The following is a 55846-nucleotide window of genomic DNA, read 5'->3' on the forward strand; positions in this document are numbered from 1 at the left end:
GTCATTCCCGCGAAAGCGGGGCCCCCCGTTGGAGATGGTTGCGTTCAAAACAGGGGTTCCCGCTTTCGCGGGAATGACCCGGTGGTATTGCATCCACAGTGGTTGTTTGCGTCCATCAACCCAGTAGACCTCGCGGTGAGTTCGTCGAACCGTGAGGTCGTGGCACCAGAGCCTCCACTCGCTCGACCTCGGCCAGCGGTAGTGTTTGCTTTATGTGCTTTTCCACCGGGTCATTCCCGCGAAAGCGGGAACCTCCGTTGGCGATGGTTGCGAGGGAAACAGAGGTTCCCGCTTTCGCGGGAATGACGTTGTGGTTGTTGCATCCACACTGTGGTTGTTTGCGTCCATCAACCCAGTAGACCTCGCGGTGAGTTCGTCGAACCGTGAGGTCGTGGCAGCAGCCCCTCCACTCGCTCGACCTCGTGGTTCGACAGGCTCACCATGAGGTCTTGGGGGCCTCGCATCAGGCCAATAACGGCAGCGTAGCGCTCTGGCGTAGTAGAGCCGGTCTCAGCTTAATCGAGGGGCTTGAGGCCCGCGAACAAGGTTGGGAGCAGTTCCGTCACCGTCGGATGGATGTGGACTGTTTCCATCATGGTCGTATAGGGCGTGCCTGCTGCCATCAGTTGCAGCAGGGAGTGGACCACCTCGTCGCCGCCAATGCCCAGGATTGCGGCGCCCAGAATACGCCTGGTGTCGGCATCGACGAGGACTTTCATCAGGCCCTGGGTTTCGCCGCGTTCGCGGGCGCGGGCCACCTTGCTCATGGGCATGGTGGCCATCATCGCCTTGCGGCCGGATTTGCGCACTTCCGTTTCGCTCATGCCGATGCGTCCCAGGGGCGGATCGATGAACAGGCCGTAGACCGGCACGCGGCCGGCGATCGAGCGCTTGCCGCCATCGATCACATTGTCGGCGACGATCTCGAAATCATTGTACGAGGTGTGGGTGAAGGCGCCGCGTCCGTTGACATCACCCATGACCCAGACGCCATCCACCTTGGTGCGCAGGTGATCGTCGACGGGGATGTAGCCCCTGTCATCAACTTGAAGACCGGCGGCCCGGAGGTTGAGATCGGCGGTGTTGGGCGTGCGACCAACCGCCAGCAGAAGGTGGCTGCCTTCGACCGACGCACGGCGCTCGCCGGATTTGAGGGACAGCAGGACGCCAGTACCGGCCCTAGCGACCGCTTCGACTTTTGTGTCGAACAGGAACGTTACGCCCTCACCTTCCAGGATCGAGCGGATTGCATCGGAAATATCCTCGTCTTCCCGGCTGGCGGGACGTGATCCGTGCGCGATCACGGTGACCTTGGAGCCGAAGCGGGCGTACATCTGTGCAAATTCCAGCGCGATATAGCTGGCGCCCACGATGATCAGATGACCCGGAAGGACATCGAGATCCATCATCGAGCTATTGGTCAGGTAGGGGACATCGTTGAGGCCGGGCCAAGGCGGAATAATGGGACTGGCCCCGGTGTTGATGAAGATCTGCGGCGCCGTGAGGGTACGCTTGCCCACCCGGATCTCGGTCGGGGAATGGAAGGCGCCCTGCCCCTTGATGAACTCAAGCGTCTTTAGGCCATCGATCCAGTCCGTCAGGCTCTGGACTGACGCGCCCACAACCTTATCCTTGCGGGCTTTCACGGCCTTCATGTCGACGCTGACGGGGCCGGCGAGCTTGACGCCATAGTCGGCCGCGTGCCGGGCTGTCCATGCTGCACGGGCGCTGGCCACCAGCGTTTTGGTGGGCGTGCAGCCATCGTTGACGCAGGTGCCGCCCAGATGCTCGCGCTCGATCAGCGCGACCTTCTTGTTCTTTTCGGCAAGGCGCGCTGCGAGAAACGGGCCGGATTGCCCGGCACCGATGATGATGGCGTCGAAATGTTCAGACATGGGCGGTCCCCGAAATCGATGGGCAGTTTATGGAGCGCCCGCTTGGGGTGCCAGCGGGGTTGGCTAGGCTATTCGATCTGGGCGATGGGCGTAGTGTGCGGCATGCGGTTCCAGGCGTCCAGCGCCGCGATCTTGTAGGCTTCGGCCAGCGTTGGATAATTGAACGCGTTCTCGACGAAATAGTCGAGCGTGCCGCCAAGGTTCAGTACGGCCTGGCCGATATGGATGAGCTCGGTTGCTCCTTCGCCCACGATGTGCACGCCCAGCAATTTGCGGGTTTCGAGCGAGAAGATCATCTTCATCATGCCCGACTCCAGGCCCATGATGTGGCCGCGAGAGGTTTCCCGGAAACGGGCGATGCCGTTTTCGTATGGGATGCCCTGGGCGCGCACTTCCTGTTCGGTGAGGCCGACGGTGGAGATCTCGGGCACGGCATAGATGCCATAGGGGAAGAATTCGGGCGCAGGCGGCATGGGTGCACCGCAGGCGTGGAGCGCGGCGATGCGGCCCTGCTCCATCGAGGTCGAGGCAAGCGAGGGGAAGCCGATCACATCGCCCGCCGCATAGATGTTGCGCACATTGGTCTGGAAGGTGACCGGATCGACCTTGAGCCGGCCGCGGTCATTGGGAACGATGCCGCAGCTTTCCAGCCCCAGGCCTGCCGTAGCGCCCGATCTGCCAGCGGCGTAAAGCAGCATGTCGGTGCGGATGCGGCGGCCGTCGGCCAGGGTCGACACGGCCCAGCCCTGATCGTCCAGTTCGACCTTTTCGACCTTGGCGCCGAAGCGGATGGTCATGCCGCGCTGGCGCAGTTCGTGGGTGAATTCCTCGACGATTTCACGGTCGATGAAATCCAGGATGGTTTCCTTGGGTTCGATAATGGTGACGGGCACGTCGAGCGCCGAGAAAATGGTAGCATATTCGATGCCGATGACGCCGGCCCCAACCACCGTAAGACTGCGCGGCACGCGTGGCTCCGTGACGAGGCTATCGCTGTCGACCACGGAGTGATCGTTGAAAGGTATGTGCGAGGGGCGATGGGGCGCAGTGCCGACGGCGATGACGGCATGGCTGAATCCGAAAATGGTTTCATCGCCATCGGGGGCGGTAACGCAGACCCGGTTGGTGTCCAGAAATCGCGCCATGCCACCAAAGGTGCGGACGCCATTGCGGGCGAACTGGTGTTCGAGCACTTCGATTTCGTGGTTCAGCGTCATGCGCAGACGCGCGCCGAGGTCCTTGCCTTCGATGTCCTTCTTGACCCTGTAGGCAAGGCCGTAAAAGCCGCGCTCGCGCCAACCGGAAAGGTTCAGCACGGTTTCGCGCAGCGTCTTGGAAGGGATGGTGCCAGTATGAACCGAGACGCCGCCCAGGCGCAGCCGGTTTTCGATGACCATCACCGACTTGCCGAGCTTGGCGCCTTGCACTGCGGCGCGGCGGCCGGCCGGTCCGCTGCCGATAACCAGAAGATCGAAGGTTTCCAAGGCTGCAAGCTCCTATTTGTGCGCCGGTGCGCGAGGCGTTATGTGGCACCGCTCGAGCAGGAATACAAAGGCGCACTCGGCAGGACAGGCATGCGAGGATCAGACGGGGTTCACCACATCGCCTGTCATGGACAAATCATAGAATCGGCGAACGACGTCCCAGCCTTCCTCGGCCGAATCTACGATATTGAACAATTGGGGATCGGTGGGCGCAATGGTTCCGGCCTCTGCCAGTGCCTCGAAGTTGATGACCTTGCCCCAGAATTCGGCCCCGAACAGCAGAAGCGGAATTTTGGACATGCGTCCGGTCTGCACCAGGGTGAGCGTTTCGAAGAACTCGTCGAGCGTGCCGAAGCCGCCCGGGAAAACCGCAACAGCCTTGGCGCGCATCAGGAAGTGAATCTTGCGCGTCGCGAAATAGTGGAAGTTGAAGCTGAATTCGGGTGTGACATAGGCGTTGGGCGCCTGCTCGTGCGGCAGGACGATGTTGAGCCCGATCGAGGGCGCACCAACGTCGGCGGCGCCGCGGTTGCCGGCCTCCATGACGCCCGGACCACCGCCGGTGACGACGACGAACTCCTTGAAGTCGAGGGCGCGCGAGGTTTCCGAAGCCAGTTGCGCAAAGCGGCGCGCTTCGTCGTAATAGCGCGAAGCCGCTTCGAGATTGGCCTTCTGGGTGTCGTTCATGGCCGCCCAGGCCGGCTTGCCGGGTTCGGGAATGCGCGCACCACCGAACAGCACGACGGTGGAATTGATTCCCGCCTCGCGCATATGGAATTCGGGCTTCTGGTATTCGAGCTGAAAACGGATGCCGCGATTTTCTTCGGCAGTGAGGAAATCGTCGTCAGCAAAGGCCAGCCGGAACGCGGGCGACTCGGTCTGCGGGGTCGAGGGCGCGCGTTTGGTGGCTGCGACGTCCTGCTCGGAAGTGCGCAAGGGCGTCTGTCGGCGCTTGGCCATGGATGACTTCTCCTGGACAGGCGCCGCTAGGGACGCCTTATTTTTCGAATATTGTAACAGGGCATAGCCAGCATGGGAGATGCAGGCAAGGGCGACGGGCACGCCAACCTACACTGACCTTATCAACAGGGCAGTTGAGGCCTTGCCAAGGTCGCATTTTGTTCGCATATAACGCCTTGGGAGGTTGGCGCGGACGTGTTCCTCGCCAACCGGGTCAGGTCCGGAAGGAAGCAGCCCCAACGAGACCTTCACGGGTCGTTGCCAGCCTCCTACTTCAGCTTATGATGCTTCATGGCATTGGGCACACTCCCTGAGACGCAGCGAATGGAAGGGCTGGATGGCTGACGCTCCGACATCCCCCTATCTCGTTCTTGCCCGCAAGTACCGGCCGCGCGACTTCACGACGCTCGTGGGTCAGGACGCGATGGTGCAGACGCTGGGCAATGCCTTTGCGCAGAACCGTATCCACCACGCCTTTATCCTGACCGGCGTGCGCGGGGTGGGCAAGACCACGACAGCCCGCATCCTGGCGCGCGCGTTCAACTACGAGGATGCCTCCGGCCCGCACCCCACGCTCGATCTGAGCGTCGAAGGCGAGCATTGCCGCGCCATCATCGAAGGTCGCCATGTCGACGTCATCGAGATGGACGCCGCCTCCAATACCGGCATCAACGACATCCGCGAAATCATCGACTCGGTGAAGTACGCGCCGGCGTCTGCGCCCTACAAGGTCTATGTGATCGACGAGGTGCACATGCTCTCGACGGCGGCCTTCAACGGGCTGCTGAAGACGCTGGAAGAACCGCCGCCCTATGTGAAGTTCATCTTCGCGACGACGGAAATCCGCAAGGTTCCGGTGACGATCCTGAGCCGTTGCATGCGGTTCGACCTGCGCCGGATCACGCCCGAGATCATGTCGGCCTATCTCGAATCGATCCTGGGCCAGGAGGGCATCAGCTTCGAGCCCGAGGCGCTTGCCATGATCGTGCGGGCTGGCGAGGGATCGGCGCGCGACAATCTGAGCCTGCTCGACCAGGCCATTGCGCATGGCAACGGCACCGTGACCGCCGCAACGGTCAAGGCAATGCTCGGTCTGGGTGATCGGGCCCGCATCATCGATCTGTTCGAAGAGCTGATGGGCGGCCGGATTGGCGACGCCATCGAGACGATGCGGGCGCTCTACGACATGGGCGCCGATCCGCAGACGCTGATGGCCGATCTCGCCGATTTCACGCATCTGGTGACGCGCATCAAGGTCGTGCCGGCGGCAGCCGATGACGTTTCCCTCACGCCAGACGAACGTATGCGCGGTGCGGAGCTTGCCGGCAAGCTGCCGATGCGGGCGCTGACGCGGGCATGGCAAATCCTGTTCAAGGGGCATGAAGAGGTGGCGCGGGCCAACAATGCCCTGCAGGCCGCCGAGATGGCATTGATCCGGCTGGCTTATGCGGCCGATCTCCCCAGCCCCGATGACCTGATCGCAAAACTCGCCAACCAGCCCGCTCCCGGCCCTGCGCTGCAGCCGATGAATTCTGCGCCGCGTGGCGTGCCCAGTGGCTCTTCGGCGATGCGCAAGGAATTGCCGCAGCCGATCGCGACCGAAGCGATTGCCCAGCAACCGGCAGTTGCCCAGGCCGCGCCGGCCATGGCGACCGTTTCGAGCTACAAGGAACTGATTGCGCTGGCGACTGCCAAGCGGGACGTTCTGGTGCGGCTGGCGCTGGAAGGGCAGATGCGGCCGGTTTCGTTCGAGCAGGGCCGGATCGAGGTGGCACTGCAGGAGGGCACTGACCCCGGCATTATCGCGACGCTTTCGGCGCGATTGCAGGCCTGGACCGGCGAACGCTGGCTGGTCAATGTGTCAAGCAAGCCGCCGGAAGGGCTGACGCTGCGCCAGGAGCAGGAAAAGCGCAAGGAAGCGGATCATGCTGCAGCGCATGAAGACCCGCTCGTCAAAGCCATTCTGGAAACATTTCCCGGCGCCAAGGTTGTGAACGTGACGGTGCGCGACGACGCCACCGCCGCAACCAGCGAAGTGCCCCCGCCCCCTGTTGAAGAGGATGACGAATGAAAGACATCATGGGAATGATGAAGGCCGCCAGCGAGATGAAAGGCAAGATGGAGGCCATGCAGGCCGAGCTTGCCGAACTCGTGGTGGAAGGCCGCTCCGGCGGCGGCATGGTCACCGTTTCGCTTTCGGGCAAGGGTGACCTCAAGGGCGTCAAGATCGATCCGAGCCTGTTCAGGGAAGACGATGTCGACGTGCTCGAGGATTTGATCATTGCCGCCCATGGCGATGCCAAGGCCAAGAGCGAAGCCGAGATGCAGCGCCGCATGAGCGAAATGACGGCGGGCTTGCCGATCCCTCCAGGCATGAAGTTCCCGTTCTAATTATCCATGGCATCTGGTGGTCCTGAAATTGAACAGCTGATCCAGCTGCTGGCGCGGCTGCCGGGGCTTGGGCCCCGTTCGGCCCGGCGGGCGGTATTGCAGCTGGTCAAGAAAAAGGAACAGCTGATGATCCCGCTGTCGGCGGCGCTTGACCGCGCCGTTGCGGCGGTGCGGACCTGCGAAGTCTGCGGCAATATCGATACCATGAGCCCCTGCTCCATCTGCGCCGATCCGCGCCGCAACGAGAGCGGCATGCTGATCGTGGTGGAGGATGTGGCGGACCTTTGGGCGCTGGAGCGGGCCGGGGTTGGCGCCGTCAAATACCATGTGCTGGGCGGCGTGCTGTCGCCGCTTGATGGCGTCGGGCCGGACGATATTTCGGTGGATGCGCTGTTGGGCCGGGTGCACGAATTCAGTGAAATCGTGCTGGCCGTCAATGCCACGGTCGAGGGGCAGACCACTGCCCATTATATCACGGACCGGCTAGGCGATGCCGCTCCCAAGGTTACGCGGCTGGCGCATGGCGTTCCGGTCGGCGGAGAACTCGACTATCTGGATGAGGGCACGCTCAGCCAGGCTTTACGCGCCCGCACCCAAATTTAACGCTTCGCGTCTCCTGCCAGCTCCATCCACGGTGTCATTCCCGACAGCGGAAACCCCTGTTTTGAAACGGACGTTCCCGCTTTCGCGGGAATGACCCGGTGATAGCTGCGACGCCGGTTAGTGCCGGAAATGAACACTCCCCAGATCTAGGGGTTAGTGAACGCCCTTTTCCGGATCGAAATCGTCGCCGTCGTCCCATTCCGCCTTATCGAGCGGTTCGAGGTCGTCTTCATCGGCCTCTTCATCTTCGGCTTCGTCGACGTCCTCGCCGGCAATGGCGCTGATGGCGTCCACGTCGTCGGGGGCCAGGGTGTCGAGCCGGTCGGAATTGTCCATGTCCAGCGTGGGTTCGCGCAGCATGTAGTCCTCGCCCATATCGCTTGAATTGGCGATGGTGGCGCTGAGCTCATCAATGGCGCGATCCAGCTCGTCCATCATGGCGGCGGGGTCCTGGTCGCCCCAGTCGCCGCTTTCCCGCATGGCCATCTCATCGCGGATTTCCCGCAGTCGGGCCAGGCGTTCACTGGCCGAGCGGTCGGTGCCGAAAAGCAGATCGTCTACTTCGTCCTGCGTATAGGGGCGGGCCAGACCTGGCTGATCGACCGCATCGTAACTCGTATCCTGTGGCACGATGGAGCCGTGCTGATTTTGATGCTGGGCCATTGTCGTCTCCGATGATTGTTGCTGAGCGGGCTAACGCAGCGGAGGCAGACGAGTTCGCCCAGGGGGACAATCGTGATCGGGCGCGACTAGTGCATCAGGAAAGATCGCCCGGCTCCTCGCCCACGAGACGAAGGACGGGTGGTTCGTCCGCGCCATTGTCCCAGCCCGAGGGGAGTTGCTTGGTGGACTTGGCGCCGAGTTCGCGCAGCATTTCCACCTGTCGCACGACGCTGCCCTTGCCCGTCGCCAATTGGCCGCGCGCTTCGTTGAAGCTCTGTTGCGCCTTGTCGAGATGGCCGCCCGTCTTGTCCATGCTTCCAAGGAAGCCGACCACCTTGTCGTAAAGCGCGCCGGCACGCGCGGCGATTTCCTCGGCATTCTGGTGGCGCTTTTCGATATCCCAGACATTGCGCACGGTGCGCAGCACGGTCATCAAGGTAGTGGGCGTGGTCAGCATGACGCCCCGACCCATGGCGAATTCCACCAGCGCCGAATCGGCCTGGATCGCCGTTGCCAATGCGGATTCGATGGGCACGAACATCATGACATAATCGAACTTGCTGCCGCTGTGCCGCTGATAGCTCTTCTCGCTGAGGGTGCGGACGTGGCCACGCACCGAGGCCAGATGGGCGGCGAGGTGCTGCTCGCGCGTGTCGTCCTCGCAAGAGGTATAGGCCTCGAATGCGGTGAGCGAGACTTTGGAGTCGATAACCAACCGGTCATCGTTGGGCATCAGGACCTCAACGTCCGTGCGCACGCGCGAACCGTCTTCGGTGGTGTGACTCTTCTGCGTGATGAACTGCTCGCCCTCACGCAGACCCGAGCGCTCGAGAATGGTGGAGAGGATCATCTCGCCCCAGGCGCCCTGTGCCTGTGAATTGCCCTTGAGGGCACGAGTGAGATTGTTGGTTTCGGCGGTGATCTGCAAATTGCTGGCCGCCAATGCGCGAATCTGCTCAGCCATTGTGGCGCGATCCCGGAGCAATTCACCCTGGAATTCACCGATCTTTTCGTTGAGCGGCTTGAGCAACGTATCGACCTGCTCGCGGTTTTGCCGTGAGAAGGTTTCGCTGTGGCTCTTCAGGACATCGCCGGCGATGGATTTGAACTCATCGCTCATCTGCTGGCGCGCTTCGAGGAACCGCTGCAGATTGGCTTCCGATTGCTTGGCCTGTTCCGCCATGCGCGCCCGCAGCGCCGATACTTCGACGAGCAGCTGTCCGGATTTGTCGCGCTCGGCGTCCAGCAGATCAGCACCCCGCTCGCGCTCCAGCATGACCTGGTGATCAAGCTCGTTGATGCGGACGTCACGCTCGGCGATCTGCGCCAGAAAACTGCTTTTGAGCTGCTCGGCGGCTTGTTCTGCCAAGACTTCTACGCGCCTTGTGCTCGCGCGCATGGCACTGACCAGCAAGGTGAACATGATCGCGAGAGCGACCACTACAGCAGCAATCAGAGCCACCGAATAGGTGACCGGAAAAGTGCCCAGCGTGAAAAGTGCAGTATCCATCGCGCCAGCTTAGCGCGATTCGAGTGTTCGCGAAATGTTCTACAAATCGGTGTCTTCGCGGAACTGCCCGGCGCCCACAACGGCCACCAGCCATGGCTCGCGCCGCTTGATCCAGCCTTCGCGCAATGGAACGAGCGCAACAGGGGCTTCATCGAGCGAGCCGAGAGCAATTTCCACGTGATCGTCGCTGAGGTGAAACAGCGTGCCGCCGCAGACCGGACAGAAGCTGCGCCCGTCATAGGTCTTGTAGTCGCCCGAGACGGTGAAGCTATCGGTGCTCCAATCTGCATAGTAGAGGAAGGCCGAGCCGGTTTCGCGGCGGCACTCGGTGCAGTGGCAGACGCCGGACTTATAGGGTTCGCCGCCCAGTTGGTAGCGGACAGCGCCGCAACGGCAGCCGCCTTCGTAGGAACTGGCCATATTGCTCTCCTCTCGCTCCGCGAAACGGGTGCAATGGGTCCAAGTTCCACCAGCGGAGTTGACCCAGCGCGCGGAAATACCATATCGAGAGGCAAATCCCTTTTCCGCCGGACCCCAAGCCATGGCTGTACGCCCAATCCTTGTTATTCCCGATGCGCGCCTGCGCGCCGTTGCCGATCCGATCATCGAGGTCGATGACGAGATCAAGACGCTGGCCAAGGACATGCTGGACACCATGTATGATGCGCCCGGCATTGGTCTCGCCGCGACCCAGCTTGGGGTGATGAAGCGCATCGTGGTGATGGATCTAGCGCCCGAAGGGGAAACGCCGGACCCGATGGTGCTGATCAACCCCGAGATTACCCATTTCGGCGAGCAGATGCAGGTGACCGAGGAAGGGTGCCTGTCCATCCCCGAGCTCTACTACGAGGTCGAGCGGCCAAACGAGGTGACGGTGACCTATACCGATCTCGACGGCAAGCAGGTGACCAAGGAAGCCGAGGGCAAGCTTGCTGTGTGCATCCAGCATGAAATCGACCACCTCGATGGCGTGCTCTATATCGACTATCTCAGCCGCCTGAAGCGCGACCGGGTGATCAAGAAGTTCGACAAGGCTGCCAAGCGCGCGGCCGGCTAGTGCTGCGATCTCGTGGTTCGACAGGCTCCATGAGCTTTACTGGTAATCCACCGAACAATTCATAGACCTCATCCCGAGCCTGTCGAAGGGCGAGGTCGTGCCCAGGAGTTTGCCGATGCGTATCATTTTCATGGGCACGCCGGCGTTTTCGGTGCCGACGCTGACCGAGATCGTGTCGTCGGGCCATGAGGTGGTGGCGGTTTATACGCGCGCGCCAAAGCCGGCCGGGCGCGGGCAGGAAGAGCGCAAATCGCCGGTGCATCTGGCAGCCGAAGGCTTTGGCATTCCGGTGTTTACGCCGCGCTCGCTCAAAGGCGAAGCCGAGCAGATCATCTTCGCCAGCCACAATGCCGAGCTTGCAGTGGTGGTGGCCTATGGCTTGCTGTTGCCCAAGCCCGTGCTCGATGCGCCTGAGTTGGGATGCCTGAACCTGCATGGATCGCTGTTGCCGCGCTGGCGCGGGGCGGCCCCGATCCAGCGGGCGGTGATGGCCGGCGACAAGCAGACCGGCGTCATGGTGATGCGCATGGAAGAAGGCCTCGATACAGGGCCGGTCGCCGTGGGCGAAGTTATCCCGATCGGGCCGGACATGACGGCGGGCGAATTGCACGATGTGATGATGCGCGTCGGCGCTGACCTGATGGGCCGGGCGCTGGCGGCGCTGGACCGGGGAAGTCTGGACTTCAAGCCCCAGGTCGAAGACGGCACCGTCTATGCCAGGAAGATCGAGAAGGCCGAGGCCCGGATCGACTGGTCGCGCCCAGCCGAGGACGTGCACAACCACATTCGCGGCCTGTCGCCATTTCCTGGGGCCTGGTTCGAGATCGAACTGGCTGGCAAGCCAGTGCGAGTGAAGGCGCTGCGCTCGACCCTCGCCGACGGAACGGGTGAGCCGGGCACGTTGCTGGCAGACCTGACTATTGCCTGTGGCACGGGCGCCGTGCGGCTGACGCAGGTGCAGCGCGAGGGCAAGAGCGCAATGGATGCGGCGACGTTTCTGCGCGGCGCCGGTGTGCTGCCGCAGTCCGTTAGCTAGATGCCTCGATACAAGCTAACGCTTGAATATGACGGAACACCCTTTTCCGGGTGGCAGCGGCAGAGTGAGCGGCCATCGGTGCAGCAGGCGCTGGAAGAAGCGATTCTCGGATTTTCCGGAGAGACTGTCACGACGCAGGCGGCGGGCCGCACCGATGCCGGGGTGCATGCGCTGGGACAGGTGGCCCATTTCGACCTTGCCAAGGCATGGGACCCGTTCCGGGTGCGCGAAGCGCTGAACTACCATCTGCGCCCTGCCCCGGTGGCAGTGATTGCGGCCGAGGCGGTGGATGATGCGTTCCAGGCGCGGTTTTCGGCCAAGGCACGGCATTACGAATACCGCATTCTCAATCGGCGGGCGCCGCCGGTGATCGAGCGCAACCATGTCTGGCATGTGCCGATGGAACTCGATGCCGAGGCGATGAACGAGGCTGCCGGGTCGATCCTGGGCCTGCATGACTTCACCACGTTTCGCTCCGCCGAGTGCCAGGCGAAATCGCCCTTGCGCACGCTGGACGTGTTCTCGGTTCGGCGAGAGAATGAACATATTCTGGTGACGGCGAGTGCAAGGAGCTTCCTGCATCATCAGGTTCGCTCGATGGTCGGCTCGCTCAAGCTGGTTGGCGAAGGCAAGTGGCAGCCGCAAAAGCTGCGCGCCGTGCTCGACGCCCGGGACCGCAGCCAATGTGGCGCGATGGCGCCGTCATCGGGGCTGTATTTCACCCACGTCGATTATTAGACGCCGGTGGCCGGCGGGCCGATGATGACGGCAACAATGGCCAGGGCCACGAAGACGCCGACGGCCTGCGAGACAAACAGGATGCCGATCTGGAGCGGGGTCAGCGTCACGATCAGGCGGCCGATATTGATGAAGGTGGCGATGGCCACGATCACCACGGCGACGAGAATGATCAGCCCCAGCGGCCCGAGCAGGGTCGAGAGCAGAAGCAGGACGGCCGAGACCAGGGTGACCCAGTTGGAGGCAACCAGGTAGGGCAGGAAGCCGTCTTGCCGGCCCATCTGGCGCAGGGCGATGAAGGCTGTGCCGGCCTGGGCAACAAACAGCACGGCGTTGACGATGATCGACTGGGTCGCGGCGCCACTGGGCAGGGGCACGCCGACCAGCACGGGTCCGAACCCAGCCAGCGCAATGCCCAGGATGACGGCAATCAGGCTGCCGATCAGGCCGCGCTGGGAGAAATCGAAGAACGAGGGCGCGTCGCGCTTGCCGGTGACGAGGGCAAGGCACCCCTGCACGGCAGCCATCAGCTCTTCGAAGAAAGTCGCGGTCGTCTTGGCCAAGGGATAGTCTCGAAGGTTAGATGGTGATGCCGGCGGAACTTGAAACGATGTAGAGCGCCAGACGCAAGGCGACAAGCAGAACAACGCTGAAAACGGCAAAGCAGAATGCCACACCCACATTCCAGCTGGTTGCGGCGCGGGCAAGGCAGAACAGCATGAATGCGATTCCCAGCCACGCCAGCATGACAATGGGCCCGCCGATCATGGCCAGGGCGCCTTCAACCAGCAGGAACGCAGTCAGCGCGTATGTGCCGGGGACCAGCAGTTCCAGCATGGGCTCCTGGCTCTTGAGCATCATGCGGGTGCCCAGAAGGGTCAGCACAAAGGTTATGACCGGCAATGCCAGAACGAACATTGCTGCCAACACTCCGGGAAGGCTGGGCAGGCCGATGCTCATGGAGGCAAAGATCACGGCGATAAAGGCCGCGAGGACGAATACCAGCAGCGCGGTGACGAACCCGGGCGCCGAGAGCGTGAAATAATCGCGCCAGCCCGGCTGTCCGCGCAGGATCAGCACCCAGCCGGCAAAAGCTCGCGTGATGGCGCTCCAGAGCTTCACGCGACACCGCCAAAGAAACGAAGCATGAAGCTGCGGTAGATTTCGGTGAGGTTCGCCAGATCGGCGATGGCGATGTGCTCGTCGGCCTTGTGCATGGACGGACCGACAAGGCCACACTCGACCACTGGTCCGTATTCCGCAATGAAGCGGGCATCGGATGTGCCGCCGCCGGTGGAGAATTGGGGGCGGTGGCCTGTCAGTGTTTCGATGGTGGCAGACAGTGTTTCCACGTCATCGCTGAGTGGTGACAGGAACGAGCGCGACGGAACGCCCGAGACCGTGAAGGCGATCTCGGCGCCCTTGGGATCGACGCTGGCAATACGCTCGCGGACCCAGGCGGCCAGAGTATCGGGGGTCCACAAATCGTTGTAGCGGATGTTGAAGCGGATGGTGCCCGCCGCAGGGATGACGTTGCCGGTAGCATTGCCGACGTCGATCGAGGTGACTTCCAGGTTCGATGCGGGGAAGTGCTCGGTGCCGGCGTCGATCGGCGTTTCAAGCGCCGTAACGATGCGGGCCAGAACCGGCAGGGGGTTGTTGGCCTTGTCGGGATAGGCCACGTGGCCCTGAGTACCCGTAACGGTGATCAGCCCGGAGAATGAGCCACGCCGGCCGATCTTGATACTGTCGCCGACGCGAGCCGTCGCGCTTGGCTCCCCGACAATGGCGAAATCGAAATGCTGCTGCTGGGCCTGCGCCCAGGTCATCAGCTTGTCGGTGCCATTGATCGAGTCGGCCTCTTCGTCATTGGTGATGGCGAGCATGACCGTGCCGCTGTCGGCGGGGACCGCAGAGGCGGCGGCAACGAAAGCGGCGATGCCCGATTTCATGTCGGCAGCGCCCCGGCCATAGAGCTTGCCGCCGGCCTCGCGGGCCACGAACGGGTCGGCAGTCCAGTTGGCCAGATCGCCCGGCGGCACGACGTCGGTATGGCCGGCAAAGAGCAGGCGCCGGCCGCCGCTGCCGCGAATGGCGAAGAGATTGCCGACGGGATAGGAGCCATCGCCCTCGAAGCGCAGCCGCGTGACGGTGAAGCCGATTTTCGTTAATTCGGCTTCGAGCAGGTCGAGCACGCCGGCCTCCTCGGGGGTGACCGAGGGGCAGGCGATCAGGCGCTTCAGCAGGTCGAGGGCGTCAACGCTCATGTGTCAGTCGCGCAGCAAGTCGTTGATGCCGGTCTTGGAGCGGGTCTGGGCGTCGACGGTCTTGACGATCACCGCGCAATAGAGATTGGGCCCGGGATTGCCGTTGGGCAGCGGCTTGCCGGGGAGCGACCCTGACACGACGACTGAATAGGGCGGCACCTTGCCGATGTGGATTTCGCCGGTGTTGCGGTCGACGATCTTGGTGGAGGCGCCGATGAATACGCCCATGGAGATGACGGAGCCCTCGCCCACGACGACGCCTTCAACCACTTCGGAGCGTGCGCCGATAAAGCAATTATCTTCGATGATGACGGGACCGGCCTGGAGCGGCTCAAGGACGCCGCCGATGCCGACGCCGCCCGAAATGTGGACGTTCTTGCCGATCTGGGCGCAAGAGCCGACGGTGACCCAGGTGTCGACCATGGTGCCTTCATCGACATAGGCGCCGACATTGACGAAGCTGGGCATAAGCACGACGTTGCGGCCGATAAAGGCGGGGCTGCGCACCACGGCGCCCGGAACGGCACGGAAGCCGGCTTCGCGGAAGCGGTTTTCGCCCCAGCCTTCGAACTTGGTGGGGACCTTGTCCCAATAGGAAGAGCCGCCCGGTGCGCCTTCGATCAGGCGATTGTCGTTGAGACGGAAGTTCAGCAGCACGGCCTTCTTCAGCCACTGGTTGACCTGCCAATGGCCATCGATCTTTTCGGCCACCCGCGCCTCGCCCTTGTCGAGCAGGGCCAGCGCCTGTTCCACGGCGTCGCGCACTTCCCCCTTGGTATCGAAGCGGATCTCGGCACGAGCCTCAAAGGCGTCATCGATGGTCTTGGCGAGATCGGCGTGGGACATGGCAAACAGTTCCGTGAACAAGAGGAGTGCGCGGACCATAGCGGGGAGAGGCGCGGTGTCAATTGGTTGGGGTCGCCAACAGCGATTGCGCTCCACCTAAGCCGCAACCTGCTAGGGAATCCTCATGAGAGGTGCTAGGGCAGCGCTTCCAATCAGGAGCGGGTGCCAATGGCGACGATGTATCTCGTGCAGGCTTTCAAGTTGAGCGGGAAAAAGCTGGTGGCCGAGCCGGTGCAGCAGGTCAAGACGCATGAAAAGGCGGTGCAAACAGCCGAGCGCATGGCGCCGAGCCGCGCCGGCGTGATCGCGTTTTCCCAAGAGGTCGACGTAGAAACCGATACCTATGACGAGCCCCGGGTGCTGCTTCGCATCGGGAGCTTGCCGCCGGGGCTGCTGGAGGGCTGAGGGGCCCTCCTTGCGCCTTACTTGTTCTCGGAGGCGGGATAAACGCCCAGGATGCGGAAGCGATCGGTGAAGAAGCCCAGCTCTTCAAAGGCGTGCTGCACGCCGATATCCTGCGGATGGCCCTCGATATCGGCGTAGAACTGGGTGGCGGTGAAAGCGCCGCCGACCATGTAGCTTTCGAGCTTGGTCATGTTGACGCCATTGGTGGCAAAGCCGCCCATGGCCTTGTAGAGCGCTGCCGGCACGTTGCGCACGCGGAAGACAAAGGTGGTCTTGACCTTGCCGGCGTCCTGAGGCGCTTCCTGCTGGGTTGCCGAGAGCACCAGAAAGCGGGTGGTGTTGTGGGCCGCGTCCTCGATATTGGACGCTAGAACCTCAAGACCATAGATTTCGGCGGCAAAGCGGGACGCGATGGCGGCCACCGATTTATCGGCCTTTTGAGAGACCTCGCGGGCGGAACCGGCGGTATCGACCGCATTGATGGTGCGGAAGCCCTGCTCGGAAATGAACTTGCGGCATTGTCCCAGGGCGACGGAAAGCGACTGAACGGCCTTGATGTCGTCCAGCGTTGCGCCCGGCACGCCGAGCAGGTTCATCTCGACGCGAAGATAGGTCTCCCCGATGATGAACAGGCCGCTTTCGGGCAGCAGGTGATGAATATCGGTGATGCGGCCATAGAGCGAATTCTCCACCGGAACGACGGCGTAGTCGGCCCTGCCCGACTGCACCGCATTGATGGTTTCTTCAAAGGTGACGCAGCCGATCGCCTCTTCTCCGGGAAAGACATTGTTGGCGGCGGCGTGGCTGAAGGCGCCCGGCTCGCCCTGAAAAGCGATCTTCTTGGTCATCGGCAAGTTCCGTTGATGGTCGGCCCCGGGCTTTTGAACCCGGGCGGGAACGGAGTCAATCAAGGGGCATTGGAACCGGGAAGAGACCGGCGGGGAGGAATTGTCGCAAGGCGGTTATCGATGGTTGCGCAGGCAGGGGGTTGCGACTATCTTCCGCCCGCAAGCGGCCCGGCTGTTGAGGCGATTTCCCGTTGGGATATCGAAAGTCGTGGCTGATACGACTAATGTCCACAGGGGATGGACTGGCAGAGAGACCAAATGGATTCGTTTGAGCTAAACAAGATCATGGGCGCCGTGCTTGGCACGCTGTTGTTCGTCATGGGCGCCGGCTTTGTCGCTGAAGCCATCTACCACCCCATCGAGAACCGTGGGCCGGGCTATGCCTTGCCGGAGCCCGAAGTTGCAGAGGCCGGTGCTCCTGCCGATGCGGCGCCGGAAATTCCGCTTGGCGTGCTGCTGGCCAGCGCAAGCGCCGAACGCGGCGCCAATGCGGTCAAGAAGTGCCAGTCCTGCCACACCTTCGGTGAGGGCGAGCCCGACAAGCAGGGTCCGCATCTTTTTGACGTGGTGATGCGTCCGGAAGGCAGCGTTCCAGGTTTTGCCTATTCCGACGCTCTGCTGGCGCACAATGCAGCCGGCGACATCTGGACCTATGAAAACCTCAATGCCTTCCTGACCAAGCCGAGCGATTATGCTCCCGGCACCAAGATGAACTTTGCCGGCGTGCGCACGCCTGAAGAGCGCGCCGACATCCTGGCCTACCTGCAGACCCTGTCGGCCGATCCAAAGCCATTCCCGGCAGCCGAGGAAGCTCCAGCGGCTGAACCTGCGGCCGAAGAAGCAGCGCCAGAAGCACCAGCCGAGGATACTGGAGCCGCAGAGACCGTATCGGAAGAGCCGGCCGAGGATATTGCAGCCCCTGATGAAGTGGTAGCACCAGCCGAAGAACCCGCCGCAGAGCCAGCAGCGCCGGCAGTCGTGACCGATTCGCCGGTTACTACGCAGCAGGAAACCCAGGTGGAGGGCACGCCCACCACCAGCGGTCAGGGCGGCTCGCCCGCGCCGCAGGACCAGGTGGATGCGCCTCCGCCGGCAGCACCTGCCGCTGCCCCCTCGACCAGCACGCCGGCCCCTGCGACCCCGGCGCCCGCGCCGACGCCATAAGGGTCTTGGCAACGTCTTATCCAATTCAAGCCGCGCTCCCAAGGGGCGCGGCTTTTTCAATGGGGAACTTTACCGCTCATGTTGTTGCTGCACCTTTCCGATGTTGACGAAGCAGGCTGGGCCAAGCGCTTCAGCGAAGCGCTGGCGCCCTATCCGGTCGTGCGGCGCGGCGATGATTTCGATCCGGCAGAGGTGCGTTACATCTTTGTGTGGAAGCCCAAGCCGGATGCGTTCGAAGGTCTGACCGGACTTGAGGCGATATTGTCGCTCGGTGCGGGCGTCGATGCCCTGCTCAAGCATCCTAACCTGCCAGAGCGGCCAATCGTGCGCTTCGTGGATGAGGATCTGAGCCAGCGCATGAGCGATTATGTGGTTGCCCATGTCACCATGCACCATCGCGGCTATACAAAGTTCCGCGCAGACCAGCACGCCAGGCGCTGGGACCAGTATTACCCGCCCGCCGCCTCTGAAACGAGCGTGGGCATCATGGGCATGGGGGTTTTGGGCCAGGATGCAGCAGCGCGACTCAAGCCATTGGGGTTCGCGTTGCGCAGCTGGAGCCGCACGCCCAAGATCATCGAGGGTGTCGAGGGATTTGCTGGAACCGAACAGTTCGACGAATTTCTCGCGGGAACCGACATCCTGGTGAATTTGCTGCCGCTGACGCCGGAAACGACCGGTATTCTAAACACCGATACCTTCGGCAAGCTGCGGCGTGGCAAACTGCTGGGCGGCCCGGCAATCGTCAATGCGGCACGCGGCGGGCACCAGCGCGAGGCCGATATCGTCAAGGCGCTGCAAGACGGCACGCTGGGAGCAGCGAGCCTCGACGTGTTCGAGGTGGAACCCCTGCCCCAGGACAGCCCGCTATGGGACGTCCCCAATTGCTACATCACCCCGCATGTGGCCGCGATTTCCAATGAAGCCTCGGGCGTGCGGTATTTTTCGAGCATCATTGGGGACCACCGGGAGGGAAAGCCCCTGATCAATGTGGTGGATCGCAGCCGCGGGTATTGAGGTGCTTTCCCTTCTCCCCTGAGGGGAGAAGGTGGCCCGCAGGGCCGGATAAGGGGTTCAGACTCAGAGCTTGAGCCGATGGCCTTCACCCCTCACCCCAACCCTCTCCCCTGAGGGGCGAGGGGCGAAAGAGCCGGCAATATCGCTCCTTAGTACCCTACCCGCCATAGCGCTTCTTGAGCACCCCATAAACAGCGCGAATACCGTGGTCGGTGCCGCCAACCGGGCGGCCCGGCCGGGCTTCGGGTGCCCAGGCCATGATGTCCAGATGCACCCAGACGCGTGCCTTCTCGACGAACCGGCGCATGAACAGCGCTGCGGTGATCGAGCCGGCAAAACCGCCGCTGCCGGCATTGTTGACGTCGGCGATCTTGGATTTCATCATCGCGTCATAGGGCGACCAAAGCGGCATCTGCCAGAGCGGGTCGTCGGCGAGCAGGCCTTGCGCCATCAGCTCGCGCGCCAGATCGTCGTCGGTCGAATAGAGCGCAGGTAATTCCGGACCAAGGGCGACGCGGGCGGCTCCGGTCAGCGTTGCCATGTCGATCAGCAGGTCGGGCGCTTCTTCATCGGCGAGCGCCAGCGCATCGGCCAGGATCAGCCGGCCCTCGGCATCGGTATTGCCGATCTCGACGGTGATGCCCTTGCGCGAGGGCAGCACGTCGCCGGGGCGGAAGCTGTCGCCGGCAATGGCGTTCTCGACGATGGGGATCAACACCCGCAGGCGAACCTTCAGACCCGCCGACACGACGGCGCTGGCAAGGCCCAGCACGTTGGCGGCGCCGCCCATGTCCTTTTTCATCAGCAACATGCCCGTGGCGCTTTTGATGTCGAGCCCGCCGGTGTCGAAGGTGACGCCCTTGCCGACCAGGGTCACCTTGGGGTCGTTCTCGTCGCCCCAGACCAGATCGAGCAGGCGCGGCTGTTGCGTCGCGGCGCGGCCAACGGCGTGGATCATCGGGAAATTGGCGGCGAGCAGATCATCGCCCACGATGGCGCGCAGGCGCATGCCGCTTTTGTCGGCAAAGTCGCGGATGGCCGCCTCGAAGGCATCGGGGCCCAGATCATTGGTGGGGGTATTGATGAGATCGCGCGCGAGGACCGCCGCATCGACCAGCCGGTCGATCTCGGCAGCATCGGCATCGGCGGGTGCCACGAGACGCGGGGCAGGCTTGCCCTTGCGGTAGCGGTCAAAGCGATAGGCACCGAGCCGGAAGCCGACGGCGGCAAGCACTGGGTCGCCATAGGCACCCTCAAAATGGTAGTCGCCTTCCGCCAGGGCCGCGCCGGCAAGGCCGAGCACCAGGGCGGAACGAGCTTCGGCTTTGCCCATGCCAAAGAGATAGCCGGTGACTTCCCCTGCCCCGCCCGGCAGCGCCAGCAAACGGCCAAGCTGGCCCGTGAAACTGTTGGCAGCGGCCCAAGCCAGGTTGGTTGCCGACAGACCGGCGGCTTCAAGGCCATCCTCTTCGAAGGCGATGATCGGCAGCGACGATGTTTGCGGCATTGGCACAGGCTCCGGGGCAGGATTTTGCGGGCAACCTAGCGGGCGCCGACAGTCCTCACAACGGGACAGAGCCCCCTTTTAACACCACGTTAGGGTTAATGATTTATTGCATGAGCAGCTTGGCGCGATGCCACAGGAGTTGCCCGTGACGCCCCGGAACCGCTTTTCGACAACCATGCGTGCCATGCTTGTGGCGGGGGTGGCGGCGTTGGCGCTGGGAGCCTGTGCATCCAACCGCATGCCCCCACCCGACTATTCCGGCCGCCCGGCAGCGCAGAGCCAGCAGACGCTGGCCGAGCTCACCAAGCGCTACAAGGCCAATCCTAAGGACAAGGCCACCATCATCCATTATGCCGCGGCCCTTCGCGCGGCGGGCCAGAGCCAGCAGGCCGTGGCCGCGCTGGAAGTGGGCGTTGCCACCTATCCGCGTGATCCCGATATCACGGTTGCCTATGCCAAGGCGCTGACTGCCGACGGACGGTTCGAGCAATCGCTGACCCTGCTCGATGGCGTCATCCGCCCGGACGCGCCGGACTGGAATGCCCTGCTGGTGAAAGGCGCAACGCTGGACCAGCTCGGCCGCAACCAGGAAGCGCGCCACATCTATGAGCAGGCCCTGGTCGCCGCGCCGGGGGAAGCCTCCATCGAGGCAAATCTAGGCCTGTCCTATGCCATGACCAATGATCTGGGCGCTGCCGAGCGGCACTTGCGCCGGGCCGTGCAGATGCGCGGGGCCAACAGCCAGATCAGGCAGAACCTGGCGCTGATCGTCGGCCTGCAGGGCCGGTTCGACGAATCCCGCGCCATCTATGCCGCGGAATTGCCGCCTCAGCAGGTGGAGAACAACATGAACTATGTGCGGGCGCTGCTGACGCAGCAGAACCGCTGGGATGCCATCGCCAAGAGTTAAGGCTAGCCCGCGCCGCCATTGGCCACGCCGCCCGGCCCGAAGATCTTGAGCATGGCCGGCGCGATGATAACGATGAACAGCACCGGCAGGAAGAACAGGATCAGCGGCACGGTCAGCTTTGGCGGCAGCGAGGCGGCCTTTTTCTCGGCATCCATCATGCGCATCTCGCGGCCTTCCTCGGCCATCACGCGCAGCGCCTGGCCAACTGAAGTGCCGTAGCGATCGGCCTGGATCAGCGCCGTCATTACCGACTTGACGCCATCAAGGCCGGTGCGGCGGCCCAGATTTTCATAGGCGCGGCCACGGTCTTCGAGGAATGACAGTTCAGCCGTGGTCAGCGTGAGTTCTTCGGCCAGTTCCGCGCTTTGCTGGCCGATCTCCTTGGCGACGCGCTTGAAGGCGTGCTCCATGGACATGCCGGCTTCCACGCAGAGCAGCAGCAGATCGAGGCAATCGGGCCATGCCCGCTTGATGGAGAACTGGCGCTTGGTGGTGTTGTTCTTCAAAAGGATCATGGGCAGATAGCTGCCCACAATGCCACCGCCAATGGCGTAGACCAAGTTCAGATAGAGCGGGCGCTCGCCGGGGTTGAGGAACACCAGATAGACCGCCAGCGCCAGGAAGAACCCGATCGGCGTGGCAAAGCGCATGAACAGGAAGGTGGTCAGATGCCCCTGCCCGCGATAGCCGGCCATGGCCAGCTTATCGACGGTAGCATCGTCCTGGAACGCCTTCTTGAGGTCGAACCGCTCGACGATGGTCTTCATGTAGGTCTTGGTTTCGGCATTGCGGCGAATGCCCCGGCCATCGGCCACGGCGGCGCCGCCACGCAGGCGCGCCATCTCTTCGGCACGCATCTTCTCACGCTCCAGCGCGACGCGCTTGATCCGCTGCTTCATCTCGGATTTGACGATGAAGCTGGAGCCGAAGGTAAACACCACCGCAGCCGCTGAAATAGCAGCCAGAACGGAGATCAGGAATTCACGACTGCCCAGCAGGGCGACGATGTTCACGGCGCGCTCCTAATACTCGAACTTGACCATGCGGCTCATCACGAACACGCCCATCGAGAGCATGACCACGCCCACCCCCAGCCAGATAAATCCCAGCGTGCTGGAGACCAGCGGCAGCAAATAGGTCGGTGAGGTGATCGAAACCAGGATGGCGACCACGAAGGGTAGCGAGCCGATGATGCCGGCCGAGGCCTTGGCTTCGGACGACATGGCCTTGATCTTCTGCTTCATCTTCTTGCGATTGCGCAGCACCTTGGCGAGGTTGCCCAGGGCTTCGCTGAGATTGCCGCCCGCCTGCTGCTGAACGGTGATGACCACGACGAAGAAATTGACTTCCGGCAGGGGCACACGGTCGAGCAGGACGCCGACGGCCTCGGTCATGGACATGCCGAAGGACTGCTGATCGAGAACGCGGCCAAATTCGGACTTCACGGGTTCCTTGGCGTCCTTGGCGACCACACGGATGGAATCGTTGAGCGGCAGGCCGGTCTTGACGCCGCGAACGATAGCTTCGACGGCATTGGGCAGTTCATCGAGGAACTTGCTCTGATACTTCTTGCGCTTGCGGCTGACCCACCAGCGCGGGCCCAGATAAGCTGCGGCCACGCCAAACACCGGCGCCAGGAATACCGGCACTTGCACCAGCATCAGCACTACGGTGAGCGCCACCCCGAAGATGATGCTGTTGCGGATGAAAGCCGCCGGCTTCATGGTCATGCCGGCCTGGAACAGCAGGCGCGACAGGGTCAGCCGTTTCCTGGCGTTGAGCGAAGCGTTTTGCTGCTTGAGGACGCGCTGGACGTCCTTGCGGCGCTGATCGCGATTGCGGGCCGCATCGGTCTCGGCGCGGTTCACGCGTATGTCGCCCTGCAGCGCCTTGCGCCGTTGCTCGGCCCTGCCGCCCCCCATGGCGGCGGGCACCAGGGCAAAGCCCAGCGCCCCCACGGTCACCATAGCCAGCACTGCGACGAGGATCAGGTTCATGGCTTCAGGAATCCAGCAGTTCGCGCTGTTCGGTGTTGGACTTTTCGAGTGCTTCGACGAGATTGGCTTCTTCGTTGAAGTAGCGGGCCCGCTCGGCGAACTGCGGCTTGGTGATGCCGGTCGAGCGGTGGCGGCCGACCAGCATGCCGTTCGAATCTTCGCCGATGATGTCGTAGAGGAAAATGTCCTGCGTCACGATCACGTCGCCTTCCATCCCAAGAATCTCGGTGATGTGGGTGATGCGGCGCGAGCCATCGCGCAGGCGCGCGGCCTGCACCACGACGTCGATGGATGAAGTGATCATCTCGCGGATAGTGCGGCTGGGCAGCGAATAGCCGCCCATGGTGATCATGGATTCAAGGCGCGACAGGGCTTCACGCGGGCTGTTGGCGTGCAGCGTGCCCATGGAGCCGTCATGGCCCGTGTTCATGGCCTGGAGCAGATCGAAGCTCTCGGGGCCACGAACTTCGCCGACGATGATGCGTTCGGGGCGCATACGCAGGCAGTTCTTGATGAGATCGCGCATGGTGATCTCGCCTTCGCCTTCGAGGTTCGGCGGACGGGTTTCGAGACGGACGACGTGCGGCTGCTGCAGCTGGAGTTCAGCCGAGTCTTCGCAGGTGATGACGCGCTCGTCTTTTTCGATGAACGCGGTGAGGCAGTTGAGCAGCGTCGTCTTGCCCGAACCGGTACCACCCGAAATCAGCACATTGGCCCGCACCCGGCCCAGGATGCGCAGCACCTCGGCGCCTTCGGGGGAGATGGAATTGTATTTGACCAGCTGCTGGAGGGTCAGCTTGTCCTTCTTGAACTTTCGGATGGTGAGCGCTGCACCATCGATGGCGAGCGGCGGCGCGATGACGTTGACGCGCGAACCGTCCGGCAGGCGGGCGTCACAGATCGGCGAGCTTTCATCGACGCGGCGGCCGACCTGGCTGACGATGCGCTGGCAGACGTTCATCAAATGCGCATCGTCACGGAAGCGCACATTGGTCAGCTTCACCTTGCCGGCGACTTCGATGTAGCAACGCTGGGAGCCATTCACCATGATATCGGCGATGTCGTCGCGCGCCAGCAGCGGCTCGAGCGGGCCATAGCCCAGCACGTCGTTGCAGATGTCCTCGAGCAGGTCTTCCTGCTCGGAGATGGACATGATGATGGATTTGAGCGCGATGATCTCGGCGACGATATCGCGGATTTCCTCGCGCGCCGCATCCTGCTCCATGGTGGCGAGTTGGCTGAGGTCGATGGAATCGATCAACGCATTGAAGATGGCCGACTTGGTCTGGAAATATTCCTTGTCGCGCGCCGCTTCCGCAGGGGCGCGCACGTCGATGACGTCTTCGCTGCTCCGCATGCGGGCGGCCATGGCGTCGCTTTCCGCGGCCCGCTTGATCTGTGCAGGGGTATCGACCCGCGGCGGTGCGCTGGGGATCGGGCGCGCGACTTCGCTGACGCCCGGGGTGTTGCCACCAAATGATGTGCGCTTACCAAACATGGTCGTCCTATCGTTTCAACGGACCGTTCAGGCCCGCTTCTTGAGGAACGAGGGCAGCTTCATCAGGCTTGATGACTTGCCCCCGATATGGGCCGCATTGCGCCCGGTAACATGCATGCCGATAGCGCGATAAACTTCGTTGATCTTGTTGTTGGCCGCGACCTCAGCGATCATCTGACCGTTATTGGCGGCGGTGCCGAACAGGGCCGCGTCGAACGGGATCTGGCCCAGCAACTGGCATTCGACCGACTGGGCGAACTCGCCTGGACTGATTTCGGGACGGCGCGGCATCCCCACCTGGTTGAGCACGAGGCATGGTGCGCTCTCGGTCGGGCGAAGGGCCTTGACGGTATCGGCAAGGTTCTTGGCATTGCGCAGATTGGCCAGGTCCGGCTCGGCGACGATCACCACTTCGTCGATGGTCGCAAGCGTCTGGCGGACCCAGGCATTCCAGGCGTGGGGGATATCGAGCACCACGACGGGCATGGTGTTCTGGCACATCTCGATGACGGATTCGAACTCGCGCTCTTCGAAATCGAAGGTGCGATCCAGCGTCACGGGAGCCGTCAGCAGGTTGATGTGGCTGGCCGCCTTGCTCATCAGGCGGTCGAGCATGGTCTGGTCAACCTTCTGGTTGGCCGTGATGGCATCGGCCAGCCCATGCGGGGGGTCCTGATTGAAGTTGAGGCCCGCCGTGCCGAAGGGCAGATCCATATCGAGGATCACGCTATCCTGCCGCAGCACGGTTGCGATCGCCCAGCACACATTATGCGCCACGGTGGAACCGCCGGCGCCGCCCTTGGCGGACACGAAGCCCACTGTGCGCCCGATGGGTGCGGCATTCTCGGACGCGAACAGCTCGGTTATCGCCGTCACGATCTGCTGCGCCGTTGCGGGCAGCACGATGTATTCCGAGATGCCCGAGCGGATCAGTTCGCGATAGAGCACCACGTCATTTGCATGGCCAAGCACGACGACCCGCGTCGAGGCATCGCAGACCTCGGCGAGACGTTCCAGCGCCTTGGGAATTTCGCCCGGCGAGAGAACCGTCTCGACGATGATCAGGTTCGGCGTCGGATTGGATTTGTAGGTTTCCACCGCGCCGTCGATGCCCCCATTATGGGTGGTCAGCGCGACCTTGGACATGCGCCGGTCATGAATGGCGCTCTCCACCAATTGGGCCGTCTGCGAGTTCTCACAGAACGCCTGAATGGTGATGCGCGGAATGAGGCGCGCGCCCGGAGCAATATCTGCTGCGGGCTCTTCCTTTGCTCGGACGTCAGGGGTGAGGAAACTCATGAAACAAACACTCCTTCGCCAGGGATCATCGCTTTTCCCTAGTCGAGAACAAAACCCACGGAACCCGAAATGCTGCCGCGCATGGCGCCGCTGGTTCCGACGCCGTACATGCTTTCCATCTTGCCCAGGAAAATCGCCTCAGCATCGCTGGATGGCACCGTATGGTCAGTCGGCACGGCTATGGCATTCAACGGGCTTGCCGCTACCAGATAGGGGGTGACCAGGATCACCAGCTCGGTCTGCTGTGACTGGAAGTCGCGCGAGCGGAACAGGGCTCCCAGAATTGGGATATTGCCCAGGCCCGGCATCTGCTCGATTTGCTGGCTGCTGCGCTCCTGCAACAGGCCACCGATCGCCAGCGTAGTGCCCGGCTGAAGTTCCACTGCGGTTTTGGCCGACCGATTGGTGAGAGCGTAAGTGCCCGTCTGGACTTCCGAAACGCCGGTGTCGATCGTCAGCGCGACAAGGCCGTTGGACTTGACCACCGGCGTGAAATCCAGGGTTATGCCGTATTCCTTGTAGGTGATGATGGTATTGCCATTGTCATCGAGGAGGGGAATGGGGAATTCACCGCCGACCTTGAACTCGGCGGGCTGACCCGAAATCGCCGTCAGCGTCGGCTGCGCCAGAACCCGCAGTCCGCCACGGGTTTCCAGGGCGCGAATGGCCGCGTTCAGCTGCAGATTGCCGATGCCGAAATCGCCGGTGGCGCTGTAGGCCGGCGTGGCTGCAGTTGGAGCATTGAAGCCGAAATTGACGCTGCCGACGCTGAGCGAGCCCGACAGATTGATACCAAACTGCTTGGCGACATCCCGGTTCACTTCCGAAACGGTGACCTGCAGCATGACCTGCTGGTTGCCGGTGATGTCCAGGATGTTGGCCACGTTCTCGGGGGCGCCGGCAAACTGCACGGCTATCGAGGTGGCGCGCTCCTTGTCTTCACCCGACAGCACCGTTCCCGTCAGCACGACCCGATTGGTGTCCGACCCCAGGGTCACCGACTCCACCGAAATTCTCGAACCCGGAATGACGCGAGCAAGCGCGGTTTCCAGCGCGTTGCCGACCTGGGACGGCTCTTCGATCACCTTCACGTCCAGCACGGCGATGGTGCGGCCCTGGTCGTCGATGAAAAAGACGTTGGTGTCGCCGCCAGTGATGCCCTGAAGAATGGCCCGGCTGCGCGTGCGCATGATGGCTGCTGCGACGCCCGGCTGGGCCACGATGACCTCGGCGGCACCTGCCGGCAGATCCACCAGAACCGTCTTGTTGAGCTCGATTTCCACCTTGCGCGTAGCGCCGTAGGAATTGGGCGAGATGGTGATCTGGTTTTCTCCGGCCAGCACCGGAGAAATTGCTATCGCCGTGGCAGCCATGAGCAGGGCGAGTGCCGAAGCCTTGATCAGGCGGGGAAGACTATTGGAAATCCTGGACATTATTGTCTCCACCCTAGCGCGGCATGTCTTGCGCCGCGGCCGGCACGATCGGCGTTACAGGTCCCAGCGGGATCGTCGAATCCGGCAATACGGTGGGGTCGGTTTGTGGGCTGACGCTGCTGACGGTCGTGCCCGCGCTGATGCTCTGCTCCTTGCCGAAGCGGATCAGGCGCACGGTCTGGCTGGAAGCCGCGCTGGTGTATGAACCGTTGTCGACGAAGTCTGCTACCGAGCGCAGGGTGAGGGACAGCTGGCCGCGCGTCGCCGCCGTGACAAGGGCTTCGGCTTGGCCCGGATCGAGTTCGATGGTCGCGATGGTGGCATCATCGAAGGTGATCGGGGTGGGTGCTGCGGCCGCAGGATCTTCCTGGCCACCGCTGACGCCCACCTCGCCCAGGCGCTTGCCGATCGCTAAAATGCGTACATTGGACAGAACAAGTTCGGATACCTGACCGGCATCGGTGCTGGTCGTCAGCAGCACGTCGACATGATCATTGGGCAGCACAAAGCCGCCGGCGCTGGAAGCGGCTGTAACAGGCACCGACACGGCCCGCATGCCGGGCGCCAGAACTGCCGACAGATACCCCTGGTCGGTGCGGGCCAGCTTGGCCTCGCGGATCGGCTCTCCCGGGAAAAATTCGAAGCGCGCCACGGCACCGGTCAGGTCCGTGGTGGCGTCCGGCATGGCGGCAATGGTGACGTATTCCGGGCGCACGGCGCCTTCCGGCCAATCCTGCCATTGCAGTTTGGTGGGTGCCAGCCGCTCGCCCACGCCGATCGGCAGACTTGCGACCAGAACCTGCGTCTTGGCCTCTTCGATGACCTCGGTGGTAATGACCTGCTCGGGTGCCGGGCCGCCACGCGTCACCAGAAAAGCTGCCAGGCCGCCTGCAATGATGGCGACGAGCAGCAATATCAAACGGGCCGGCTTCATCTGGTACTCCGGAGCTAGGCAGGACGCAGACGTCCATTTCCACCGGATGAATCATGAACCGAAAGGGTCAAAGTTTGGTTAACCGAAACTTTGCCGGAAGAGTTAACGACTAGTAAATTTCTTCAAAATGCAAGAGCGAACAAATAATCGGTCACTCTCGGGCGACGTTTACTTCAAAAGGTCAGGCGGCGAGACGGGCGAACATTGCCGAGTTCGAGTAGACCAGTAAACCAGCGGCAGCGAGAGCTACGCCATAAGGCACGCCCGACTTGCGATCGTGCAGGCGCTCGATCCAGCGGAAGCGGGCGATCAGGGGCATCAGTGGCAAACGGCGGAAAGCCAAAATAACCAGGGTCAGAAGTCCGCCCAAAAGCGCAGCATAAATCAAAAAAGGCAGAGCAAGACCGAAGCCAAGCCAAAGCGAAGTCGCAGCAGCCAGCTTCGCATCTCCCCCCCCGATCCAGCCAAAAGCAAAGAACGCAAAACCCACCACAAGCACCACCAGCGCGCAAGTCAGGTGCATGGCAAATTCGGGCAGTGGCAGTCCGGTGGCCAGCGCCACAATCAGGAAAGCCCCGACAAGCAGCATCACCAACTTGTTGGAAATTCGCATGGTCAGCAGGTCCGAGGTTGCCGCAAAGGCCATGGCGAACGGGAATATCAGCAGCGCTATGGAGGACATCTCGGGCTCCGGATGGTTTGACCGGAAGTGTAGTGCAGTGGAGTTAAGGAAAACGAAAAAGGGGGGCACGAGGCCCCCCTTCCAAGTTAGATAGGTGTCTTAGCCGCCAGCAGGAGCCGGGGCCGCCGGCACTACAGTGTCATCCAACCGGTCGCTGATATCGTTAAATAGGCCCGATAGGCTGCCACCAAGGGTGGTTGCTGCCACGATGATACCAACAGCGATCAGGGCGGCGATAAGGCCGTATTCAATTGCGGTCGCGCCAGACTCGTCCTGCGCGAAGCGTGCGAAGATGTTCATTACCAGGCTCCATTACTACGTCATCTAGTGACGCTCATCGTTCGACACGTCACACATCGAACAATTTGGAAGCTATTCGCGACGTCTTGAAATTGCGTTAATTGCGAGCTCGGGACACTACGCCGTCCTGCCTAGAATATTACATAGATATCAACCGGTTACCGGAATCGATCAAATGCGAAACGCCCTTCAGCCGGACGGCGGGCGGCACGCCTCTACTGCAATTATACTTACTTGCCATGTATTATGAAGATGATCGGCACGCAGGAACAAGCCTTTACCACCGGGCACATCAAGCCAGCAGTTATGACTGTTTGTGAATTATTCACTATTCGAGACGAAACTGTCTTGCAGTGTATCTGTGCCGCCGGACCCGTTCATGCGTAAACATCTTGCCATTACCCTCGCTCTCGGCCTCTTCGGGTCCGCCGTCGCGCCACTTGCCAGTCTTGCGGCCGATGCGCCTATCAATGTCAATGTGAACATGGCGCGCATCCTGCGCATCAATGCTTCTGCAGCGACGGTGATCGTTGGCAATCCCGGGATAGCGGACGTGCTGATCCAGGACCCGCAGACGCTGGTGCTCACGGGCAAGAGTTACGGGCAAACCAATCTGATCGTTCTCGATAGCGCAGGCACGCCCATCGCCGACACGATCATCGAGGTTGTGCAGATGCAGGCCGGCACGCTCACCGTGTTCCAGGGACAGGCACGCACCAGCCTTGCCTGTGCGCCCGTCTGCCAGAATACGATTACCATGGGCGACGACCCCGGCTTCTCGGGTGAAGCGATTGCCTCGGCCCAGCTGATTCAGACCATCGGGCAAAACTGAGGCTCAACGGTAGCAGACTGTTAACGCCATTCGTAACTCTGGCGGTTCAATCACACAGTCTAAATGTTCAATTAGTGCCCCGCTCCTAGACTACGCTCGCAACAAGAGTGCGGTGTCGTGACAAGCAGGTTCGCATCGGTGGTAGGCAGAAGGCTGTTGGGACTCCAGCGGTCGAAGCTTCTGCGCGATGAGAGAGGCGCAACCGCCGTTGAATTCGGGCTGCTTGCCCTGCCCTTTTTCATGATCGTGGGGGCCATACTCGAAACCGCCGTCGTGTTTCTGTCGGGTCAGATCCTGGACACCGCCGTGCAGGACGTCAGCCGCCTGATCCGTACCGGCCAGGTACGCGAAATGGGGATCACGACCGCGCAGGATTTCAAGGACCGCGTTTGCGAGCGGCTGTATGGATTGTTCACCAACTGCGACGCCCTGCACGTCGAGGTCGACGTACAAGATACAGGCAGGTTCTCGGACATCACGATCAGTGCGCCGATCGACTTCGCCAATTGCAAGAAAGATGCCTGCGACTGGACGCGTCCAGAAGTCTTTTCTGCTGGCCAGGGTTCCAGCATTGTTGTCGTGCAGGTCTATTACAAATGGCCCGCCATCGTCAGTTTGGGGGGGTATCACCTCGGCAATCTTGGTGACGGAACCCGCTTGATGAGCGGGACGACAGTGTTGCGCAACGAGCCGTTCACATGAGATTGGCAAACCAGCTGATTGCAAAGCTTCGCCGCTTCAGGGCAGCTCAGGCCGGTGCTGCAGCGGTGGAGTTCGCACTGATCCTGCCGGTCATGCTGATGCTTTATGTCGGCGCCAATGAAGGGAGTGTGTTGATCAGCATGGACCGCAAGGTTCAGCTGATATCGGGGGCGGTGGGCGATCTGGTGTCGCGGTCGGAAGGAGAAATCCTCACCGCTGATCTACTGGACTACGTCAAAGTGGCTAGCGGCATTGTCTCGCCCTATGTGGTGGACGGCATGGTCCAGATCGTGACGCAGGTGAAGGTGGAGAACGGTGAGGCGGAAGTCGTCTGGTCGCGAGGTTTCATGAACCAAGTGCCAGACAATGCGCTGAACCGAGAGGATAACAGCAGCTATCCGTTACCCCAATCAGTTATCGCCATCGCCGAAGGCCAGTTCGTCATCGTAGCGGAAACGCGCCTGCCCTATACCCCGCTTTACGGGATCGTCTACACTTCGCCCATCAATCTTTACCGCGAAAACTTCTTTCTGCCACGCTTTGGCGGAGACATCGATATCAAGTGAGCCTGCGCTTGCACCTTGCCGGGGCTCGTGCCACAAGCCAGCCAGCTTCCCCTCACTGGTAGAGTTTTCCGCATGACCGATACGCTTGTTCCTGTGTTTGACCTTGGCGGCGTGTTCGTTGACTGGAACCCGATGTATCTGTTCCGCAAGCTCTTCGAGAGCGAGGAGGATGCGCAGTGGTTCCAGGAAAGCGTCTGCACGCTGGAGTGGAATTTGGAGTTCGATGCCGGGGAGATTTACTCCGAGGGTGTTGCCAAGCTTATCACTCGCTTTCCCAAGTATTGGCGCGAAATCCAGGCGTTTGACTTGCGCTGGAAGGAAACACTCGGCGGCTTCATTCAGGGCACGATCGATATTCATGACGAACTGGTCGAGCAGGAGATCCCGACTTTCGCCATCACCAATTTCTCCTGGGAGAAGTGGGTGAGTTGCCTGCCAGACTGGCCGTTCCTCGAGAAGTTCGACGGGGTGATCGTCTCGGGCCTGGAAGGCATGGTGAAGCCGGACCCACGGATCTATCGCGTGTTCTGCGAGCGCTATGGCCTGGCACCCGAGAGCTGCGTGTTCATCGACGATAGCGAACCCAACATCACATCCGCCCGCAAGTTCGGCATGCACGGAATCCACTTCAAGGACCCCGTGACCTTGCGCAAGGAACTGATCGGGCTGGGGCTGCCGCTCAAGGCGAAGTAGCGCCCTTAACCGAACCGGCGGCCTTTCTGGATCACTTCGATCTGGTAGCCGTCGGGATCGGCGATGAAAAAGAAGCGGGCAACGGGTACGCCGCCATTGTTGAAATCGACGAGCTTGCGCGGGCCGTAGCCGAGCTCTGTAAGCCGAGCGTGTTCAGCGTCTACGTCATCAACCACCACTGCCAAGTGCCCGTAACCATCGCCCAGATCATAGGGTTCGGTGCGGCCGAAATTCACGGTCAGTTCAAGCTCAAAACCACCGGACCCGGTGGCGAGGTAGATCAGCGCGAAATCGGGGAACTCAATGCGCTCCTGCACCGTCAACCCGAAGGCCTGTTCATAGAAATCAACCGAGCGGGCCTCGTCGATAACCCGGATCATCGAGTGAACGAGCTTGGACATGCTATTTGGTGCCGTACATACGGTCGCCGGCGTCGCCGAGGCCGGGGATGATATAGCCCTGCTCGTTGAGATGGCTATCGATTGCCGCGGTGTAAACCGGCACGTCGGGATGGGCTTCGGTGAACCGCTTGACGCCTTCGGGCGCCGCCAGCAGGCACAGGAAGCGGATATCGTTGGCGCCCAATTGCTTGAGCTTGTCGATCGCAACGGTGGCGGAATTCGCTGTTGCCAGCATCGGGTCAACCACGATGATCAGGCGGTCTTCAAGGTTTGACGGTGCCTTGAAGTAGTATTCCACCGGCTCCAGAGTTTCGTGGTCACGATACATGCCGATATGGGCCACACGTGCCGCCGGCACCAGATCCAACATGCCATCCAAAAGGCCGTTGCCGGCACGCAGGATGGAAGCAAAGACCAGCTTCTTGCCCTTGATTGCCGGAGACTTCATCGGCGCCATCGGGGTTTCGATGTCGATCAGTTCCAACTCGAGATCGCGGGTCACCTCGTAGCACATCAGATGCGCAATCTCGCGCAGCAGGCGGCGGAACCCCGCTATGGAGGTCTCCTTGTTGCGCATGATGGTCAGCTTGTGCTGAATCAGCGGGTGATCGATGATGGTGACGTTGCTCATGGAAACACCCGTGTCTTAGAGAAAACTCTTGCCGTGCCGGCCGGGATCAAGTCCGAGCCAGTGGGCTATGCTTTCACCTATATCAGCGAAGGTGGGGCGAATGCCAATCTCTCCCGGTGACAGGCTTGGGGAAAAAACCAGGATCGGCACCTGTTCTCGGGTGTGATCGGTGCCAGGCCAAGTCGGATCGTTGCCGTGATCAGCCGTCAGGATCAGCAGATCATCGTGCCGCAGCTTGGAGATCATCTCAGGCAGGCGAGCATCGAACAGTTCGAGCGCTGCGGCATAGCCTGGCACGTCGCGGCGGTGACCGTATTCACTGTCGAAGTCGACGAAATTGGTCATGATGAAGGCGTTGTCAGCGGCCATTTCCATGGCGTCGAGCGTCTTGTCGAAGAGCTGAGGGATGCCGGTGCCCTTGAGCTTGTGGGTGACGCCATGGCCGGCATAGATGTCGGAAATCTTGCCGATGGCATAGACTTGGTTGCCAGCCGCCTGGTTTCGATCGAGCAGTGTCGGCTCGGGCGGGGCTAGGGCAAAGTCGCGCCGATTGCCGGTGCGCTTGAAGCTTTGGGCATTCTCGCCGACGAAGGGCCGCGCGATGACACGGCCGATCATCATCGGGGCGGTCAGCTCGAAGGCGATCTGGCAGATTTCGTAGAGTCTGTTCAGGCCGAAATGGGTTTCGTGCGCGGCGATCTGGAACACGCTGTCGATGGAGGTGTAGCAGATCGGCTTGCCGGTCCGGATATGCTCGTCGCCCAGGGCGGCGATGATATCGGTGCCCGAGGCGTGCTTGTCGCCGAGGATGCCGGGGAGTCCGGCACGTTCCATAAAGTCTTCGATCAGCTGCGGCGGGAAGGTTGGCTCCGACTGCGGGAAATAGCCCCATTCGAAGGGCACCGGCACGCCTGCGATCTCCCAATGGCCGGATGGAGTATCCTTGCCCTTGGAAACTTCGCGGCCCACACCGAAGCGGCCACCCTTGGGGGTGGCTGACAGACCGGGCGGCAGTGTGCCGGTTGAGAGCTTAATGGCCGCGCCGATGCCGAGCGCATCGAGGTTGGGGACATTGAGGGGCCCCGATCGCAGGCCGGGGCGGTCGGCCTTGCCGGTGGCGGCCCATTCGGCGATGTGGCCAAACGTGTTGGAGCCGGTATCACCGTATGCGTCGGCGTCCGGCGCGCCGCCAATGCCGACGCTATCGAGAATGCAGAGAATGGCGCGGGGCATTGCAGGCTCCTTGGGAAATTATCCCACCGGGTCATTCCCGCGAAAGCGGGAAGCTCTGTTGCGGTGGCGACAAGAAAACGGAGGTTCCCGCTTTCGCGGGAATGACTCCGTGGTGGGCTAAGTCGGGGGGACCGAGGCAGAGATCAGTGGGTTGCGCGGCGGCGTGTCGCCCAGACGGTAGGCGGCTTTGAGGCGTTTCTCCGCATCGGCCGCCGACGCCTCGTCGCGAGCGTGGATGCGGGCGATAGGTGTTTTTGCGTAGAGCCTGGTGCCGAGACCGGCCAGCCGATCGAAGCCGACGGCATGGTCGATGGTGTCGGTTGGGGTGGCGCGGCCACCGCCCAGCGCAACCACGGCCATGCCAACGCCGCGCGTGTCGATGTCGATGGCCTTGCCTTCATCGTCCGCGAAAATATCGCGAACGATGGGCGCGGGCGCCAGATAGTCGTCCATCCGCTCGACGAAGTCGCTTGGTCCGCCGAGTTCAGCAACCATGCGAGCGAAGCGCTCGGCTGCGCGGCCACTATCGAGCGCGTCTTCGACCAATTGGCGGGCAGCGGCGGCACTGCTGGCCGTTCCGGTCATCAGGGCCAGCTCGGCGCAGAGAGCCAGCGTCACCTCTTTCAGGCGGGCATCCTGATGCTTGCCGGTAAGGAAGTCGACGGCATTGCGGACCTCGAGGCCGTTGCCGGCGGCACTGGCGAGCGGCTCGTTCATGTCGGTGATCAGAGCAGAGGTCTGGAGCCCTGCGCCATTGGCGACGTCGACAAGGCTCTGGGCAAGATCCCTGGAATTCTCCAGCGTGGGCATGAAGGCCCCGGAGCCGGTCTTGACGTCGAGGATCAGGGCGCCAAGCCCGGCCGCCAGCTTCTTGGATAAGATGGACGCGGTGATCAGAGAGATGGATTCCACCGTGCCGGTGACGTCCCGGATCGCGTAAAGTGTCTTGTCGGCCGGCGCGAGGTCAGCGGTCTGGCCGATAATGGCGCAGCCGGCGCTTTTGACCACATGACGGAAAAGGGCATTGTCCGGGCTGGTGGTGTAGCCGGGGATGGCATCGAACTTGTCGAGCGTGCCGCCCGTATGCCCCAGGCCGCGCCCGGAGATCATCGGCACATAGATGCCGATGGCGGCAAGGATCGGGGCGAGCATGAGGGAGACATTGTCCCCTACCCCGCCAGTGGAATGCTTGTCCGCGACAGGGCCGTCCAGATCTGACCAGTCGAGCACCGTGCCGGAATCCCGCATGGCCAGGGTGAGCGCCACGCGCTCGGGCATGGTCATGTCCTTGAAGTACACCGCCATGGCAAAGGCTGCCGCTTGGGCATGAGAAACGGTGCCCTCGGCGAACCCGCCGATGAATTGCGCAATGTCGTCGGCTGGAAGGACGTCACCGTCGCGCTTCCTGATGATGACCTCTTGGGGCAGGAAGACCATGTCCTACGCCCCGTACGGAATCCAGACGTTCTTGACCTGTGTGGCCTTGCTCAGGAAATAGTCGCCCTCGAAACGCCGGTCGGCAAGATCGTAGTCGAGGCCACGCGTGGTCCAGGTCTGTTTGACATTGGTGATCGAGGCTTTTTCCACCATGGCCGAGGCTTCGGCGGAGCCGGCGAACCAGAGGGCGTCGACGCCGTCGTGTTCGGCCAGGGTCTTTGCCAAGGTCACGCTGTCGCCGGTGACGATGTTGACGACCCCGGCAGGCACGTCGGAGGTTTCCATGACCTGATAGAGGTCGGTGATGGACAGCGGCGATGTGGCCGATGGGACCAGCACCACGGTATTGCCCATGGCCAGCGCCGGAGCGATCAAGGCGATCGAGCCAAGCAGCGGGCGGGAGAGCGGCGCGACGATGCCCATGACGCCGAGAGGCTCGACCATGGCTGCGGCGACAGCGCGCAAGGGCGGATTGTGCACCGCACCATCGTATTTGTCGGCCCAGCCGGCGAAGGCGAACAGGCGTTCGACGGAGAGCGCCACTTCTTCCGCACCGTCTTCGCCGGTCTGCGCCAGAATCCGCGCGGCGAACTCGTCACGGCGATAGTCTAGGTTTTCTGCCAGGAAATAGAGGATTTGCGCGCGGGAGTGAGCGGCGGTGGTAGACCAACCGAGAGCGGCGCGGGCCGCTTCCACGGCGTTGCGGATGTCCTTGCGGTTGCCGTCGCCCACTTCACCGATGAGCTTCCCGGCGGGGTCAAGCACGGGGCGGCTATAGCCGCTGTCGGGGCGGGCCTGCTTGCCGCCGATATAGTTCTTTGCGGTCTGGTCGAGATGGGCGGCGTCGAGGGGGGAGATTCCCGTTTTTGCGGGGATGACATTGTGGGCGGGGGCGGGCTTGAGGTCCTTCTCCCAAGCGGGTTTCAAATACGCTGCCATGCCTTCGCGGCCGCCTTCGCGACCGAAACCGCTTTCCTTGTAGCCGCCGAAGCCGACGGCGGCGTCGAAATTGTTGGTGCCGTTGATCCAGACCACGCCGGCCTTGATCCTGGGCGCGATATCAAGCGCCAGATTGATGTTCTCACTCCAGATGGTGGCGGCAAGGCCATAGCGGGTGTTGTTGGCCAAGGCGACAGCTTCCTCGGGCGTGCGGAAGCTCATGGCGACGAGGACCGGTCCAAAGATTTCCTCGGTCACCATCGTATTGGCGGGGGAAACGTTGGTGACCAGAACGGGCTTGAGGAAGCAGGTGCCGCCGGGCAATTCGCCATCGGGCTCATAGATCACCGCGCCCTCCGCGGCGCCGCGCTGCATAAGGTCACGGATGCGCTCGACCTGCACTGGCGCGACCAGCGCGCCGATGTCCACCGACTTGTCGAGCGGGTCGCCGACGCGCAGCGTGGACATGCGCTTCTTGAGCTTGGTGATGAAGCGCTCCTCGATGCTCTCCTGCACCAGAAGCTGCGAGCCGGCGCAGCAGACCTGGCCCTGATTGAACCAGATGGCATCGACGAGCCCTTCGATGGCGCTGTCGATGTCTGCGTCGTCGAAGACGATATAGGGCGACTTGCCGCCAAGCTCGAGCGAGAGACCCTTGCCGGTGCCGGCCGTTGCGGCGCGGATGGCCTTGCCCACTTCGGTGGAGCCGGTGAAGGCGATCTTGTCGATGCCCTTATGGGTGACGATGGCCTCCCCGGTTTCACCCTGGCCGGTGACGATGTTGACGACGCCCTTGGGCAGGCCAACGCGTTGGCAGATCTCGGCGAACAGCAGCGCAGTCAGCGAGGTGAACTCGGCGGGCTTGAGAATGACGGTGTTGCCTGCGGCAAGAGCCGGGGCAATCTTCCAGGCGAGCATCAGCAGCGGAAAATTCCACGGGATGATCTGCCCACAGACGCCGTAGGGCACCTGATCGGGGAATTCGCGCGCCAGATGCTGCGCCCAGCCGGCGTGGTGGTAGAAATGGCGGGCGACCAGCGGAATATCGATGTCGCGGCTCTCGCGGATCGGCTTGCCGTTATCGAGGGTTTCGAGCACGGCGAAGAGGCGTGAGTGCTTCTGGATGGCGCGGGCGATGGCGTAGAGATATTTGCCGCGTTCGTAGCCCGACAGCGCGCTCCACGGCCCAAAAGCGGCGCGGGCCGCGTTGACGGCAAGATCGACGTCCGCAGGTGCTCCCTCCGTCAGGTCGGCCAGCTTTTCGCCGGTGGCCGGATTGTCCGTTGCGAAGGTTGTGCCCGGTTCGGTCCAGTCACCATCGATGAAATGACCGAATTTGCGCTCGTGGCTATCGAGCCATGCGATTGCTTGATCGGCGGCTTCGGGCGCCGGGCCATATTCGAGAGTTTCGAAGATTTGCGCGATCTTGTTCATTCGATTTCTCCGGCTCCGTGCAACGGACCTCGTGGTTCGACAGGCTCACCATGAGGTCCGACCGAAAATCGGCGCCTCAGGAGCCCTCATGGTGAGCCTGTCGAACCACGAGGGCGGCGCGCACCTAGATCATCGGCTGGCGATAATCAGCCGCGTAGTGTCCGGTCAGGCCATGCTCCATTTGCCGTTCTATATCGGTGAGCAGTGAACTCGCCCCGAAGCGGAACAGGTGCGGCTGCAGCCAGTGGGTGCCCAGCTCTTCCTTCATCAAGGCCATGTATTTAAGGGCGTCGCCAGCCGTGGAGATGCCGCCCGCCGGCTTGTAGCCGATCTCGATGCCGGTTTCCTCCGCGAACCAGCGGATCATGCGGATCATGGTGAGCGAGGTCACCAGGTTGGCATTGACCTTTTCCTTGCCGGTGGAGGTCTTGATGAAGTCGGCGCCGGCCAGCATGCAGACGAGGCTCGCCTTGGCGATATTGGTCTGGGTGGCAAGCTCGCCGGTGCCCAGAATGGTCTTGATATGCGCTTCGCCGCAGGCCTTGCGGAAGGCGCGGACCTGGTCGTAAAGCGCTTGCCAGTCGCCGCGCAGCACCATGCCGCGCTCGATGACGATGTCGATTTCCTCGGCGCCGTCCGCGACCGAAAGTTCGATTTCGCGCAGCTTGGTTTCGACCGGCGCCAAGCCGTGCGGAAAGGCCGTGGACACCGCCGCAACCGGAATTTCCGAGCCCTTCAGTGCAGTCACCGCCGTCTTGACGAAGCTGTGGTAGACACACACGGCGCCGGGCAGGATACGCAGATCGCCCACATCGAGCTGGTCAACGATATCCTGGCGTAGCGGGTGACGGGCCTTGGCGCAGAGGCGTTCGACGCGGCCGGGCGTATCGTCGGCATTGAGCGTCGTCAGGTCGATCAGCGTGATCGCCCGGAGTAACCAGGCCAGCTGGTATTCCTTCTTGACCGTCCTGCGAGTGCCGATGGTCGAAGCGCGCCGCTCCAGCGCCGAGCGGTTCATGCGGACGCGGCCGACCCAATCGAGATCCAGCGGGAAGCCCGGGTTGCGCTTGTGAACGGCTTCTGACCTGTGGCTATCGACAATTTTCAGGCTCATAGTTCCTCCACCAGCGCGGGGATGAGCTTCTTGAGCTTTTCCGCGCCCTGCACAGCCATGGTCTTGGTGTGCTCATGGCTGATGTTCTCGGCCGAGAGCCCGGCGCCCATATTGGTGATGGACGAGCAGGCCCACACTTTGAGCCCCAGGAAACGCCCCAGGATCACCTCTGGTGCCGTGGACATGCCCACGGCATTGGCACCCAGCCGGATCGCCATCTGGATTTCGGCCACGGTCTCAAAGCTGGGGCCAGAATACCAGAGATAGACGCCTTCGCCGAGCCTGATATCGAGCCGCTCGGCCAAGCCCCGTGCCTTGGCGCGCAGGTCGGAAGCGTAGCAATCGACCATGTTGACAAAGCGGCGGTCGGTGGCTTCCCCGATCAGCGGGTTCATGCCGGCGTAGTTGATGTGGTCGGCAATGAGCATCAGATCGCCCGGGCGGAAGCGCTCGTCGACGGAGCCGGCGGAGTTGGTCAACAGCAGGCTTTGCGCGCCCAGTTCGGCCATGGCTTCGAGCGCCGGACGCATGGCGGCGGCGTTGCCGTGTTCGTAATAGTGTTCGCGACCGGACAGGATTGCCACGCGCTTGCCGCCCATGGTGCCGATAAGGAGGTCGCGCCCATGGCCGGAAACGCCGCCACCTGGGAAGCCCTTGAGTTCGGAAAAGGGGATGGTGACCTTGTCGGCCAGTTGATCTCCGATGGCCGAAAGGCCTGAGCCAAGCACGATGGCCGCGGAGATGGGCTCCTTGCCGGCGATCTTCTGGATGGTCCTGGCGGCTTTGCTCATGGGGTTACTCTTCACTTCGGCAAGTATTCGGGACCAAAGCTGTGCGGCAGCAATTGTTCCAGGGTTTGCACCAGCGGTTCGCCGTCCACGCCATGGGAGATGACGGTGACATCGAGGTTGGCGAATTCGCGGAGGCGCTGGCGGCAGCCGCCGCAGGGGGTGACGGGCGCTGTGCCGGGCCCCGTGACATAGATGCGGGTGATGCGGCGGGCCCCGCCGGCGATCATGGCGGCGATGGCGGAGGCTTCAGCGCAATTGCCCTGCGGATAGGCAGCGTTTTCGATGTTGCAGCCGGAGTAGATCTTGCCGTCTTCGGCCAGGATCGCCGCGCCCACGGAGAAGCGCGAATAGGGCGCATAGGCCTTGGCACGAATGGCTTCGGCTGCTTCGAACAAGGCTTGGTCGGTTTGTGTTTTCGACATCGGTATCCTCAGTAGACCTCGTCCTGAGCCTGTCGAAGGACGGAGTCGTGGCACGATTAGTGTTCCCGACCTCGTGGTTCGACAAGCTCACCATGAGGTCTCCGAATGACCGGTGTGCTAGCGCTCCTTCGTGTACGGCACGCCGCCGGCTTTGGGACCAACGGCCTTGCCGATGAAGCCGGCGAGCAGTACGACGGTCAGCACATAGGGCAGCGCCTGGATGGCTTGCACCGGCACTTCAATGCCGAACAGTTCGGCACTTTGGAGGCGGATTTGCAGCGCATCGAGGAAGCCGAACAGCAGGCAGGTGAACATGGCCGGCACAGGCTTCCACTTGGCAAAAATCAGCGCGGCGAGCGCGATATAGCCCTTGCCGGCGGTCATGTTGTTACCGAAGCCCGAGCCTTGAGCGATGGAAAAATACGCACCGGCCAGGCCGCAGAGCAGCCCAGTGATCAGCACCGCCTGGAAGCGAAGCTTGTTCACCGAAATGCCGGCGGTATCGACCGCCTTGGGGTTTTCGCCAACGGCACGCAGGCGCAGTCCGAAGCGGGTGCGATAGAGCACATAGGCGGTCACAGCCACCATGGCGAAGGCGATGTAGACCAGGAGGTAGTGACCCGAGATCAGGTCAGCGTAGATTGGACCGAGGATTGGCACGCCGGACAATTCGGCAGCAAAGGGGAGTTGGATCGCGCCGAAGCGGCCATCCGGCCCAAGGGCCGGCGTGCGGCCGCCCTGGTGGAACCATTGCTGGCCCAGAAAGGTAGTGAGGCCCGCCGCCAGCATGTTGATGGCCACGCCGGCGATCAGCTGGTTACCCTTGAGGGTGATGGCGGCAACACCCTGCAGGCAGGCCGTCATGACGGACACGGCCATGCCGGCCATCAGGCCGATCCAGGCCGAGCCGGATACGGCCGCTACGGCTGCGGCAGCGAAAGCCGCCGCGAGCATCTTGCCCTCGAGCCCGATATCGAAAATGCCAGCCCGTTCGGAATAGAGGCCAGCTAGGCAGGCGAGCAGCAGCGGCGTGGAGAGGCGTAGCGTCGCGTCGAGGATCGAGAGAATGGCGCCCATGTCCATGGCTTAGCTCTCGCTTTTGACGGTGGAGCGTTCGAGAGCCTCGGCACGGCTTTCCTGGCTGAACAGGGCAAAACCGCGCTGCAGCCCCGGGCGGAAAAGGCCTTCCATCGCACCGGTGAACAGGATCACCAGGGCCTGGATGATGACGACGACCGTTCGATCCAACCCCGAAATGACATATTGCAGCTCATTGCCGCCCTGGTAGAGCGCGCCAAACAGCAGGGCCGCAAGGCCGATGCCGATCGGATGATTGCGCCCCATCAGCGCCACGGCGATACCGACAAAGCCGGCATCGGCGACGAAATCCAGCACCAGCCGGTTCTGGACACCCAATACCTCATTGAAGGCGACCATGCCTGCCAGAGCGCCCGAAAGCGTCATGGTGATCATGATCATGCGCGAATTGGAGATGCCGGCATAGCGCGCCGCCGTCGGGTTGGCGCCCATGGTGCGCAGGGAATAGCCGAAGCGCGTGTGCCAGATCAGGATATAGACCAGTACCAGGGCGAGCAGCGCCACGAAGATGGAGAAGTTGACCGGCGTGTAGTTGAACGGCGCAAAGAACTGCCCAAGCTTGGGCATGCGTCCGGCTTCCTCGATCATCGCCGATTCAGGACCGGACACGCCGGCAGGCTTCAACACGCGATTGAGCATGTAGATCATCAGCGCGGCGGCGATGAAATTGAACATGATCGTGGTGATGACCACGTGCGAGCCGCGCTTGGCTTGCAGATAGCCGGGCACAAATGCCCACACGCCGCCGAACAGCGCGGCGGCGAGCATGGCCACGGGAGCGACGATGAGCCAGTGGGTCTGATCGAGCGCAAGCGCCGTTACGATAACGCCAAGCCCAGCGACATAGGCCTGGCCGTTGGCGCCGATATTGAACAGCCCACCATGGGCAGCAAGCGCCACCGCAAGGCCGGTGAAGATGAAGTTGGTGGCGTAATAAAGCGTGTAGCCGATGTTGTAGCCGTTGCCGAAAGCACCGGTCACGATGGCCCACATAGCGACGAAAGGATTTTGCCCGATCATCAGCACCACCAGACCCGAGATCAGGAAGGCCAGGATCAGGTTCAGCACCGGCAAAAGGGCAATGTCGGCCCAGCGCGGCAATGGACGAAGCGCGCTCATTCGGCGGCCTTTCTGTCGGTGACGCCGGCCATCATCAGGCCCAGTTCGCCTTCGGTGGCGGTGGCCGGGTCGGCCTCGCCCACGATCTGACCGTCGAACATCACGAGGATGCGGTCGGCGAGCGAGCGGATTTCGTCGAGCTCGACGGAGACCAGAAGGATGGCCTTGCCGGCGTCGCGCATCTTGATGATCTGGTTGTGGATGAACTCGATGGCGCCGATGTCGACGCCGCGGGTCGGCTGACCGACCACCAGCACGTCGGGATTGCGCTCCATCTCGCGCGCCAGCACGATCTTTTGCTGGTTGCCGCCGGAGAACAGTGAGCCCTTGAGATTGATGTCGGCGGGGCGGACATCGAAGGTCTTGATCCGTTCGGCGGCTTCGCGCTTGGCGGCGGCGATATCGAGCAGGGGGCCAGTGCCGTAGGTGGGCGTTTCGTGGTAGCCCAGAATGGAATTTTCCCATTCGGAGAAGCTGGTCACCAGCCCCATGCGCTGCCGGTCTTCGGGCACATGGGCAAGTCCCGCCGCGCGGGCGCGGGCAGCGCCATCGTCGCCCTTGAGCGAGAGCGGATTGCCGTTGAGCACAACGTTTCCGGACCTCTGGTCACGCATGCCAGTGACGGATTCGAGCAATTCGGATTGCCCATTGCCCGACACGCCGGCAATGCCGACGATTTCGCCGGCGCGCACGGAAAAGCTCACATCCTTGACGCGGACAATTCCCAGATCATCGGCGACGACGAGGTTCTGCACTTCGAGCAGGGTCTTGCCGGGATGGGCCTCGCCCTTATCAATGCGTAGCAGCACGCGGCGGCCGACCATGAGTTCGGCCAGCTGCTCCGGGCTGGTTTCGGCAGTCTTTACCGTGGCAACCATTTCGCCCTGGCGCATGACCGAGACATTGTCGGTGATAGCCATGATTTCGCGCAGCTTGTGGGTGATCAGGATCACCGTCTTGCCCTGGGCGCGCAGGGTTTCAAGCACGCGGAACAGATCGTCGGCTTCCTTGGGCGTCAGAACGCCCGTGGGTTCATCCAAGATCAGCGTTTCGGCGCCGCGATACAGCGCCTTGAGAATTTCGACGCGCTGCTGCTGGCCAACGGAAATGTCCTCGACGATGGCGTCCGGATTGACCTCCAGGTCGTACTCGGTTTCCAGCCGATCAAGCTCCTTGCGAGCGCGATCGAGGCTGGGCTTGAGCAGGCCAGAATCTTCGGCGCCAAGGATGACGTTTTCGAGGACCGAGAAATTGTCGACCAGCATGAAATGCTGGTGCACCATGCCGATGCCGAGCGCCAGCGCGTGGCGGCTGTCGGTGATGGCATGAACCTCGCCATTGACGCGGATAGTGCCGCTATCGGCGGTGTAGAAGCCATAGAGAATGGACATCAGCGTCGACTTGCCGGCGCCGTTCTCACCCACGATGCCGTGGATAGTGCCGCGCTCGATTTTGAGGTCGATGTCCTTGTTGGCGTGGACCGGGCCAAAGCGCTTGTTGATCTTTTCAAGCTCGATTGCCCAGCCAGAGGCCGGAACGCTTGCAGCGGCCGGTTGGGGCCGCTGCGGATCTTGTGGGTTAATCTCGCTCATCAACTGGCGCGTGTTACAGCGGGCAGCTGGTGTCGGTGGTGTAGTCGTGTACCTCGATTTCACCGGCGATGATCTGGGCCTTGAGATCGTCAAGAACGGCGACGTCCTCGTCGGTGATCAGATCCTCGTTGTGCTCGTCCACGGCATAGCCGACGAAGTCGCCTTCGAGGCCCAGAATGGTCAGGCCCGGGGTAAAGGTGGCGTCATCGCCAGCTTCGGTGAAAGCCTTGATCACGGCGTTGTCGACGCGCTTCAGCATCGAGGTGAGGACCGAACCGGGGTGCAGGTAGTTCTGGTTGCTGTCCACGCCGATCGAGTACTTGCCAAGGTCGGCCATGGTCTGCAGCACGCCCAGACCCGAGCCACCGGCGGCGGCAAAGATCACGTCGGCACCAGCGTCGGAGGCAGCGGTTGCCAATTCGCCCGCGGTGACCGGATCATTCCAGGCGGCCGGGGTGGTGCCGGTATAGTTTTCGATCAGGGTGATGTCCGGGTTCACCGACTTGGCGCCCTGGGCATAGCCGCAATAGAATTTGTGGATCAGCGGAACGTCCATGCCGCCAACGAAGCCGACAGTGCCGGTTTCGGACTTCCGGGCAGCCAGCGCGCCGACCAGGAACGAGCCGGTGTGCTCGTCGAACAGGATGGACTGCACGTTCGGCGCATCGACCACGGCGTCGATCACGACGAAATTGGTATCGGGGAATTCGGCAGCCAGCGGGCCAAGCACGGATTCCCACATGAAGCTCATGACAACGATCGGGTTGGCACCCTGCGAGGCGAAGCGGCGGAGGGCCTGCTCGCGCTGGGCATCGTTCTGCAGCTCGAGCTCAACGTAGTTGCCGCCGGTATCGGCCTTCCACTTTTCAGCGCCGTTATAGGCGGCTTCGTTGAACGATTTGTCGAACTTGCCACCCAGATCATAGATCAGCGCAGGATCGGCGAAGGCGGTACCGGTCAGGACGGCGCTCAGCGCAACGCCACCAGCAATGACCTTGGTCAACTTTGAAAGTTTCATTGATTAGTCTCCCTGTATCGCACTTGAGCGAAGGCGTTAAAGCCAACGGTGCAACCTCCGTGCGCTAGCAAGGGATACAATCGTGCAAACGCGCCTCCTGCAAGAGGGAATCGCGCAAATTTTTCCGGTTGGTCAAAAATTGAGCATGATGCCCACAGCCTTGTTCAGAGGCGACGAGGGCCGCTACCAGAGCGCCAGAATGGAGCCGAACAGGCTCGCCAGATCAGTGTCGCCATAAAGTACGGCAAGCACGGCCAGCGATGCAATGGCAAAAAGGGCAAGAGTGTCGCGCGTCTGAGTGGACATGGGATTTGTTTCAAATGGGCCAGATAGGGTTGGCGATTTGATAACCCATCGAACGGTGGCCGATTGTGATCCTTTCGGGGCAGACGCGGGCATGGTTAGGGTTGGGTTAACCGGCTACTCGGGCGGCAGCGGCGTGACCCCTGCCCCCATCGCCGCACCGAAGCGCTCGAAGAAGCCATCGATGATCCTCTGCGCGGAATTGCCGATCATGGCCTTGCCCAGCTTCATGATCTGGCCTGAAGCGCCACCTTCGGCGGTGAAGACCAGAAGCGTATCTTCGCCCTGATCGGAAAGGACGATGTCGGCAGCGCCCTCGGCCAAACCCAGCAGTCCGCCCTTGCCGCGGCCGGACAGCGTATAGCGTTCGGCGGGTACGATGTTTTCGAGCAGGAGCTCACCCTTGAACACCGGCTTGGCCACGCCCAGGTTCACCTTGATTTCGAGATCAAGCGTCGTGTCGCTGGACCATGCAATGGTGTGACAACCCGGAATGGCGGCCTTGAGCACGGCCGTGTCGTTGAGCGCTGCCCAGACCGCAACGCGCGGTGCCGCGATAATGTAGCGTCCGCCAAAGTCCATCAGCAGGTCCCCTCCCCCAGCGCCCTATTGTGGCCGGAATGCCCCATGAAACAAATGCTTGTCACGCTTGGACGCCCCGCTCTTTACGTGCGGCTTTTTCGCACCAATATGGGCTAAATAGTTGGCCAGGCAGGCAGTTGCAATTGCCACGAGCCGATCCAGCGTCAATCTAGAGCGCGTAGAGCGCAGGCAGCCAACCCGGCGCCAGATATGGGGAGCAAACCGAATGGCCGATCAAGTGACCACCGCAGCAGCAGTCGAGGCAGCACCGGCGAGCACGGCGGCTGAGGGCCCCCTGCAGTATCTGGACAAGGCGGTGAACGCCATTCGCGATCTGGGCGTCTGGCCGGAGCAGCAGGGCGAGCAGCCGATCACGGGCCTTTTGAGCCAGATCACCGAACTTGACGAGACGCGGGTTATCCTGATCGGGCGGACGCTGAGCCAGGCCAGCGCCTTCAACGAAGTGGTGCGCGAGCAGATCGCCGCCATGAAGATTGGCGAACGCTACGAGGAAATCACCAAGGGATTCGATTCCATCCGCGACGATGCCAAGGGCATGGTGGATCAGCTGTCGGACAACAAGCTGGACCTGCTGGAGCGCGCCTCCAACGTGTGGATGAAGGTAAGCCGGGGCGATATCGCCACGCGCTTCAACAAGATCCGTGACACCTATCTTGCCGTCACCAAGGATACCAAGGACCAGATCGATCGCGAGCATACCATTCTCGAGGCCTATCGGGATTTCCGCGGGGCATTGAAGCAGGCTGAGGTGATGGCGCTTGAAGTGCTGGCCGTGGCCGAGCAGCGGCTCGCTGAGAGGAAGACCATCCTCGAAGGGGCATCGTCGGCGGTTGCGGGTTATGCCGGCACTGTCCCCGCCGACCGCGCCCGGCTCGAAATGGACCGGGACGAGAAGCTGCGCGACATGCAGAACGAAGAAAAGCGCTACCAGATCGCCAAGGACCTCTCGGACAATCTCACCATTTCCTACAATACCTCCGAGGTGGTGATGGCGCGGCTGATGCAGACGACCAACGCCAAGGAGCGCGTTTATCAGCAATCCATTTCGTTCTTTTCCACCAACGAGACCGTGCTGACGGCGCTTTCGGCATCGTTCACCGGCATGTTCGGGTTGCATGAATCGACCGCGACGCTCAACGCCATGAAAGAAGGCATGAGCAAGAGCCTCGAAACGCTCAGCGAGATCGGCGACAAGGTGCAGGAAGAGGCGGTTCGGGCCGGATACGGCCCCACGGTTCGTGCCGATGCAGTCAAGAAGCTGGTGGATTCGGTCATCAACTTCCAGGAAAAGAGCCGCACCATCATCAACGAAATGCGCGTCGCCTCGACCAAGAATTCGGCAGAAATTCGCGATGCGGTGGAAGACGGCAAGCGGCGCCTCGCGACCCTTGCGGCCGAGGGCAACGCATTGTTGCTCGAAACCAAGCAATAGGGGAGCGGACCTGGGGGTGAACGCCATCAATGAGTGACGTTACAGCGAAAACCGCTGCGCCTCTTGACGAAGTCATGCTGGCGATGGACGTGGTCGATACGCTCCGCCATCGCCAGGATCTGGCGACCCGCGAACTGGCCGGGGTGACGCGCGAGCAGCAATTGATCGACAAGCTGCGCGACATCTATCACCAGCAGGGTATCGAGGTTCCCGACCATATTCTGAAGGAAGGCGTCGCGGCGCTGGCGGAAAGCCGCTTCGTGTATGACCCGCCCAAGCCCGGTTTCAGCACCACGCTGGCGCGGCTCTATGTCGGCCGCGGCCGCTGGGGCAAGCCAGTGCTCGCCGCTGGAGCGCTGCTGCTGGTGGTGCTCGTTGGCTATTTCGGCATCTACCAGCCTTATCAGGCGGCGCAGGCCGAACAGGCGCGCATCGAGCTTGCCGAGGGTCTGCCCGCGCAGATGGACGCGCTGTACCAGACCATATTCGAGGAAACCAAGGTGCAGCAGGCCGTGCTGCAGGCGGAAACGCTGCGCCAGCGCGGCCATAGCCTGGCGGCAGAAGGCGACCGGGCCGGGGCCGCGCGTGCCGTGGCCGATCTGACGGCGCTGCGCGACCAGCTGCGGCAGGAATATGTGCTGCAGATCGTCAATCGTCCTGACGAGCAATCCGGCTTCTGGCGGTTCCCGGAGATCAATACCGCTGCCACCAATTACTATCTGGTGGTGGAAGCGCTCGATGGCGACGGCAAGGCACTGAGCATGCCGATCCGCAACGAGGAAAGCGGAGAGACCGAAACCGTCAGCCAATGGGGCGTGCGGGTGCCTGAAAGTGTCTATGAAGCCATTGTCACCGACAAGCAGGATGACGGAATCATCCAGAACAATGAACTGGGCCGGAAATCGGACGGGTTCCTCGACGTCGAATATAATTTGCCCGTGCTCGGCGGCGCAGTAACGCGGTGGTAGTTTCATGAGCATCCGCGGACCCGAAGCCCTGGCCAGCCTCGATGAGGCCATGCGCGACATCAGGCGCGAGGAAGACGAAATCTCCAAGCGCCTCGCCCGCTCCGCCGAGAGGATCGCCAAGATCAAGGAGGGCGAGGCAGAGCTGTTTCGCCAACTGGCGCAACTGCGCCTCGATCCGGCAATCCAGAGCGAACTGGATGGCGCCATTTCCTCGGCCGAGCTCAAGGCTCGCGGCATGCTCAAGAACCATGCCGCGGAGATGAGCCAGGCCGAGAAGTCTGTCGCCGACAGCGATGGCGTTTTGGCACGCCTGACGGCCGAGCGTGCCGAGGCGTTGCGCGCCTATGAAGGACACCAGGGGGAACTGAAGGCCCTGGCGGCCAGGTTTGGCGACACCATCGCGCGCGATCCGCAGTTTGCCGCCAAGCGCCGTCAGGCCAATGAACTCGCGGAAATTGCTGCCCAGTCGATGCGTAAGACAGAGCAGGCGGAGGCCGACCAGCAAGACAAGGGCAAGCCCTACCGAGACGATCCACTGTTCATGTATCTGTGGGAATCGGGCTATGGCACCGCCAGCTACCGCGCCAATAATCTGATCCGCTATTTCGATGGGCTGGTGGCCAATGTGGTCGGCTTCCAAAAGGCACGGCCCAATTTCACGATGCTGAACGAAATTCCGTTGCGCCTGAGGGAGCATGCGGAACGTCAAATCGAAATCGCCCAGGCAGCGGAAGCGGAAGTCGACGCCCTTGAAATGCAGGGCATCGACAATGCCGGCGGCAAGCCGCTGCGCGAGGCAATGGAAGCGGCACAGGCAAAGATCGACGCGCTGGATGCGCAGATCATTGCCGCCGAGGACCAGCGCGACGAGGCCACGAGGACCCTGGCGGAGTTTTCGCAAGGCGGCGATCCGGCCTTCGAGAGCGCGCTCGCCCAGCTGGCAACGGCCCTGGGCCGTGAGGACATCCAGACCCTGCTGGCAGAAGCACGCCGGACGCGAACCGCGCAGGACGATACCATCGTGGCGCAGATCGACGATGCGCGGGCGCGGGCCAAGGAAGAGGATGCCGAGACGCGCGAGCAGAAGGAGCGGCTCAAGACCCTTGCCGCCCGTCGCCGTGAACTCGAAGACATCCAATGGGAATTCAAGAAGCAGCGCTTCGATGACCCGCGCTCGACTTTCCGCGAGGAAAAGCTGGTGGGCGATTTGCTCAACGACTTTCTGCGCGGCGGCATTTCCGCGGCGTCCTATTGGGATCAATGGCAGCGCAGCCAAAACTGGAGCGCCGGCACATCGGACTGGGGCGGCGGGGTCGGGCTGCCCAATAATGGGCGGCAGTCGAACTCGCCATGGGGCGATGGCGGCGGCACGTTCAAGTGGCCCGACAGCAGCTTCGGCGGAAACTCCGGCAAGCGCCCGCGCAGCGGCGGTGGCTTCGGTGGCGGCTGGGGCGGGCGACCCTCCGGCGGTGGCGGCTTTTCGCGGCCTCGCACGGGCGGCGGCAAGAAATCGGGTGGCTTCAAGACGGGCGGCGGGTTCTAGTCCCTTCACCGCGCCTGTTTGCATCGGCTATTCCGGGCACTCGCAAAGGCAACAGAGTGCCCTCGGGTCAGACCCGAGGGTTCCGATCGTAGCTGGGCGGCCGGCGCGCATGCCGGCCGTTCAGACACTTCAGGCCGGGTTGATGAACCCGAATACCGCAGCGCCATTGCCGCTTTGTTCGGCGAAACGCTGGCGGTGGACGCGCTGCACGAGGACTTCGCCATTCTCCGGGCTTCCGGCCAGCAATTGCATGGTTTCGGCGATATAGGCGTCGAGCGGCATGGCGTTGGGGTCATTGGCCTGTTGCTCACCCTGCAGAGTGGTCTGCACGTAAGGCGGGGCGATTTCGATGACGTCGACGGCGGTATTGCGCAGCTGATAGCGCAGGGACTGCGTGTAGGAATGAATTGCGGCCTTGGTGGCGCTGTAGGTGGGCGTCGAGGCCTTGGGCACGAAGGCGAGGCCCGAAGACACCGTCATGATTGTGGCACGAGCCTGTTGCAGCAGGTGCGGGATCAGCGCGGCCGTTAGCCGGATCGGGCCCAGCAAATTGGTTGCGATGGTTGCCTCGGCGGTGTCGAGATAGTCGGGCGCGGCCAGGACATCCTCGTCCGCCATGATGCCGGCATTGTTGATGACGGCATTCAGCGCGGGATAGCGCTCGATCACCTCTGCGGCGAACCGCACGATATCGTCCTTGTCGGTCATATCGACCGTCAACGAGACCATGCCCGGATTGGCGGCAGTGACCTCATCCAGTGCCGCCTTGCGCCGGCCGGAGATGATCACCTGATTGCCCGCGTTGTGGAAGGCTTCGGCGAGGCCGCGGCCGATGCCGGAGCCGCCGCCAGTGATGAGAATGGTGTTGCCTGTGGTCTGCATCGAACTTCTCCTTGTTCTTGATGTGGGAGAAGTTAAGCGTCATACTCTCCATTCGGAAGTAGGCGCTCTAGAGTTCGATACATACCCAAAGGAGAGTGAAGGTGGCACAAGGCTCGGCGGCTCACAATATCTTCGACTGGACCGATCGCATTCCCGAGGGTCCACTGGATCCAGTGCTGCAAGCGCTGGTGCGGGACATCATCGGCAAGGTGGCCGACAAATGGACCATGCTGATCCTGGAAGCGCTGGAGGAGCATGGCACGTTGCGCTTCACCGATGTCGGCCGCAAGGTCGGCGACATCAGCCAGAAGATGCTGACCAAGACCCTGCGGCAGATGGAGGCCGACGGGCTGGTGGAACGCACCGTGCATCCGGTGATCCCGCCGCATGTCGATTACCAGCTGACCGAGATGGGCCGCAGCCTGGGCGGCGCGTTCTGTGGCGTGTGGCTATGGGCAGAGGCGCACCACGACCAGATCGAAGCGAGCCGAAAGGCGTTTGCGGCGCGACAGGCGGAAGGCTAGTTCGCTGGCGGCTGCGCCATCAATTCCCAGACATTGCCTTCGCTATCTTCGAAATAGGCCGAATAGCCCCATTCCGATTGCGTGCCATCCATGATGATGGCGCCGCCGGCGATCAGCACCTTGCGCAGAATCTCGTCAACTTCCGCGGGGCTCGTAGCCTGATGGCTGAGAACGAAGCCGGGTGTTCCGGCAACCGGGACTTCCTTTCCGGCGGTTTGCGCGATCTGCTCGCGCGGGAAGAGCACAAACGAGAAATCGTCGTCAAAGAAGAAGGCGACGTGATCTTCACCGGGCGCGATTTGCTCGTCGGAGATGTCGAAGAGGGCGCGATAGAAGGTGAAGGCCCGTTCCAGGTCGTCGACGCCGATGGTGATGATGGAGATCGATGGCTTCACGGCGGCACTCCCTGGCATGGATTCGATGGTCAGCCTAGCACGGCATCATTCGTAATAGAGACTGATCCGCTGCCCGCCGATCTCGTGCACCTTGATCTCCATGTCGTAGATTTCGGACAGCACTTTTGGCTGGATCATTTCGGCGGCGGGGCCCTGATTAGCGACCTTGCCGTTCTTCATGGCCACGATGTAGTCCGAATACCAGGACGCGAAATTGATATCGTGCAGGACAAGCACGACGGTCTTGCCCAATTCGTTCGCCGCGCGGCGCAGCAGCTTCATCATGCCCATGGCATGCTTCATGTCGAGATTGTTGAGCGGCTCGTCGAGCAGCACATAGTCGGTGTCCTGGCAGAGAACCATGGCCACGAACGCACGCTGGCGCTGGCCGCCGGAAAGCTCATCAAGAAAGCGGTCGGCAAGCTCAACAAGGTTGAGGTAGCCGATGGCGTCATCGATGTGCTGCTTGTCCTCGATCGTCAGGCGCCCCTTGGAATAAGGATAGCGGCCGAAACTTACGAGGTCGCGCACGGTGAGACGGGCCGTCATGTGGTTGTCCTGCCGCAGGATGGACAGGCGCCGCGCCAGCACGTCGCTTGGCGTCTTGGTAACATCGAGACCGTCCACCTTGACGGTGCCCATGTCCATGCTCATCAGCCGGCTGACCATGGACAGGAAGGTGGATTTACCCGCGCCATTGGGGCCGATGATGGAGGTGATGCCCCCTGCCGGCAGGGTGAGCGAAACGCCATCCACGACGCAGGCGCTGCCGTAATTCTTGGTGACGCCTTGTGCGACGATCATCGGGCGGCTCTCCGCAGGACAAGAAAGATGAAGACCACGCCGCCCAGGAATTCGATGATGATCGAGAGCGCGGTGTCGAAGGCGAATATGCGTTCCAGCACGGTCTGGCCGCCGACGAGGCACACTATCGCAAGCAGCACCGCCGCGGGCAGCACATATTTGTGATTGCTGGTGCCAACCAGGGAATGGGCCAGGCTCGCGACCAGCAGGCCAAAGAAGGTGATCGGGCCAACAAGCGCGGTCGACACCGCCACCAGAACCGACACCAGCATGAGGATGATGACGATGGTGCGCTTGTAATTGACGCCCAGATTGATGGCCTGCGAGCGGCCCAGCGACAGCACGTCATAAGTGTGCATCAGCCGCAACGCCACGACCGTCACGACCCCCACAATGAGACTGGAAACCAGCAGCAGCGACGCATCGACCGTAGCGAAGCTGGCAAAGAACGTATCCTGCAGCACATTGAAGGCATTGGGATCGAGCAGGCGCTGCATGAACTGGGCAAGGCTGCGGAACAGGATGCCAAAGACGATGCCGACCAGCACGAGCAGGTGCAGGCTGCGCTCCTCGCCCAGGAACAGCCAGCGAAACAGCAGGCCCGAAAAGGCGATCATGACCAGCACTTCGACGCCGAACTGCATTTGCGGATTGAGCGTGCCTAGCGCGCCGACGCCCAGGAAGAAGACGATCGACGTCTGGATCAGCACGTAGAGCGCATCGAACCCCATGATGGATGGCGTCAGGATGCGGTTGTTGGTTGCCGTCTGGAACAGGACGGTGGAGATCGCCACCGAATAGGCAACGAGGCACAGCGCCAGCAGCTTGCGGCCCCGAAAGGGTAACACGAAGTTCCAGCTGCCCTTGGCGCCGAGCGTCATGAAGCAAACGATGGAAATGACGGCGAGTAGGCCCAGCACCAGCAAGGCGACGACCGGGCGGGAGAGTGCAATGGACCAACCACCGCGTGCCCGACCTCCGGGTGCTCCACGATCCACGGCGTCATTCCCGCGAAAGCGGGAATCTCCCTCCGGCGCAGAAAGCGAGATTCCCGCTTTCGCGGGAATGACGCCGTGGGTGGGAATGGTCTTGGGCTGATCAGGCTGCATTGCGACGGGTCCTGAGCAAGAGATACAGGAAAATGGCGCTGCCGATGACGCCTACGACGACACTGATCGGGATCTCATAGGGCGCGCGCAGGATGCGGCCCAGAATATCGCAGGCAAGCACGAAGCCGGCGCCCATCACTGCTACCCACGGCACGGTGCGGCGCATGTTGTCACCGACCATGAGGCTGACAAGGTTTGGAATGATGAGGCCCAGGAATGGGATCGAGCCGACCGATACCAGCACGACGGCACTGACCAGCGACACGATGACGAGACCCAGCACCATGACGCGCTGGTAGTTGAGCCCCAGATTGGTGGTAAAATCCTTGCCCATGCCCGCGACGGTGAAACGGTCGGCCGCGACATAGGCGAGGATCGTGCAGCCCAGCCCGATCCAGAGCAGTTCATAGCGCCCGCGCAATATGCCCGAGAAATCGCCCATGTTCCAGGCGAGCAGCGACGCCAATAGCTCGAACCTATAGGCAAAGAACGTGGTGACCGCGCCGATGATACCGCCCAGCATGATGCCGACGAGCGGCACCAGCAGCGTGTCCCGTAGGGGCACGGCCCTCAGGATGCGCAGGAACAAGGCCGTTCCGGCCAGCGCGAAAGCCGCGGCGATCAGCATCTTGCCCATCAGCGGCCAGGCAGGAAAAAAGATGGTGGCGACCAGGAAGCCGAGGCTGGCGGATTCGGTGGTGCCGGCCGTGGAAGGCTCGACGAACCGGTTGCGCACGACCATCTGCATGACGAGGCCCGCCACGGCCATTGCCGCGCCGGACAGCACGATCGCCAGGGTGCGGGGAATGCGGCTGATCAACAGCACCTGCATGGCACGATCTTCGGCGCTGGACGACAGCAAGGCGCCGAGCGACACATCGCTGACGCCAACGAACAGGCTGGCGATAGCCAGCAGGATCGTCACGATGATTGCGCCTGCGAGAAGCCGCACGGGCGGGCCTTCCATAAAACGAGGAAGACCCGGCGGTTCGGGCAAACCGCCGGGCCAAGATTGTTAGGCGGTCAGATCAGGCGTTGAGACCAGCCAGAACCTGGTCGAGCAGCAGCATCAAACCCGAATAGCCATGCATGGTGATGTAGGCGGCCTGCGGGTCGAGGTAAACGATGTGACCTTCCTGGGAGGCCTTGGTCTGGTTGACCAGTTCGTTGTCGAGCAGCGCGGCAGCAGCGCCCGTGCTTTCGCCAACGCCGGCGTCGCGGTCGATCACGAAGAGCCAGTCCGGGTTGGCCTCAAGGATGAATTCGAACGAAACAGTGTCGCCGCCGTGGTCGCCATCATCGACTTCGCTCATGGGCGAAGGCATGCCGATTTCGTTGTGAATCCAGGAAACGCGGCTGTCGGGCCCATAGACGCCGACATTTCCGGCATTGGTCACCAGCACCAGTGCCGAGCCCCTGCCTTCGGCTGCGGCCTTCACTTCAGCGACCTTGGCATCGAGATTGCTGATCAGCTCGGCGGCCTTGTCCTCGACACCGAAAATCTCGCCGAGCTTGGTGATGTTGTCTTCCACCCCCTGGACCAGAGCGGCATTGGAAACCGACAGATCGATGGTGGGCAGGATTTCGGAGCCGGTCGGATAGGCCGTGCGCGAACGGGAGGCGACGATATAAAGGTCGGCTTCGGCGGCGGCGATGCCTTCGAAATCGGGCTCCTGGAGCGAACCGATCTTGAGCGCGTCAGCGGGTACGCTGTCGGCCAGATAGGCGGGGGCGTTGGAGCCCGGAACGCCGGCGACGGGGATACCCAGCGCCGTCAGATTGTCGAACGCTGCCCAATCTGAGACCAGCACCTTGCT

The 55846-nt window shown here is 62.2% G+C and carries 58 protein-coding genes and 1 other RNA gene (1 of these 59 cut by a window edge); 19 read left to right on the plus strand and 40 right to left on the minus strand.

Annotated features, from left to right (window positions below; all coding sequences use genetic code 11):
• Window positions 1-515: 515 nt before the first annotated feature.
• The 3 genes from C8264_RS07295 to C8264_RS07305 all read right to left on the minus strand — a co-directional run bounded on the left by C8264_RS07295 (window position 516) and on the right by C8264_RS07305 (window position 4339).
• Window positions 516-1895: an FAD-containing oxidoreductase gene (locus C8264_RS07295; protein WP_108460328.1), complete on the minus strand. Its 1380-nt coding sequence runs from the start codon at window positions 1893-1895 to the stop codon at window positions 516-518.
• A gap of 68 nt (window positions 1896-1963) precedes the next feature.
• Window positions 1964-3379 (minus strand): Si-specific NAD(P)(+) transhydrogenase, encoded by a 1416-nt coding sequence (gene sthA / locus C8264_RS07300; protein WP_108460329.1) that lies wholly within the window; start codon window positions 3377-3379, stop codon window positions 1964-1966.
• A gap of 99 nt (window positions 3380-3478) precedes the next feature.
• Window positions 3479-4339 (minus strand): LOG family protein, encoded by an 861-nt coding sequence (locus C8264_RS07305; RefSeq protein WP_108460330.1) that lies wholly within the window; start codon window positions 4337-4339, stop codon window positions 3479-3481.
• A 177-nt stretch (window positions 4340-4516) separates the two neighbouring features.
• Here C8264_RS07305 and ffs point away from each other — a divergent pair.
• The 4 genes from ffs (at window position 4517) to recR (ending at window position 7333) form a co-directional block, all read left to right on the plus strand.
• Window positions 4517-4614: signal recognition particle sRNA small type (ffs, locus tag C8264_RS07310), an RNA gene on the plus strand.
• A gap of 62 nt (window positions 4615-4676) precedes the next feature.
• Entirely contained in the window at window positions 4677-6410 is a 1734-nt protein-coding gene (locus C8264_RS07315) for a DNA polymerase III subunit gamma/tau (RefSeq protein WP_108460331.1), read from the plus strand.
• Window positions 6407-6730 carry a YbaB/EbfC family nucleoid-associated protein gene (locus tag C8264_RS07320; RefSeq protein WP_108460332.1) on the plus strand — a complete coding sequence of 108 codons (324 nt, stop codon included), beginning with the start codon at window positions 6407-6409 and terminating at the stop codon, window positions 6728-6730. The genes C8264_RS07315 and C8264_RS07320 overlap by 4 nt, the downstream gene beginning before the upstream one ends.
• 6 nt (window positions 6731-6736) lie before the next feature.
• Window positions 6737-7333, plus strand: coding sequence for a recombination mediator RecR (gene recR / locus C8264_RS07325; RefSeq protein ID WP_108460333.1), 597 nt, complete (start codon window positions 6737-6739; stop codon window positions 7331-7333).
• A gap of 153 nt (window positions 7334-7486) precedes the next feature.
• Here recR and C8264_RS07330 read toward each other — a convergent pair whose 3' ends face one another.
• The 3 genes from C8264_RS07330 to C8264_RS07340 form a co-directional block, all read right to left on the minus strand.
• Window positions 7487-7996 (minus strand): hypothetical protein, encoded by a 510-nt coding sequence (locus C8264_RS07330; protein WP_108460334.1) that lies wholly within the window; start codon window positions 7994-7996, stop codon window positions 7487-7489.
• Window positions 7997-8090: 94 nt separating this feature from the next.
• Entirely contained in the window at window positions 8091-9506 is a 1416-nt protein-coding gene (locus tag C8264_RS07335; protein ID WP_108460335.1) for a DNA recombination protein RmuC, read from the minus strand.
• Window positions 9507-9545: 39 nt separating this feature from the next.
• Window positions 9546-9926, minus strand: a complete 381-nt coding sequence (locus C8264_RS07340; protein WP_108460336.1) for a GFA family protein — start codon at window positions 9924-9926, stop codon at window positions 9546-9548.
• 121 nt (window positions 9927-10047) lie between these two features.
• Between C8264_RS07340 and def the strand changes: the two genes are divergently transcribed.
• The 3 genes from def to truA all read left to right on the plus strand — a co-directional run bounded on the left by def (window position 10048) and on the right by truA (window position 12337).
• Window positions 10048-10563, plus strand: coding sequence for a peptide deformylase (gene def / locus C8264_RS07345; protein ID WP_108460337.1), 516 nt, complete (start codon window positions 10048-10050; stop codon window positions 10561-10563).
• Between the two features lie 115 nt (window positions 10564-10678).
• Complete coding sequence (gene fmt, locus C8264_RS07350) at window positions 10679-11599, plus strand: methionyl-tRNA formyltransferase (RefSeq protein WP_108460338.1); 921 nt, start codon at window positions 10679-10681, stop codon at window positions 11597-11599.
• Window positions 11600-12337: a tRNA pseudouridine(38-40) synthase TruA gene (gene truA, locus C8264_RS07355; protein ID WP_108460339.1), complete on the plus strand. Its 738-nt coding sequence runs from the start codon at window positions 11600-11602 to the stop codon at window positions 12335-12337.
• Here truA and C8264_RS07360 read toward each other — a convergent pair.
• From C8264_RS07360 to dapD, 4 genes are read right to left on the minus strand one after another with little or no spacing between them, the layout of a single operon-like run.
• Window positions 12334-12900 carry a hypothetical protein gene (locus C8264_RS07360; RefSeq protein ID WP_108460340.1) on the minus strand — a complete coding sequence of 189 codons (567 nt, stop codon included), beginning with the start codon at window positions 12898-12900 and terminating at the stop codon, window positions 12334-12336. The two genes, truA and C8264_RS07360, sit on opposite strands and share 4 nt — an antisense overlap.
• Window positions 12901-12916: 16 nt before the next feature.
• A complete protein-coding gene (locus tag C8264_RS07365; RefSeq protein WP_108460341.1) occupies window positions 12917-13459 on the minus strand; it encodes a hypothetical protein in 543 nt (180 codons plus the stop codon).
• The gene (gene dapE, locus C8264_RS07370; RefSeq protein ID WP_108460342.1) at window positions 13456-14604 is read right to left on the minus strand and encodes a succinyl-diaminopimelate desuccinylase; all 1149 of its coding nucleotides are present in this window, start codon (window positions 14602-14604) and stop codon (window positions 13456-13458) included. The genes C8264_RS07365 and dapE overlap by 4 nt, the downstream gene beginning before the upstream one ends.
• Before the next feature lie 3 nt (window positions 14605-14607).
• Window positions 14608-15450 carry a 2,3,4,5-tetrahydropyridine-2,6-dicarboxylate N-succinyltransferase gene (gene dapD, locus C8264_RS07375; protein WP_108460603.1) on the minus strand — a complete coding sequence of 281 codons (843 nt, stop codon included), beginning with the start codon at window positions 15448-15450 and terminating at the stop codon, window positions 14608-14610.
• A gap of 168 nt (window positions 15451-15618) precedes the next feature.
• Here dapD and C8264_RS07380 point away from each other — a divergent pair, with 168 nt between their 5' ends.
• A complete protein-coding gene (locus tag C8264_RS07380; RefSeq protein ID WP_205245638.1) occupies window positions 15619-15855 on the plus strand; it encodes a hypothetical protein in 237 nt (78 codons plus the stop codon).
• 17 nt (window positions 15856-15872) lie between these two features.
• On the opposite strand, the gene C8264_RS07385 is transcribed toward C8264_RS07380, so the two are convergent.
• A complete protein-coding gene (locus C8264_RS07385) occupies window positions 15873-16703 on the minus strand; it encodes a prephenate dehydratase (RefSeq protein ID WP_108460344.1) in 831 nt (276 codons plus the stop codon).
• A 258-nt stretch (window positions 16704-16961) separates the two neighbouring features.
• On the opposite strand from C8264_RS07385, the gene C8264_RS22355 reads away from it, so the two are divergent.
• Complete coding sequence (locus tag C8264_RS22355) at window positions 16962-17867, plus strand: c-type cytochrome (RefSeq protein WP_205245639.1); 906 nt, start codon at window positions 16962-16964, stop codon at window positions 17865-17867.
• Window positions 17868-17945: 78 nt separating this feature from the next.
• Window positions 17946-18884, plus strand: a complete 939-nt coding sequence (locus C8264_RS07395; protein WP_108460345.1) for a 2-hydroxyacid dehydrogenase — start codon at window positions 17946-17948, stop codon at window positions 18882-18884.
• A 157-nt stretch (window positions 18885-19041) separates the two neighbouring features.
• On the opposite strand, the gene C8264_RS07400 is transcribed toward C8264_RS07395, so the two are convergent.
• A complete protein-coding gene (locus C8264_RS07400; RefSeq protein ID WP_108460346.1) occupies window positions 19042-20391 on the minus strand; it encodes a leucyl aminopeptidase family protein in 1350 nt (449 codons plus the stop codon).
• A 145-nt stretch (window positions 20392-20536) separates the two neighbouring features.
• On the opposite strand from C8264_RS07400, the gene C8264_RS07405 reads away from it, so the two are divergent.
• A complete protein-coding gene (locus C8264_RS07405; protein ID WP_162783504.1) occupies window positions 20537-21301 on the plus strand; it encodes a tetratricopeptide repeat protein in 765 nt (254 codons plus the stop codon).
• A gap of 2 nt (window positions 21302-21303) precedes the next feature.
• On the opposite strand, the gene C8264_RS07410 is transcribed toward C8264_RS07405, so the two are convergent.
• From C8264_RS07410 to C8264_RS07445, 8 genes are all read right to left on the minus strand, one after another.
• A complete protein-coding gene (locus C8264_RS07410; RefSeq protein ID WP_108460348.1) occupies window positions 21304-22314 on the minus strand; it encodes a type II secretion system F family protein in 1011 nt (336 codons plus the stop codon).
• A gap of 9 nt (window positions 22315-22323) precedes the next feature.
• Complete coding sequence (locus C8264_RS07415) at window positions 22324-23298, minus strand: type II secretion system F family protein (protein ID WP_108460349.1); 975 nt, start codon at window positions 23296-23298, stop codon at window positions 22324-22326.
• A gap of 4 nt (window positions 23299-23302) precedes the next feature.
• Entirely contained in the window at window positions 23303-24796 is a 1494-nt protein-coding gene (locus tag C8264_RS07420; RefSeq protein ID WP_245892979.1) for a TadA family conjugal transfer-associated ATPase, read from the minus strand.
• 27 nt (window positions 24797-24823) lie between these two features.
• A complete protein-coding gene (locus C8264_RS07425) occupies window positions 24824-26095 on the minus strand; it encodes a CpaE/TadZ family protein (RefSeq protein WP_108460350.1) in 1272 nt (423 codons plus the stop codon).
• 38 nt (window positions 26096-26133) lie between these two features.
• Window positions 26134-27528 (minus strand): type II and III secretion system protein family protein, encoded by a 1395-nt coding sequence (locus C8264_RS07430; RefSeq protein ID WP_108460351.1) that lies wholly within the window; start codon window positions 27526-27528, stop codon window positions 26134-26136.
• 13 nt (window positions 27529-27541) lie between these two features.
• A complete protein-coding gene (cpaB, locus tag C8264_RS07435) occupies window positions 27542-28462 on the minus strand; it encodes a Flp pilus assembly protein CpaB (RefSeq protein ID WP_108460352.1) in 921 nt (306 codons plus the stop codon).
• 181 nt (window positions 28463-28643) lie between these two features.
• The gene (locus C8264_RS07440; RefSeq protein WP_108460353.1) at window positions 28644-29144 is read right to left on the minus strand and encodes an A24 family peptidase; all 501 of its coding nucleotides are present in this window, start codon (window positions 29142-29144) and stop codon (window positions 28644-28646) included.
• A gap of 99 nt (window positions 29145-29243) precedes the next feature.
• Window positions 29244-29444 (minus strand): Flp family type IVb pilin, encoded by a 201-nt coding sequence (locus C8264_RS07445; RefSeq protein WP_108460354.1) that lies wholly within the window; start codon window positions 29442-29444, stop codon window positions 29244-29246.
• Window positions 29445-29823: 379 nt separating this feature from the next.
• Here C8264_RS07445 and C8264_RS07450 point away from each other — a divergent pair, with 379 nt between their 5' ends.
• From C8264_RS07450 to C8264_RS07465, 4 genes are all read left to right on the plus strand, one after another.
• Window positions 29824-30276 carry a pilus assembly protein N-terminal domain-containing protein gene (locus C8264_RS07450; RefSeq protein ID WP_108460355.1) on the plus strand — a complete coding sequence of 151 codons (453 nt, stop codon included), beginning with the start codon at window positions 29824-29826 and terminating at the stop codon, window positions 30274-30276.
• A 117-nt stretch (window positions 30277-30393) separates the two neighbouring features.
• A complete protein-coding gene (locus C8264_RS07455; protein ID WP_108460356.1) occupies window positions 30394-30978 on the plus strand; it encodes a TadE/TadG family type IV pilus assembly protein in 585 nt (194 codons plus the stop codon).
• A complete protein-coding gene (locus tag C8264_RS07460; protein ID WP_108460357.1) occupies window positions 30975-31544 on the plus strand; it encodes a TadE/TadG family type IV pilus assembly protein in 570 nt (189 codons plus the stop codon). Before C8264_RS07455 ends, C8264_RS07460 begins: the two co-directional genes overlap by 4 nt.
• A gap of 72 nt (window positions 31545-31616) precedes the next feature.
• Window positions 31617-32237, plus strand: coding sequence for an HAD family hydrolase (locus C8264_RS07465; protein ID WP_108460358.1), 621 nt, complete (start codon window positions 31617-31619; stop codon window positions 32235-32237).
• A gap of 5 nt (window positions 32238-32242) precedes the next feature.
• On the opposite strand, the gene C8264_RS07470 is transcribed toward C8264_RS07465, so the two are convergent.
• The 14 genes from C8264_RS07470 to C8264_RS07530 form a co-directional block, all read right to left on the minus strand.
• Complete coding sequence (locus C8264_RS07470; protein WP_108460359.1) at window positions 32243-32638, minus strand: VOC family protein; 396 nt, start codon at window positions 32636-32638, stop codon at window positions 32243-32245.
• Window position 32639: 1 nt separating this feature from the next.
• Window positions 32640-33269 (minus strand): uracil phosphoribosyltransferase, encoded by a 630-nt coding sequence (gene upp, locus C8264_RS07475; protein ID WP_108460360.1) that lies wholly within the window; start codon window positions 33267-33269, stop codon window positions 32640-32642.
• 15 nt (window positions 33270-33284) lie between these two features.
• Entirely contained in the window at window positions 33285-34502 is a 1218-nt protein-coding gene (locus C8264_RS07480; protein ID WP_108460361.1) for a phosphopentomutase, read from the minus strand.
• Between the two features lie 117 nt (window positions 34503-34619).
• Complete coding sequence (gene deoA, locus C8264_RS07485) at window positions 34620-35939, minus strand: thymidine phosphorylase (RefSeq protein ID WP_108460362.1); 1320 nt, start codon at window positions 35937-35939, stop codon at window positions 34620-34622.
• Between the two features lie 3 nt (window positions 35940-35942).
• Window positions 35943-38312 (minus strand): aldehyde dehydrogenase family protein, encoded by a 2370-nt coding sequence (locus tag C8264_RS07490; protein WP_108460363.1) that lies wholly within the window; start codon window positions 38310-38312, stop codon window positions 35943-35945.
• Between the two features lie 124 nt (window positions 38313-38436).
• Complete coding sequence (deoC, locus tag C8264_RS07495; protein WP_108460364.1) at window positions 38437-39426, minus strand: deoxyribose-phosphate aldolase; 990 nt, start codon at window positions 39424-39426, stop codon at window positions 38437-38439.
• On the minus strand, window positions 39423-40217 hold the full coding sequence (locus tag C8264_RS07500; protein WP_108460365.1) for a purine-nucleoside phosphorylase: 795 nt from the start codon (window positions 40215-40217) through the stop codon (window positions 39423-39425). Before C8264_RS07500 ends, deoC begins: the two co-directional genes overlap by 4 nt.
• An 11-nt stretch (window positions 40218-40228) precedes the next feature.
• Window positions 40229-40639 carry a cytidine deaminase gene (locus tag C8264_RS07505; RefSeq protein WP_108460366.1) on the minus strand — a complete coding sequence of 137 codons (411 nt, stop codon included), beginning with the start codon at window positions 40637-40639 and terminating at the stop codon, window positions 40229-40231.
• Window positions 40640-40756: 117 nt separating this feature from the next.
• Window positions 40757-41722, minus strand: a complete 966-nt coding sequence (locus C8264_RS07510) for an ABC transporter permease (RefSeq protein WP_108460367.1) — start codon at window positions 41720-41722, stop codon at window positions 40757-40759.
• A 3-nt stretch (window positions 41723-41725) separates the two neighbouring features.
• Window positions 41726-42856: an ABC transporter permease gene (locus C8264_RS07515; protein ID WP_108460368.1), complete on the minus strand. Its 1131-nt coding sequence runs from the start codon at window positions 42854-42856 to the stop codon at window positions 41726-41728.
• Window positions 42853-44448, minus strand: a complete 1596-nt coding sequence (locus C8264_RS07520) for an ABC transporter ATP-binding protein (RefSeq protein WP_108460369.1) — start codon at window positions 44446-44448, stop codon at window positions 42853-42855. The genes C8264_RS07515 and C8264_RS07520 overlap by 4 nt, the downstream gene beginning before the upstream one ends.
• 13 nt (window positions 44449-44461) lie before the next feature.
• The gene (locus tag C8264_RS07525) at window positions 44462-45466 is read right to left on the minus strand and encodes a BMP family lipoprotein (RefSeq protein ID WP_108460370.1); all 1005 of its coding nucleotides are present in this window, start codon (window positions 45464-45466) and stop codon (window positions 44462-44464) included.
• Window positions 45467-45649: 183 nt separating this feature from the next.
• On the minus strand, window positions 45650-45772 hold the full coding sequence (locus C8264_RS22700; RefSeq protein WP_281261437.1) for a hypothetical protein: 123 nt from the start codon (window positions 45770-45772) through the stop codon (window positions 45650-45652).
• Between the two features lie 114 nt (window positions 45773-45886).
• Window positions 45887-46351, minus strand: coding sequence for an SRPBCC family protein (locus C8264_RS07530; RefSeq protein ID WP_108460371.1), 465 nt, complete (start codon window positions 46349-46351; stop codon window positions 45887-45889).
• Between the two features lie 226 nt (window positions 46352-46577).
• Between C8264_RS07530 and C8264_RS07535 the strand changes: the two genes are divergently transcribed.
• Genes C8264_RS07535 through C8264_RS07545 form a run of 3 tightly spaced genes read left to right on the plus strand, consistent with a single transcriptional unit; the run spans window position 46578 to window position 50315 of the window.
• On the plus strand, window positions 46578-47804 hold the full coding sequence (locus C8264_RS07535) for a cell surface protein (RefSeq protein ID WP_108460372.1): 1227 nt from the start codon (window positions 46578-46580) through the stop codon (window positions 47802-47804).
• Window positions 47805-47833: 29 nt separating this feature from the next.
• Window positions 47834-48772: a DUF6384 family protein gene (locus C8264_RS07540; RefSeq protein WP_108460373.1), complete on the plus strand. Its 939-nt coding sequence runs from the start codon at window positions 47834-47836 to the stop codon at window positions 48770-48772.
• Between the two features lie 4 nt (window positions 48773-48776).
• Window positions 48777-50315: a coiled-coil domain-containing protein gene (locus tag C8264_RS07545; protein ID WP_108460374.1), complete on the plus strand. Its 1539-nt coding sequence runs from the start codon at window positions 48777-48779 to the stop codon at window positions 50313-50315.
• Between the two features lie 129 nt (window positions 50316-50444).
• Here C8264_RS07545 and C8264_RS07550 read toward each other — a convergent pair whose 3' ends face one another.
• Window positions 50445-51197 (minus strand): SDR family oxidoreductase, encoded by a 753-nt coding sequence (locus tag C8264_RS07550; protein ID WP_108460375.1) that lies wholly within the window; start codon window positions 51195-51197, stop codon window positions 50445-50447.
• Between the two features lie 128 nt (window positions 51198-51325).
• On the opposite strand from C8264_RS07550, the gene C8264_RS07555 reads away from it, so the two are divergent.
• Window positions 51326-51721: a winged helix-turn-helix transcriptional regulator gene (locus tag C8264_RS07555; RefSeq protein ID WP_245892994.1), complete on the plus strand. Its 396-nt coding sequence runs from the start codon at window positions 51326-51328 to the stop codon at window positions 51719-51721.
• On the opposite strand, the gene C8264_RS07560 is transcribed toward C8264_RS07555, so the two are convergent.
• The 5 genes from C8264_RS07560 to C8264_RS07580 form a co-directional block, all read right to left on the minus strand.
• Window positions 51718-52116, minus strand: coding sequence for a VOC family protein (locus C8264_RS07560; protein ID WP_162783505.1), 399 nt, complete (start codon window positions 52114-52116; stop codon window positions 51718-51720). The two genes, C8264_RS07555 and C8264_RS07560, sit on opposite strands and share 4 nt — an antisense overlap.
• 45 nt (window positions 52117-52161) lie before the next feature.
• Complete coding sequence (locus C8264_RS07565) at window positions 52162-52920, minus strand: iron ABC transporter ATP-binding protein (protein WP_108460377.1); 759 nt, start codon at window positions 52918-52920, stop codon at window positions 52162-52164.
• Complete coding sequence (locus C8264_RS07570) at window positions 52917-54029, minus strand: iron chelate uptake ABC transporter family permease subunit (protein WP_245892980.1); 1113 nt, start codon at window positions 54027-54029, stop codon at window positions 52917-52919. The genes C8264_RS07565 and C8264_RS07570 overlap by 4 nt, the downstream gene beginning before the upstream one ends.
• Window positions 54019-54981: an ABC transporter permease gene (locus C8264_RS07575; protein WP_205245640.1), complete on the minus strand. Its 963-nt coding sequence runs from the start codon at window positions 54979-54981 to the stop codon at window positions 54019-54021. Before C8264_RS07575 ends, C8264_RS07570 begins: the two co-directional genes overlap by 11 nt.
• A gap of 76 nt (window positions 54982-55057) precedes the next feature.
• On the minus strand, window positions 55058-55846 hold the 3' portion of the coding sequence (locus tag C8264_RS07580) for a siderophore ABC transporter substrate-binding protein (protein ID WP_245892981.1). 135 nt of this gene lie beyond the right edge of the window; the window shows 789 of its 924 coding nt (coding positions 136-924); its start codon lies beyond the right edge, outside the window — the gene reads right to left on this strand; the stop codon is at window positions 55058-55060.

It is taken from the genome of Devosia naphthalenivorans, from assembly GCF_003056355.1.
GTDB classification, from domain to species: domain Bacteria; phylum Pseudomonadota; class Alphaproteobacteria; order Rhizobiales; family Devosiaceae; genus Devosia; species Devosia naphthalenivorans.

Bases quoted from the DNA above. Each gene is read 5' to 3' on its own strand.
- C8264_RS07295 (WP_108460328.1), bottom strand. From the start codon at position 1,895: ATGTCTGAACATTTCGACGCCATCATCATCGGTGCCGGGCAATCCGGC.
- C8264_RS07305 (WP_108460330.1), bottom strand. From the start codon at position 4,339: ATGGCCAAGCGCCGACAGACGCCCTTGCGCACTTCCGAGCAGGACGTC.
- C8264_RS07315 (WP_108460331.1), top strand. From the start codon at position 4,677: ATGGCTGACGCTCCGACATCCCCCTATCTCGTTCTTGCCCGCAAGTAC.
- C8264_RS07320 (WP_108460332.1), top strand. From the start codon at position 6,407: ATGAAAGACATCATGGGAATGATGAAGGCCGCCAGCGAGATGAAAGGC.
- recR (WP_108460333.1), top strand. From the start codon at position 6,737: ATGGCATCTGGTGGTCCTGAAATTGAACAGCTGATCCAGCTGCTGGCG.
- C8264_RS07330 (WP_108460334.1), bottom strand. From the start codon at position 7,996: ATGGCCCAGCATCAAAATCAGCACGGCTCCATCGTGCCACAGGATACG.
- C8264_RS07335 (WP_108460335.1), bottom strand. From the start codon at position 9,506: ATGGATACTGCACTTTTCACGCTGGGCACTTTTCCGGTCACCTATTCG.
- C8264_RS07340 (WP_108460336.1), bottom strand. From the start codon at position 9,926: ATGGCCAGTTCCTACGAAGGCGGCTGCCGTTGCGGCGCTGTCCGCTAC.
- def (WP_108460337.1), top strand. From the start codon at position 10,048: ATGGCTGTACGCCCAATCCTTGTTATTCCCGATGCGCGCCTGCGCGCC.
- fmt (WP_108460338.1), top strand. From the start codon at position 10,679: ATGCGTATCATTTTCATGGGCACGCCGGCGTTTTCGGTGCCGACGCTG.
- truA (WP_108460339.1), top strand. From the start codon at position 11,600: ATGCCTCGATACAAGCTAACGCTTGAATATGACGGAACACCCTTTTCC.
- dapE (WP_108460342.1), bottom strand. From the start codon at position 14,604: ATGAGCGTTGACGCCCTCGACCTGCTGAAGCGCCTGATCGCCTGCCCC.
- dapD (WP_108460603.1), bottom strand. From the start codon at position 15,450: ATGTCCCACGCCGATCTCGCCAAGACCATCGATGACGCCTTTGAGGCT.
- C8264_RS07380 (WP_205245638.1), top strand. From the start codon at position 15,619: ATGGCGACGATGTATCTCGTGCAGGCTTTCAAGTTGAGCGGGAAAAAG.
- C8264_RS07385 (WP_108460344.1), bottom strand. From the start codon at position 16,703: ATGACCAAGAAGATCGCTTTTCAGGGCGAGCCGGGCGCCTTCAGCCAC.
- C8264_RS22355 (WP_205245639.1), top strand. From the start codon at position 16,962: ATGGATTCGTTTGAGCTAAACAAGATCATGGGCGCCGTGCTTGGCACG.
- C8264_RS07395 (WP_108460345.1), top strand. From the start codon at position 17,946: ATGTTGTTGCTGCACCTTTCCGATGTTGACGAAGCAGGCTGGGCCAAG.
- C8264_RS07400 (WP_108460346.1), bottom strand. From the start codon at position 20,391: ATGCCGCAAACATCGTCGCTGCCGATCATCGCCTTCGAAGAGGATGGC.
- C8264_RS07415 (WP_108460349.1), bottom strand. From the start codon at position 23,298: ATGAACCTGATCCTCGTCGCAGTGCTGGCTATGGTGACCGTGGGGGCG.
- C8264_RS07420 (WP_245892979.1), bottom strand. From the start codon at position 24,796: ATGTTTGGTAAGCGCACATCATTTGGTGGCAACACCCCGGGCGTCAGC.
- C8264_RS07425 (WP_108460350.1), bottom strand. From the start codon at position 26,095: ATGAGTTTCCTCACCCCTGACGTCCGAGCAAAGGAAGAGCCCGCAGCA.
- C8264_RS07430 (WP_108460351.1), bottom strand. From the start codon at position 27,528: ATGTCCAGGATTTCCAATAGTCTTCCCCGCCTGATCAAGGCTTCGGCA.
- cpaB (WP_108460352.1), bottom strand. From the start codon at position 28,462: ATGAAGCCGGCCCGTTTGATATTGCTGCTCGTCGCCATCATTGCAGGC.
- C8264_RS07440 (WP_108460353.1), bottom strand. From the start codon at position 29,144: ATGTCCTCCATAGCGCTGCTGATATTCCCGTTCGCCATGGCCTTTGCG.
- C8264_RS07445 (WP_108460354.1), bottom strand. From the start codon at position 29,444: ATGAACATCTTCGCACGCTTCGCGCAGGACGAGTCTGGCGCGACCGCA.
- C8264_RS07450 (WP_108460355.1), top strand. From the start codon at position 29,824: ATGCGTAAACATCTTGCCATTACCCTCGCTCTCGGCCTCTTCGGGTCC.
- C8264_RS07460 (WP_108460357.1), top strand. From the start codon at position 30,975: ATGAGATTGGCAAACCAGCTGATTGCAAAGCTTCGCCGCTTCAGGGCA.
- C8264_RS07465 (WP_108460358.1), top strand. From the start codon at position 31,617: ATGACCGATACGCTTGTTCCTGTGTTTGACCTTGGCGGCGTGTTCGTT.
- C8264_RS07470 (WP_108460359.1), bottom strand. From the start codon at position 32,638: ATGTCCAAGCTCGTTCACTCGATGATCCGGGTTATCGACGAGGCCCGC.
- upp (WP_108460360.1), bottom strand. From the start codon at position 33,269: ATGAGCAACGTCACCATCATCGATCACCCGCTGATTCAGCACAAGCTG.
- C8264_RS07480 (WP_108460361.1), bottom strand. From the start codon at position 34,502: ATGCCCCGCGCCATTCTCTGCATTCTCGATAGCGTCGGCATTGGCGGC.
- deoA (WP_108460362.1), bottom strand. From the start codon at position 35,939: ATGGTCTTCCTGCCCCAAGAGGTCATCATCAGGAAGCGCGACGGTGAC.
- C8264_RS07490 (WP_108460363.1), bottom strand. From the start codon at position 38,312: ATGAACAAGATCGCGCAAATCTTCGAAACTCTCGAATATGGCCCGGCG.
- deoC (WP_108460364.1), bottom strand. From the start codon at position 39,426: ATGAGCCTGAAAATTGTCGATAGCCACAGGTCAGAAGCCGTTCACAAG.
- C8264_RS07500 (WP_108460365.1), bottom strand. From the start codon at position 40,217: ATGAGCAAAGCCGCCAGGACCATCCAGAAGATCGCCGGCAAGGAGCCC.
- C8264_RS07505 (WP_108460366.1), bottom strand. From the start codon at position 40,639: ATGTCGAAAACACAAACCGACCAAGCCTTGTTCGAAGCAGCCGAAGCC.
- C8264_RS07510 (WP_108460367.1), bottom strand. From the start codon at position 41,722: ATGGACATGGGCGCCATTCTCTCGATCCTCGACGCGACGCTACGCCTC.
- C8264_RS07515 (WP_108460368.1), bottom strand. From the start codon at position 42,856: ATGAGCGCGCTTCGTCCATTGCCGCGCTGGGCCGACATTGCCCTTTTG.
- C8264_RS07520 (WP_108460369.1), bottom strand. From the start codon at position 44,448: ATGAGCGAGATTAACCCACAAGATCCGCAGCGGCCCCAACCGGCCGCT.
- C8264_RS07525 (WP_108460370.1), bottom strand. From the start codon at position 45,466: ATGAAACTTTCAAAGTTGACCAAGGTCATTGCTGGTGGCGTTGCGCTG.
- C8264_RS22700 (WP_281261437.1), bottom strand. From the start codon at position 45,772: ATGTCCACTCAGACGCGCGACACTCTTGCCCTTTTTGCCATTGCATCG.
- C8264_RS07530 (WP_108460371.1), bottom strand. From the start codon at position 46,351: ATGGACTTTGGCGGACGCTACATTATCGCGGCACCGCGCGTTGCGGTC.
- C8264_RS07535 (WP_108460372.1), top strand. From the start codon at position 46,578: ATGGCCGATCAAGTGACCACCGCAGCAGCAGTCGAGGCAGCACCGGCG.
- C8264_RS07540 (WP_108460373.1), top strand. From the start codon at position 47,834: ATGAGTGACGTTACAGCGAAAACCGCTGCGCCTCTTGACGAAGTCATG.
- C8264_RS07545 (WP_108460374.1), top strand. From the start codon at position 48,777: ATGAGCATCCGCGGACCCGAAGCCCTGGCCAGCCTCGATGAGGCCATG.
- C8264_RS07550 (WP_108460375.1), bottom strand. From the start codon at position 51,197: ATGCAGACCACAGGCAACACCATTCTCATCACTGGCGGCGGCTCCGGC.
- C8264_RS07565 (WP_108460377.1), bottom strand. From the start codon at position 52,920: ATGATCGTCGCACAAGGCGTCACCAAGAATTACGGCAGCGCCTGCGTC.
- C8264_RS07570 (WP_245892980.1), bottom strand. From the start codon at position 54,029: ATGCAGCCTGATCAGCCCAAGACCATTCCCACCCACGGCGTCATTCCC.